The sequence below is a fragment of the Curtobacterium sp. SL109 genome (assembly GCF_026672405.1).
In the GTDB taxonomy this organism is placed as follows: Bacteria; Actinomycetota; Actinomycetes; order Actinomycetales; family Microbacteriaceae; genus Curtobacterium.
The window spans coordinates 2,267,951-2,325,621 of the sequence record NZ_JAPPRB010000002.1 but is presented as its reverse complement, the minus strand read 5'-3'; the positions used below and the strand labels follow the sequence as shown (position 1 = coordinate 2,325,621).

At 71.1% G+C, this 57,671-nt stretch carries 47 protein-coding genes and 1 pseudogene (1 of these 48 cut by a window edge); 24 read left to right on the top strand and 24 right to left on the bottom strand.

Annotated elements, in window-relative coordinates:
* Positions 1-166: 166 nt before the first annotated feature.
* From OVA28_RS12510 to OVA28_RS12485, 6 genes are all read left to right on the top strand, one after another.
* On the top strand, positions 167-652 hold the full coding sequence (locus OVA28_RS12510; RefSeq protein ID WP_268097187.1) for a flagellar protein FlgN: 486 nt from the start codon (positions 167-169) through the stop codon (positions 650-652).
* A gap of 2 nt (positions 653-654) precedes the next feature.
* Positions 655-1,965 (top strand): flagellar hook-associated protein FlgK, encoded by a 1,311-nt coding sequence (gene flgK / locus OVA28_RS12505; protein WP_268097186.1) that lies wholly within the window; start codon positions 655-657, stop codon positions 1,963-1,965.
* A complete protein-coding gene (locus OVA28_RS12500) occupies positions 1,962-2,075 on the top strand; it encodes a flagellar basal body rod C-terminal domain-containing protein (protein ID WP_268097185.1) in 114 nt (37 codons plus the stop codon). The genes flgK and OVA28_RS12500 overlap by 4 nt, the downstream gene beginning before the upstream one ends.
* Positions 2,076-2,077: 2 nt before the next feature.
* Complete coding sequence (gene flgL / locus OVA28_RS12495; RefSeq protein WP_268097184.1) at positions 2,078-2,959, top strand: flagellar hook-associated protein FlgL; 882 nt, start codon at positions 2,078-2,080, stop codon at positions 2,957-2,959.
* Positions 2,956-3,402, top strand: coding sequence for a flagellar assembly protein FliW (gene fliW, locus OVA28_RS12490; RefSeq protein WP_268097183.1), 447 nt, complete (start codon positions 2,956-2,958; stop codon positions 3,400-3,402). The genes flgL and fliW overlap by 4 nt, the downstream gene beginning before the upstream one ends.
* Before the next feature lie 874 nt (positions 3,403-4,276).
* Entirely contained in the window at positions 4,277-4,750 is a 474-nt protein-coding gene (locus OVA28_RS12485) for a hypothetical protein (protein ID WP_268097182.1), read from the top strand.
* Between the two features lie 31 nt (positions 4,751-4,781).
* Here OVA28_RS12485 and OVA28_RS12480 read toward each other — a convergent pair whose 3' ends face one another.
* Positions 4,782-5,414 carry a hypothetical protein gene (locus OVA28_RS12480; protein ID WP_268097181.1) on the bottom strand — a complete coding sequence of 211 codons (633 nt, stop codon included), beginning with the start codon at positions 5,412-5,414 and terminating at the stop codon, positions 4,782-4,784.
* Between the two features lie 38 nt (positions 5,415-5,452).
* Between OVA28_RS12480 and OVA28_RS12475 the strand changes: the two genes are divergently transcribed.
* On the top strand, positions 5,453-6,337 hold the full coding sequence (locus OVA28_RS12475) for a hypothetical protein (protein ID WP_268097180.1): 885 nt from the start codon (positions 5,453-5,455) through the stop codon (positions 6,335-6,337).
* Positions 6,338-6,471: 134 nt separating this feature from the next.
* Here the strand turns inward: OVA28_RS12475 and OVA28_RS12470 are convergent, their stop codons facing one another.
* The gene (locus OVA28_RS12470; RefSeq protein ID WP_268097179.1) at positions 6,472-6,864 is read right to left on the bottom strand and encodes a ChaB family protein; all 393 of its coding nucleotides are present in this window, start codon (positions 6,862-6,864) and stop codon (positions 6,472-6,474) included.
* 76 nt (positions 6,865-6,940) lie between these two features.
* Here OVA28_RS12470 and OVA28_RS12465 point away from each other — a divergent pair, with 76 nt between their 5' ends.
* Positions 6,941-7,912, top strand: a complete 972-nt coding sequence (locus OVA28_RS12465; protein WP_268097178.1) for an aldo/keto reductase — start codon at positions 6,941-6,943, stop codon at positions 7,910-7,912.
* 291 nt (positions 7,913-8,203) lie between these two features.
* Here OVA28_RS12465 and OVA28_RS12460 read toward each other — a convergent pair whose 3' ends face one another.
* Both OVA28_RS12460 and zapE read right to left on the bottom strand, forming a co-directional pair.
* Positions 8,204-9,478 carry an ammonium transporter gene (locus OVA28_RS12460; protein WP_194661038.1) on the bottom strand — a complete coding sequence of 425 codons (1,275 nt, stop codon included), beginning with the start codon at positions 9,476-9,478 and terminating at the stop codon, positions 8,204-8,206.
* Between the two features lie 309 nt (positions 9,479-9,787).
* On the bottom strand, positions 9,788-10,798 hold the full coding sequence (gene zapE / locus OVA28_RS12455) for a cell division protein ZapE (protein ID WP_268097177.1): 1,011 nt from the start codon (positions 10,796-10,798) through the stop codon (positions 9,788-9,790).
* A gap of 130 nt (positions 10,799-10,928) precedes the next feature.
* Between zapE and OVA28_RS12450 the strand changes: the two genes are divergently transcribed.
* Both OVA28_RS12450 and OVA28_RS12445 read left to right on the top strand, forming a co-directional pair.
* A complete protein-coding gene (locus tag OVA28_RS12450) occupies positions 10,929-11,843 on the top strand; it encodes a sulfurtransferase (protein WP_268097176.1) in 915 nt (304 codons plus the stop codon).
* Positions 11,840-12,289: a SufE family protein gene (locus OVA28_RS12445; RefSeq protein WP_268097175.1), complete on the top strand. Its 450-nt coding sequence runs from the start codon at positions 11,840-11,842 to the stop codon at positions 12,287-12,289. The genes OVA28_RS12450 and OVA28_RS12445 overlap by 4 nt, the downstream gene beginning before the upstream one ends.
* A gap of 78 nt (positions 12,290-12,367) precedes the next feature.
* Here the strand turns inward: OVA28_RS12445 and OVA28_RS12440 are convergent, their stop codons facing one another.
* Complete coding sequence (locus OVA28_RS12440; protein WP_268097174.1) at positions 12,368-13,591, bottom strand: alpha/beta hydrolase family protein; 1,224 nt, start codon at positions 13,589-13,591, stop codon at positions 12,368-12,370.
* A 23-nt stretch (positions 13,592-13,614) separates the two neighbouring features.
* Between OVA28_RS12440 and OVA28_RS12435 the strand changes: the two genes are divergently transcribed.
* The 5 genes from OVA28_RS12435 (at position 13,615) to OVA28_RS12415 (ending at position 19,644) form a co-directional block, all read left to right on the top strand.
* Complete coding sequence (locus OVA28_RS12435) at positions 13,615-14,211, top strand: DUF3000 domain-containing protein (protein ID WP_194661042.1); 597 nt, start codon at positions 13,615-13,617, stop codon at positions 14,209-14,211.
* Positions 14,212-14,479: 268 nt separating this feature from the next.
* Positions 14,480-15,661, top strand: a complete 1,182-nt coding sequence (locus OVA28_RS12430) for an HRDC domain-containing protein (RefSeq protein WP_268098203.1) — start codon at positions 14,480-14,482, stop codon at positions 15,659-15,661.
* Between the two features lie 132 nt (positions 15,662-15,793).
* Entirely contained in the window at positions 15,794-17,005 is a 1,212-nt protein-coding gene (locus tag OVA28_RS12425; protein ID WP_268097173.1) for a thiolase family protein, read from the top strand.
* Positions 17,006-17,007: 2 nt separating this feature from the next.
* A complete protein-coding gene (locus OVA28_RS12420) occupies positions 17,008-19,146 on the top strand; it encodes a 3-hydroxyacyl-CoA dehydrogenase NAD-binding domain-containing protein (protein ID WP_268097172.1) in 2,139 nt (712 codons plus the stop codon).
* 120 nt (positions 19,147-19,266) lie between these two features.
* Positions 19,267-19,644 (top strand): hypothetical protein, encoded by a 378-nt coding sequence (locus tag OVA28_RS12415; RefSeq protein ID WP_268097171.1) that lies wholly within the window; start codon positions 19,267-19,269, stop codon positions 19,642-19,644.
* Between the two features lie 76 nt (positions 19,645-19,720).
* On the opposite strand, the gene dxs is transcribed toward OVA28_RS12415, so the two are convergent.
* From dxs to dut, 5 genes are all read right to left on the bottom strand, one after another.
* Entirely contained in the window at positions 19,721-21,655 is a 1,935-nt protein-coding gene (gene dxs, locus OVA28_RS12410) for a 1-deoxy-D-xylulose-5-phosphate synthase (RefSeq protein WP_268097170.1), read from the bottom strand.
* A 132-nt stretch (positions 21,656-21,787) separates the two neighbouring features.
* Positions 21,788-24,625 (bottom strand): aconitate hydratase, encoded by a 2,838-nt coding sequence (locus OVA28_RS12405; protein WP_268097169.1) that lies wholly within the window; start codon positions 24,623-24,625, stop codon positions 21,788-21,790.
* A 120-nt stretch (positions 24,626-24,745) separates the two neighbouring features.
* Positions 24,746-25,576, bottom strand: a complete 831-nt coding sequence (locus OVA28_RS12400) for a DUF3159 domain-containing protein (protein ID WP_268097168.1) — start codon at positions 25,574-25,576, stop codon at positions 24,746-24,748.
* Between the two features lie 15 nt (positions 25,577-25,591).
* A complete protein-coding gene (locus OVA28_RS12395) occupies positions 25,592-26,314 on the bottom strand; it encodes a DUF3710 domain-containing protein (RefSeq protein WP_194661048.1) in 723 nt (240 codons plus the stop codon).
* Complete coding sequence (gene dut, locus OVA28_RS12390; RefSeq protein ID WP_268097167.1) at positions 26,311-26,841, bottom strand: dUTP diphosphatase; 531 nt, start codon at positions 26,839-26,841, stop codon at positions 26,311-26,313. Before dut ends, OVA28_RS12395 begins: the two co-directional genes overlap by 4 nt.
* Before the next feature lie 65 nt (positions 26,842-26,906).
* On the opposite strand from dut, the gene OVA28_RS12385 reads away from it, so the two are divergent.
* A complete protein-coding gene (locus OVA28_RS12385) occupies positions 26,907-27,338 on the top strand; it encodes a DUF3093 domain-containing protein (protein ID WP_194661050.1) in 432 nt (143 codons plus the stop codon).
* A 108-nt stretch (positions 27,339-27,446) separates the two neighbouring features.
* On the opposite strand, the gene OVA28_RS12380 is transcribed toward OVA28_RS12385, so the two are convergent.
* Entirely contained in the window at positions 27,447-27,746 is a 300-nt protein-coding gene (locus tag OVA28_RS12380; RefSeq protein ID WP_031263038.1) for a DUF4193 domain-containing protein, read from the bottom strand.
* A 298-nt stretch (positions 27,747-28,044) separates the two neighbouring features.
* On the opposite strand from OVA28_RS12380, the gene sepH reads away from it, so the two are divergent.
* Positions 28,045-29,058, top strand: coding sequence for a septation protein SepH (sepH, locus tag OVA28_RS12375; protein ID WP_268097166.1), 1,014 nt, complete (start codon positions 28,045-28,047; stop codon positions 29,056-29,058).
* Positions 29,059-29,155: 97 nt separating this feature from the next.
* Here sepH and OVA28_RS12370 read toward each other — a convergent pair whose 3' ends face one another.
* Positions 29,156-30,307: an alkaline phosphatase family protein gene (locus tag OVA28_RS12370; protein ID WP_268097165.1), complete on the bottom strand. Its 1,152-nt coding sequence runs from the start codon at positions 30,305-30,307 to the stop codon at positions 29,156-29,158.
* A gap of 25 nt (positions 30,308-30,332) precedes the next feature.
* Here OVA28_RS12370 and OVA28_RS12365 point away from each other — a divergent pair, with 25 nt between their 5' ends.
* A complete protein-coding gene (locus OVA28_RS12365) occupies positions 30,333-32,819 on the top strand; it encodes a DNA gyrase/topoisomerase IV subunit A (RefSeq protein WP_268097164.1) in 2,487 nt (828 codons plus the stop codon).
* Positions 32,820-33,014: 195 nt separating this feature from the next.
* Here OVA28_RS12365 and OVA28_RS12360 read toward each other — a convergent pair.
* Positions 33,015-35,142: pseudogene (locus OVA28_RS12360) on the bottom strand (DNA gyrase/topoisomerase IV subunit B).
* A 167-nt stretch (positions 35,143-35,309) separates the two neighbouring features.
* Between OVA28_RS12360 and OVA28_RS12355 the strand changes: the two are divergent.
* Positions 35,310-35,534, top strand: a complete 225-nt coding sequence (locus tag OVA28_RS12355; RefSeq protein WP_194661055.1) for a DUF7455 domain-containing protein — start codon at positions 35,310-35,312, stop codon at positions 35,532-35,534.
* 167 nt (positions 35,535-35,701) lie between these two features.
* Here OVA28_RS12355 and OVA28_RS12350 read toward each other — a convergent pair whose 3' ends face one another.
* From OVA28_RS12350 to OVA28_RS12330, 5 genes are all read right to left on the bottom strand, one after another.
* Complete coding sequence (locus OVA28_RS12350) at positions 35,702-36,475, bottom strand: type 1 glutamine amidotransferase (protein ID WP_268097163.1); 774 nt, start codon at positions 36,473-36,475, stop codon at positions 35,702-35,704.
* Positions 36,472-37,731 (bottom strand): MurT ligase domain-containing protein, encoded by a 1,260-nt coding sequence (locus OVA28_RS12345; protein ID WP_194661057.1) that lies wholly within the window; start codon positions 37,729-37,731, stop codon positions 36,472-36,474. Before OVA28_RS12345 ends, OVA28_RS12350 begins: the two co-directional genes overlap by 4 nt.
* 8 nt (positions 37,732-37,739) lie before the next feature.
* A complete protein-coding gene (locus tag OVA28_RS12340; protein WP_194661058.1) occupies positions 37,740-39,023 on the bottom strand; it encodes an RNA polymerase sigma factor in 1,284 nt (427 codons plus the stop codon).
* A gap of 258 nt (positions 39,024-39,281) precedes the next feature.
* Positions 39,282-40,601, bottom strand: coding sequence for an MFS transporter (locus OVA28_RS12335; RefSeq protein ID WP_268097162.1), 1,320 nt, complete (start codon positions 40,599-40,601; stop codon positions 39,282-39,284).
* A gap of 91 nt (positions 40,602-40,692) precedes the next feature.
* Positions 40,693-41,607: a proteasome assembly chaperone family protein gene (locus OVA28_RS12330; protein ID WP_442780794.1), complete on the bottom strand. Its 915-nt coding sequence runs from the start codon at positions 41,605-41,607 to the stop codon at positions 40,693-40,695.
* 84 nt (positions 41,608-41,691) lie between these two features.
* Between OVA28_RS12330 and OVA28_RS12325 the strand changes: the two genes are divergently transcribed.
* The 3 genes from OVA28_RS12325 to sucB all read left to right on the top strand — a co-directional run bounded on the left by OVA28_RS12325 (position 41,692) and on the right by sucB (position 46,289).
* Positions 41,692-43,170, top strand: a complete 1,479-nt coding sequence (locus tag OVA28_RS12325) for a leucyl aminopeptidase (RefSeq protein ID WP_268097161.1) — start codon at positions 41,692-41,694, stop codon at positions 43,168-43,170.
* Positions 43,171-43,324: 154 nt separating this feature from the next.
* Positions 43,325-44,698 (top strand): dihydrolipoyl dehydrogenase, encoded by a 1,374-nt coding sequence (lpdA, locus tag OVA28_RS12320; RefSeq protein ID WP_194661061.1) that lies wholly within the window; start codon positions 43,325-43,327, stop codon positions 44,696-44,698.
* 61 nt (positions 44,699-44,759) lie between these two features.
* Positions 44,760-46,289 (top strand): 2-oxoglutarate dehydrogenase, E2 component, dihydrolipoamide succinyltransferase, encoded by a 1,530-nt coding sequence (gene sucB, locus OVA28_RS12315; protein WP_194661062.1) that lies wholly within the window; start codon positions 44,760-44,762, stop codon positions 46,287-46,289.
* A 129-nt stretch (positions 46,290-46,418) separates the two neighbouring features.
* Here the strand turns inward: sucB and OVA28_RS12310 are convergent, their stop codons facing one another.
* A complete protein-coding gene (locus OVA28_RS12310) occupies positions 46,419-47,198 on the bottom strand; it encodes a hypothetical protein (protein ID WP_268097160.1) in 780 nt (259 codons plus the stop codon).
* A gap of 127 nt (positions 47,199-47,325) precedes the next feature.
* Here OVA28_RS12310 and OVA28_RS12305 point away from each other — a divergent pair, with 127 nt between their 5' ends.
* Complete coding sequence (locus OVA28_RS12305; RefSeq protein ID WP_268097159.1) at positions 47,326-48,045, top strand: DUF4191 family protein; 720 nt, start codon at positions 47,326-47,328, stop codon at positions 48,043-48,045.
* Between the two features lie 250 nt (positions 48,046-48,295).
* Here the strand turns inward: OVA28_RS12305 and OVA28_RS12300 are convergent, their stop codons facing one another.
* The gene (locus OVA28_RS12300) at positions 48,296-48,733 is read right to left on the bottom strand and encodes an RDD family protein (RefSeq protein ID WP_194661065.1); all 438 of its coding nucleotides are present in this window, start codon (positions 48,731-48,733) and stop codon (positions 48,296-48,298) included.
* Positions 48,734-48,875: 142 nt separating this feature from the next.
* Here OVA28_RS12300 and glnA point away from each other — a divergent pair, with 142 nt between their 5' ends.
* Positions 48,876-50,300: a type I glutamate--ammonia ligase gene (gene glnA / locus OVA28_RS12295; RefSeq protein WP_071275783.1), complete on the top strand. Its 1,425-nt coding sequence runs from the start codon at positions 48,876-48,878 to the stop codon at positions 50,298-50,300.
* A gap of 391 nt (positions 50,301-50,691) precedes the next feature.
* Here the strand turns inward: glnA and OVA28_RS12290 are convergent, their stop codons facing one another.
* The 4 genes from OVA28_RS12290 to OVA28_RS12275 form a co-directional block, all read right to left on the bottom strand.
* Complete coding sequence (locus OVA28_RS12290; protein WP_268097158.1) at positions 50,692-52,113, bottom strand: UDP-glucose dehydrogenase family protein; 1,422 nt, start codon at positions 52,111-52,113, stop codon at positions 50,692-50,694.
* On the bottom strand, positions 52,110-53,678 hold the full coding sequence (locus OVA28_RS12285) for a glycoside hydrolase family 26 protein (protein WP_268097157.1): 1,569 nt from the start codon (positions 53,676-53,678) through the stop codon (positions 52,110-52,112). The genes OVA28_RS12290 and OVA28_RS12285 overlap by 4 nt, the downstream gene beginning before the upstream one ends.
* Complete coding sequence (locus OVA28_RS12280) at positions 53,671-55,311, bottom strand: glycosyltransferase family 2 protein (RefSeq protein WP_268097156.1); 1,641 nt, start codon at positions 55,309-55,311, stop codon at positions 53,671-53,673. Before OVA28_RS12280 ends, OVA28_RS12285 begins: the two co-directional genes overlap by 8 nt.
* Before the next feature lie 512 nt (positions 55,312-55,823).
* Positions 55,824-57,671, bottom strand: the 3' portion of a protein-coding gene (locus tag OVA28_RS12275) for a bifunctional [glutamine synthetase] adenylyltransferase/[glutamine synthetase]-adenylyl-L-tyrosine phosphorylase (RefSeq protein ID WP_268097155.1). It continues 1,122 nt past the right edge of the window; 1,848 of the gene's 2,970 nt are visible here — the last part of the coding sequence; the start codon falls outside the window, past its right edge; its stop codon occupies positions 55,824-55,826.

The following is a 57,671-nucleotide window of genomic DNA, read 5'->3' as shown; positions in this document are numbered from 1 at the left end:
GGTGTCGAGGGGTCCGCATTCGGGGGGACACGGGCAGGAGAACGGTCGTTCCTGTCCCCTGTTCTGAGGGTGGCGGCGGGCCGCGTCGGGCGTCGTGCTTACGCGCTTCCCGGACTGGCCGATAGTCCACCGTGTCCGACTGGACGACCGACAACGGGAGGAGCTGATGAGCGTGAACGACCTGTCTGCCGTGCTCTGGCGCGAACGAGAGCTGCTCGAGATGCTCACCTTCAAGCTCGAGGAGGAGCAGCTGCTGCTCGCCGCCGGCCGCTCCCGCTGGGTCTCGCACGCCAGCCGTGAGGTCGAGCAGGTGCTCGCACGCCTCCGCACCACCGGCCTCGAGCGCAGCGCCCAGAGCGCCGCCGTCGCCGAGGAGTGGGGCGTCGACCCCGACGCTCCCCTGCGCGAGGTCGTCGCCGCTGCCCCGGCCGGACCGTGGGGCGAGATCCTCGCGTCGCACCTGCAGGCGATGCTCGAACTGACGACGCAGATCGGCGCCCTCCGCGACGAGAACGACCGCTTCCTCCGCACCGCCGCACAGTCGACCGAGGAGACCCTCGCCGGGTCCGTCGGCGACACCGCGACCTACGACGCCTCCGGTGTCTCGGGTCGACAGGGCAGCGAAGCACGCCTCTTCGACGGGAGCCTGTAGCCATGGTGAGCACCTTCGGGTCCCTCGCGACCGCGTACTCCGGCCTGAGCGCCGCCCGCGCCGGCATCGACGTCACCGGGCAGAACATCGCCAACGTGAACACCACGGGCTACACGCGGCAGCGCGTCACGCAGACGTCGGTCCCCACGGCGCAGACGGGCTTCATGCGCGGCACCGCTGCCCTCGCCGGCCAGGGCGTGTCCATCGACGGGATCGCGCGGCTCGGCTCCATGACCCTCGACGCGGGCGTCCGTGCGGCGGCGGGTTCCTCCGCGTACGCCACCACCCGGGCCACCGCCCTCGACCAGCTCGAGACGGGGCTGCACGAGCCCGGCACCGACGGACTGTCCGGGAAGCTCGACGCGTTCTGGTCGTCGTGGAGCGACCTCGCGTCGCACACCGAGGACCCCGGCGCCGGGACCGCACTCCTCGGCGCTGCCGGCACCGTCGTCGCCGCGCTCGCCAGTGGCTCGAAGGCCGTCGACGCCCAGTGGACGAGCGTCCGCGGGACGGTCGTCGGCCAGGTCCAGCAGCTCAACGACGCGGCGAAGCAGATCGCCGACCTGAACGGTCGCATCCGCACCACCCTGGCGGGCGGCGGCAGCGCCAACGAGCTGCTCGACCAGCGCGACCAGCTCACCGAGCAGGTCGCATCGCTCGCGGGCGGCACCACCCGGACCAACGCCGACGGCACGGTCGACGTGCTCATCGGCGGGAACCCGCTCGTGCAGGGCAGCGACGCCCGGTCGATCGCCCTGGGCGGCGGCACCCGACTCGGCGACGGCGCCCCACTCACCCTGACCTGGACCTCCGGGTCCGGCTCGGCCGTCGGGCTCGGCGGCGGCTCAATCGCCGGCAACCTCTCCCTGCTCGCCCCGGCGAACCAGGGCGGGACGGGCGGCGCACTCGCGCAGGCCTCCGCCGCCTACGACGCCACCGCCACCGCCATCGCCACGCAGGTGAACGCCGTGCACCGCACCGGCACGACCGCGGGCGGCGCCACCGGGACGGACTTCTTCGCCCTCGCTGCCGGTGTCCCCGCAGCGCAGGGCCTGACGGTCCTGCCCACCGACGCGAGCGGACTCGCGACGCGGAACGCCGCCGGCGACCACGACGGCTCCGTCGCGGACGCCGTCGGGCAGCTGGGCGCTGCCCTGACGCTCCCGACCGCACCTGGTCCGCGTTCGTGGCGGGCGTGGGCACGGCCTCCCGGTCGGCGACGTCCGAGTCCACGCTCTCCGGCCTCGCGCTCACCAGCGCCAGGACCCAGCAGCAGTCCAGCGCGGGCGTCGACCTCGACGAGGAGAACGTGAACCTGCTGAGCTACCAGCACGCGTACCAGGGCGCGGCGCGCGTCCTGACCGCCGTCGACGAGATGCTCGACACCCTCATCAACCGCGTCGGCCTCGTCGGGAGGGGATGACCGTGATCGCCCGTGTGACCACCCAGATGTCCATGGCGGCAGCGACCAACCGGCTGCAGGCCGGGGCCGCGAAGCTCGCGCAGCTGACCGAGCAGGCCACCACGCTGAAGAACATCGGCAAGCCCTCCGACGACCCCGTCGGCACCGCGTCCGCGATGCAGGTGCGCAAGGAGCAGGCCGCGAACGCGCAGTTCACCCGCAACGCGGACGACGCCGCCGGTTGGCTCGCCACGACCGACAGCGCGCTCGGGGACGTGTACTCCGTGCTCGCGAAGGCCCGGGACCTGACGGTCCAGGCCGCCAACACCGGCAGCATGAGCGACACCGACCGGGACGCCGTCGTGACGCAGCTCCGCGCCCTGTCCGCCGACCTCGCCGCGTCCGCCAACACGAAGTACGGCTCGCGTTCCGTGTTCGCCGGTTCGACCACCGCGGCGACCGCGTTCGACCCGGCCACCGGGTGGGCATCGTCCACCGCGACCGTCGACCGTCGCATCGGGGACGGCGCCTCGGTCCGCGTCGACACCTCGGGGCAGGCCGTGTTCGGCACCGGCAGCACGTCGGTGTTCGCCGCGCTCGACTCCATCGTGACCGACCTGCAGAACGGCGTGAACGTGAACCCCCGGCTGAACGAGCTCGACGCGCACCTGACGACCGTCCGCGGTGTGCAGGCCGACGTCGGCGTGCGGCACGCGTCCGCGCTCACCGCGCAGTCCTCGTTGAAGTCCTCCTCGGTGGACCTCGAGGCACGCCGGTCGTCGGTCGAGGACAAGGACCTCGCGAAGGCCGTCCTCGACCTCCAGCTCCAGCAGACCAACTACCAGGCAGCACTCGCCGTCACCGCGAAGGTGCTGCAGCCGACCCTGATGGACTACCTCCGATGAACATCGCCCTCACCTTCACCGTCGCGCCGTTCGGCCTCGAGCCGCTCTCCGCCTTCGTGCTCTCCCCCATCGAGCACACCGACGGCCTGTTCGCGCTGGTCGGCTCGGGCACCACCGACACCGGGGTCGAGGACCCGCGGCTGTTCCTGCTCGACGCCGCGGTGCACCTGCCGTCCTACGCGCCGGAGCTGTCGGACGTGCAGGCCGCGTCGATCGGGCTGGACTCAGCCGCGGACGCGATGCTGCTCGTCGTGGCGAACGCCGGGTCCGGTTCCGGCGATTCGGGTTCCGGTTCGGGTTCTGGTTCTGGTTCTGGTTCTGGTTCGGGCATGACCGTCAACCTGCTCGCGCCCGTGGTGGTCAATGCCCGCACCGGTGTCGGCGCCCAGTTCATCCTCGACGGACAGGACCTGCCGCTCCGCGCCGAGCTCGTCCGCGGGTAGCGCGGGGCGGGCCGGCGCTCCTCTCCTGCCCGCCGCTCGGCTGCCGCCGCTCGGCTGCTGCCGCCCCCGCCGTCCGGCTGCCTCCGCCTCCGCCTCGACTCAAAACGACACCATCGCTGTCGTACGACTTCCACCTTGTCGCTCGGCGCACGCGCGGCGGGTTCTCGAGTGAGCCCGCGACAAGCTCGCTGTCGTACGACATCGACGGTGTCGCATGCCCTCGCTCGACACACGTTCCCCGGCGAGCCCGCGACAAGATCGCTGTCGTACGACATCGACGTTGTCGCCCATTCCGCCGCGCGGCTCCACCACAGCCTGGAGGCTCGGCTCGCCATCCACAGATGAGCCACCGGCGGCCTCGTGGCTGCTCTGTGAACGCGATCGTGGGGTCATGCATGAACGAGTCCTGGCCGTCCCGCTCATCCGGACAGCCGACCATGAGAGCGCCGAGCGGCGGGCCCTGCAACGTCGTGCCCGTCGCGGGGAATTGCACGTCGTGCGGCCTGGCGTGTTCGTCCAGGTCGAGGCGTTGGAGCAACTCCTCCCGGAAGAGCACCACGTCCTCCTGGCCCGAGCGTCCGCGCCGTCAGTACGTCCTCCGCGCAGCTACTCGCACGCGACTGCCGCAGCGATCCACGGGATGCCGTTCGTCGAACCGCCCCCGAGCCGCCTGCACGTCCGGGACCCCCGACGGGCGCGTCCGGACTCGACGACGCTCCTGTTCGTACACCCGGACGTCACGGTGCAGCAGACGAGTCGTTGGGGTGGACTGGAACCGACGTCGTCGACCACCTTCTGCGGCGCATCGGTCACCTCGCTCGTGCGGACGCTCGTCGATGTCGCTGCCACAGCGCCTGCGATCGCGTCAGTGCCGATGATCGACGCAGCACTCGGCCGCAGACTCGTCCTGCCGGAGATGCTCGACGACGAGTTGACCGCCGTGGAGCCGAAGGAGCATGCCCGCGCACACCGAGCGGTCGCGATGGGGTCGCCGCTGTCCGACTCACCAGCGGAGTCGATCGGACGCGTGCGCTTCCGCCAGCTGGGAGCACCCGACCCGGTCCAGCAGCACGAGTTCGCGCATCCCGGCGAACGGCGGACCAGGGTCGACTTCTGGTTCCCGGACCAGGGCGTCGTGGTCGAGATCGACGGTCGAGCCAAGTACGAGGACCCGGCGATGCTCGGCGGGTCGACGACCGCCGACGCCCATTGGCAGGAGAAACGGCGCGAGGACTTCCTCCGGTCGTTCCCCGAGGTCAGGTTCATCGTCCGCTTCAGCTGGTCCGACCTGATGGACCTCGAGACCGTCCGAGCAGCGCTCGTCCGCGTGGGCATCCCGTGCCGATGACCGACACGAGTGCCGGGAAGCAGAGGGCCCCTCAGATCGCCCTGTCCACCGGATGGTGTGCCCGTTGCCGGTCGACCACGTGCTCCGACGTGTCCGGCCGTGCGCCGGCGCCGACGCCGATGACCTCTCCGACACCAACCCGGGCGCCGTGCACGCGTCCCGTGCCCTTGATCACGCCGCCGCGAGCATCCGGGTCCGGCGCTGCGTGGTCGTCACCGCCCTCGAGCACCACGTCCCGGACTGCCACCGCCCCGAGCAGCTGCGCTCCCGCCCCGAACGACGCCGGCCCTTCGACGAACGCACCACCGTGGAGGCGTGCTTCGTCGGCGACTTCGACGGCAGAGCCCCGACGAGCGACGATGGTCACGCCACCTGGCCCGAGGACGACTCCGGCCCCGATCGACACTCGCCCGCCGTCGGCGATCACGGTGACCGGCCCCGGTCCGAGCACCGTCCCGGCCCCGATCGTGATCGATCCCGAACCACGCGCGGACACCACGATGCCCGGGTACAGCACGACGCCGTCACCGAATTCGACGGCGCCCGCCACGAGCGTCGAGCCCGGGTCCAACACCGCCACCCGAGGAGCCAACGCCGCGACCTCGGCGACGGTGCGGTACCCGGCCTCACGTCTGACGCTGTCGAGCGCGTGTTCTGGAGCCATCCAGCGAGCCTTCCACATGCTCGGCGTAGCGTTGCGGCATGGCCCCGAAGCAGAACAACCGGTCGGACCAGCGGGACCAGGCGATCATCCCCCTGCCCTCCGCGCCGATCGACCAGACCACCCCCAAGCCCGACGTCCCCACCACCACCACGGGCCGGGCCAAGATGCTCGACCGTGTGATCGACGTCCAGCGCCCTGTCGTGATCGCACACGTCAACGCCGTGCGGCGTCGGCACCCGAACGCGTCGCCCGCCGAGATCATCCAGATCCTCGAGCGGCAGTACCTCGCCGCGGTGACGACAGGCGGCGCTGCCGTGGGTGCGAGTGCGGTGGTGCCCGGCATCGGCATGGTGGCGAGCTTCGGCCTCAGCGGCGCCGAGACGATCGGCTTCCTCGAGACCACGGCACTGTTCGCGCAGTCCGTGACCGAGGTGCACGGCATCGCCCTCGACGACCCGGAACGCTCGCGCACCCTGGTCATGGCAATGATCCTCGGCGCGCCGGGCACACAGCTCATCAAGCAGCTCGCGGGCCAGGCGGCCGGCGGACAGGTCCGGACGGCGTTCTGGGGCGAGATGGTCGCGTCGTCGCTGCCCAAGCAGGCGGTCAGCGGGATCGGCAAGCAGATCCGCGACTCGTTCATCAAGCGCTTCGTGGCCCGTCAGGGCACGTCGATGCTCGGGCGTGCACTGCCCTTCGGCATCGGAGCGGCGGTGGGCGGGATCGGCAACCACGCGCTCGGGCGCAAGGTGATCCAGGCCTCCCGCGAGGGCTTCGGGCTCCCGCCGACGCAGTTCCCGATGATCCTCGACCAGAAGGCCCCGAAGCAGCTCGGCCGCGGACTGCCCTGGCGCCGCAAGGGCAAGCAGGACGACGCCGAGGACGCCGGCGACCAGCAGCGGCGGTCCGACACCGCGCTCTGACCGCTCGACCGACCGGACGGGAGGCCCGTGGCGACACCGCTACGCGCCTCCCGTCCGAAGTCAGGCCGGCAAGGCCGGCAAGGCCGGCAAGGCCGGCAAGGTCGTCGGACCGCGCCGGCACAGCGGGAGCCCCCTCAACGCCGCGCCTTCGCGGTGGCTCGGGCGTTGGCCTTCTTGATCGCCTCGACCAGCTCGTCCTTCTTCATCGAGGACCGTCCGCTGATCTCCAGCCGCTTCGCGACGTCCATCAGGTGCGCCTTCGACGCGTTGGCGTCCACACCGTCCTCGGTCGTGCCGGAACCGCGCGAGCCCGCGGCACCGGAGTCCGACGGCCCAGGGGACTCCTTCTCCTCCCAGTGGTCACCAACCTTCTCGTACTCGTGTTTGACGGCCGCGAAGGCGGTGCGGTGCGCCCGCTCCCCCTCGCCGTACGTCTCGTTCGCCGAGTCGAGCGTCTTCGCGTAGATCTCCTGCGCGTGCTCCGGCGACCGCTGCAGGGTGCTCGGGATGTCGTCCTTCGCTGGCATGTGTCCTCCTCGGGTCTCCATCACCGGTACTCGCAGGGCCTGGCAGCCCTCGGAGAGCAGCGGGTAGACCAGACCCATGGACTACACACACCTCGGACGGACAGGGTTGTCGGTGTCACGAGCAGTGCTCGGCACCATGAACTTCGGACCGGAGACCAGCGAGGACGACTCGCACGCGATCATGGACCGGGCCCACGAGCTCGGCGTGAACTTCTTCGACACCGCCAACGGCTACGGCGGCTCGGTGGGCAAGGGTGCCACCGAGGAGATCATCGGCCGCTGGTTCGCCAAGGGCGGTGGCCGTCGCGAGAAGACCGTGCTGGCCACGAAGGTCTACGGCGAGATGATCGAGTGGCCGAACGGCGGCAAGCTCTCGGCGTACAACATCCGGCAGTCGCTCGACGCCAGCCTCCGTCGTCTGCAGACCGACCACATCGACCTCTTCCAGATGCACCACGTCGACCGGGACACCCCGTGGGACGAGATCTGGCAGGCCATGGAGCTCGCCGTCGCCCAGGGCAAGGTGCTCTACGTCGGTTCCTCGAACTTCGCCGGGTGGCACATCACCCAGGCACAGGAGGCCGCGAAGCACCGCAACTTCCTGGGCCTCGTCAGCGAGCAGTCGATCTACAACCTCGTCGTCCGCGACGTCGAGCGCGAGGTCCTGCCCGCCGCCCGTCACTACGGCCTCGGCCTGATCCCGTGGTCCCCGCTGCAGGGTGGCCTGCTCGGCGGCATCATCGAGAAGACCGAGCAGGGCTCGCGTCGCCTCAGCGGCCGCAGCGCCGAGTACGTCGAGGGCCACCGCGACCAGCTGACGGCGTACGAGGCCTTCGCGAAGGAGCTCGGCCACACCCCGGGCGAGCTCGCGCTGGCCTGGCTCCTGCACCAGCCGGGCGTCACCGCGCCGATCACGGGCCCGCGCACGATGGAGCAGTGGGAGTCGGCCGTCCGCGCGACGGACATCCGCCTCGACGACGCGGCGCTCGCGCGACTCGACGAGCTGTTCCCCGGCCACAAGACGTCGCCGGAGGACTTCGCCTGGTGACCTGAGCAACCAGCCTGGAGGCCCGGTGCGCGTCCGACGCGCACCGGGCCTCCGCCATGTGGCCACCCACGCTCGGTGCGCGCAGCGCCGACCGCGCACCGTGCGCCTCCGCTCAGCCCGTGCCCGATTCCCCACCCCGTGCGACCTCGTGTCCCGGCACGGAGCGGTCAACCTCGCACCACGCGCGAACACCCACGCGCCAGACACCCGCCTCCAGACCATGCGCCTGCGCCCCACACACGTCAACGGCCCCCACGCCGGAGCGCAGGGGCCGTCGAACGGGATCCAGACCTACCGGACGTTGACCGGCGTGCGGTCCTCCTCGTCGTAGAGGACGTAGCCCTCTTCGCCGTGGACCGCGGTGTCGATGCCGGCGACCTCGTCCTCGGTCTTCACACGGAAGCCGATCGTCTTCTCGATGACGAAGCCGATGATGAAGGCCAGGACGAACGAGTACGCCCCGACGGCACCGGCAGCGGCGGCCTGCTTGCCGAGCTGCTCGAACGAGCCGGAGTAGATCAGCCCGGTGTCGTTGGCGAAGAAGCCGAGGAACAGCGTGCCGAAGATGCCGCCGACCAGGTGCACGCCGACCACGTCGAGCGAGTCATCGAAGCCGAGGCGGTACTTCCAGTCGATCGCGAAGCAGCAGACGATGCCGGCGAGGAAGCCGAGGACGATGCCCCAGCCCGGGGTGAGTGCAGCACAGGCCGGAGTGATCGCGACGAGCCCGGTGACGGCACCCGAGGCGGCACCGACGGACGTGGCCTTGCCGTCCTTGAGCTTCTCGATGAGCAGCCAGCCGAGGATCGCGGCGGCGGGGGCGGCGAGCGTGTTCACCCAGGCGATGGAGGCGATGCCGTCAGCAGCGCCCTCGGAGCCGGCGTTGAAGCCGAACCAGCCGAACCACAGGATCGCCGCGCCGAGGAGGACGAAGGGCGGGTTGTGCGGCTTGTGCGCACCCTTGGCGAACCCGACACGCTTGCCGAGGACGATCGCCAGGGCGAGCCCCGCGGCACCGGCGTTGATGTGCACCGCGGTGCCACCGGCGAAGTCGATGACGCCCCACGTGGCAGCCCACCCGGAGGTGAGGTTGAACACCCACGAGGCGACCGGGAAGTAGACGACCGTGACCCAGACGCCGGCGAAGATCATCCACGCGCCGAACTTGGCACGGTCGGCGATCGCACCGGAGATGAGCGCGACCGTGATGATCGCGAACGTGGCCTGGAAGCCGACGAAGGCCATGGAGGGGTAGGCGGCGTCGATCTTCGAGGCCGTGGCCTCCTCGAACGCCTGGCCGAGGCCGAGCTGGTTCCAGTCGATGCTGAAGAACCCGACCACGCCGGAGATCGCCGTGTGGTCCCCGGTGTTGGCGAACGCGATCGCGTAGCCGTAGAGCACCCAGAGGACGCTCACGAGCGCGATCGCTCCGAAGGACATCATCATCATGCTGATGACGGACTTGGCCTTCACCAGTCCGCCGTAGAAGAACGCCAGGCCTGGTGTCATGAACAACACCAGCGCCGCCATCACCAACACGAACGTCGTGTTGCCCTGATCAAGCATGTCTCACCTCTCGGTTGCAGTGCGGTTTCCACGTCGGCGGTGCTTGCTGTGCAACGGGGACCGACCGTGTCCGCCTCGGGTAGGACAGAGTCTGGCGAGGTGGTGTTTCGCAGGGGAACGCAGCGTGTTTCGCGGGTGTAACGCGATGCGCCGCCGTGTAAACGTCGTGTTACCGGCAGGCAGGAAAGCGCACGGGACCAGCAGGGAACGCACCGGCCAGCACGGGCACCGGACGGGCCAGCACGGGCACCGGACCGGCCTGGAGGCTCCCCCGGACCCCGCCCCGTGGCCGCGCGGCGCGCAGGTGGCTCAGTCCAGGGCGCGGGTCAGCGCGACGACGCGGCTCGCGGCACGCAGGTACTTCTTGCGGTACCCGCCGTCGAGCATCGACTCGGGGTACACCGCATCGAGCGGCGTCCCCGACGCGACGATCCGCACCTGGGCGTCGTACAACCGGTCGACGAGCGCCACCCAGCGCAGCGCGTCGGTCTGGTCGCGGAACTCGGCCACATCGGTGAGCCCGACGGCGTCGAGCCCGTCCACGAGCGCGACGTACTTCGAGGGGTGCACCGATGCCAGGTGGGCCACGACGGACCGGAAGTCGTCCTGTGTGACCTGGGCGGGGCCTCCCGGCAGTTCGGCGGCGACGTCGGACACGACGCGAGCCGACTCGTCAACGGCCCGTCGACGGAAGTCGAGACCGTCGATGCGCATGGTGTCGAACCGGTCGGACATCGCCTGGATCTCGCGGAGGAAGTCCTGCGCGGCGAAGCGGCCCTCGCCGAGGGCTCCTGGCGGCGTGTTCGACGTGGCGGCGAAGCGGGTGCCGGAGTCGCTGAGCTCCCGGATCAGCCGCGTCATCACCATGGTGTCGCCCGGGTCGTCGAGCTCGAACTCGTCGATGCACACGAGCGACGTGCCGCGGAGCAGGTCCACCGTGCCCTGGAAGCCGAGCGCACCGACGAGCGCGGTGTACTCGATGAACGTGCCGAAGGTCTTGCGGCCGGGCTCCGCGTGGTACGCCGCGGCGAGCAGGTGGGTCTTGCCGACGCCGAACCCGCCGTCGAGGTAGACCCCGGACGTCGTCGGCGTCTCCGGCGACGAGGAGCGCCGGCGCCCGAACAGCCCGCGCTTCGCCGGCTCCGGGCGGGTCGCGACGAAGGCGGCGACGGCGTCGCGGACGTCGGCCTGCGACGGGTAGTCCGCGTCCGGACGGTAGGAGTCGAACGACGCGTCCGTGAACTGGGGCGGGGGCACCAGCGCCGCGGCCATCTGCTGCGGCGACACCTGCGGGTCACGGTCGACGAGGTGCTGGGGCAATGGGTGCCTTCCGGGAAGGGTGTCGTGCGAGGTCACGTTGCACCGGGGTGACAGTACGTCCGCGTACCGTTGCTCCCGACGCCGAGCACCGATCCTAGTCCGGCGCCACCACGCTCAAGGAGGCCCCCCGATGACCGCACCGGTCGACCCGTCCGACACGTTCCGCGACTACGCCCACCCCGAGCGGCTGGTCTCGACCGCGTGGCTGCAGGACCAGCTCGACGCCGGAGCCGTCGGCACCGCGGACCTCGTGGTGGTGGAGTCCGACGAGGACGTCCTGCTCTACGAGACCGGCCACGTGCCCGGTTCCGTGAAGATCGACTGGCACACGGACCTCAACGACCCGGTACAGCGCGACTACATCGACGGCGAGGCCTTCGCCCGGCTCGTCGGCGGCAAGGGGATCGGCCGCGACACCACCGTCGTCATCTACGGCGACAAGAACAACTGGTGGGCCGCCTACGCCCTCTGGGTCTTCACGCTCTTCGGCCACCAGGACGTCCGCCTGCTCGACGGCGGCCGCGCGAAGTGGATCGCCGAGGACCGCCCCGTCACGACCGACCGCTCCGCCGTGACCCCGGCCGAGTACCCCGTCGTCGAGCGCGACGACGCCCCGGTCCGCGCGTTCAAGGAGGACGTCCTCGCGCACCTCGGCGAGCCCCTCATCGACGTCCGCAGCGCCCCCGAGTACAGCGGGCAGCGCATCACCGCGCCGGACTACCCGGAAGAAGGGGCGCTGCGCGGCGGCCACATCCCCACCGCCGTGAACATCCCCTGGGCCACCGCGGCGGCACCGGACGGCACGTTCAGGTCCCGCGCCGAGCTCGACGCCGTGTACCGCGAGGGCGCCGGCATCGGTGACGCCGACCAGGTCATCGCCTACTGCCGCATCGGGGAACGCTCGAGCCACACGTGGTTCGTCCTGCAGCACCTGCTCGGCTACGAGAACGTCCGCAACTACGACGGCTCCTGGACCGAGTGGGGCAGCGCCGTCCGCGTCCCGATCGTGCAGGGCACCGAGCCGGGAGCGCTGCCGACCCGATGAGCGACACCACCGAGCTCCCCGCCGTCCTCGCCGAGACCCGCGACGACTTCCTCGCGCTGACCCAGGCCGACCGGCTGCAGCTGCTCCTCGAGTTCTCGAACGAGCTGCCCGCGCTGCCGGAGCGCATGCAGGGCCACGAGGACGAACTCGAACGCGTCGAGGAGTGCCAGTCCCCCGTGTTCATCCTCGTCACGGTCGGCGAGGACGGCGACGCCCCCGACGTCGTCCGCATGCACGCCACCGCCCCGCGCGAGTCCCCGACCACGCGTGGCTTCGCGTCCATCCTGGCGCAGGGCCTGTCCGGCCTGACCGTCGACCAGGTGCTCGCCGTGCCGGCGGACTACCCGCTCACCATCGGGCTGTCCGAAGCGGTCAGCCCCCTGCGCATCCGCGGCATGGTCGGCATGCTCGGGCGCGTCCAGCGGCAGGTGCGCGCGCTGGCCTGAGCGCGCTGGCGACCCGGTGACGGACGGGAGGCCCGTGGCGGCGTCGCCACGGGCCTCCCGTCCGTCGTCCGGTCGTGTCTACCGCGCGCTGGCCGCGCCGTCCCGCTGGACCACCTCGGTCAGCCACGCGAGGATGCGGGCGTCGAACCAGTCGGCGTCGTGGTTCCAGAGCTTGGTGTGCCGGGCCTCGTGCGCGACCTCGAGCCGGACCAGGTCCGGGCGGGCCGCGGCCAGCGCGTACGACGCCGAGGACGGCACGAAGCCGTCGTCGTCGCTGTGCAGCAGCAGGATCGGCACCGTCAGCTCGTCGGCGCGGGCGACCATGTCGAGCTCGCGGAGGTCGACGGGCTGCGCGAGCCCGGCCAGGCGGTGCAGCACCGGCGTGCGGAGCACCCGCTGAGCCACCTTCCTGACCACCCGCGGCAGGCGCATCGCCCGGCTCTGGGACTTCAGCACCGCGTGCCAGTCGACGACGGCCGACTCGAGCACGACGCCGTCGACCAGGTGCGCCAGCGGCGACCGCACGAGGGTCTGCAGGACGACCGCGCCGCCCATCGACCAGCCCATCAGCACCACGCTCGTCGCGCCGTGGGCGGCGACCCAGCGGAGGGCGGAGTCGACGTCCTCCCACTCGGTGGAGCCGAGGCCGTAGCGGCCGTCCACGCTCTTCGGGGCGACACCGTCGTTCCGCCACGAGGCGAGGAGCACCGAGTAGCCGGCGGCGCGGAAGACCGGCACGGCGCGGATGGTCTCGGCGCGGGTGACGCCACGGCCGTGCACCAGGACCGCCCACGGGGCGGCGGGGTCGTCGGCGCGGACGACCCACGCGGGCGCGGGACCGTTCGGCGTCGGGACGTCGACGTCCTCGACCGGGACGTCGAGCTCGCCGGGGGTGAGGTAGAACCAGCCGCCCCACCGGCCGCGGCGGGCGTCGGTGGGGTCGCCGGCGTCGATCGCGATGATGCGGCGCGTGACCGTGCCGGGTGTGGTGGCGAGGACGTCGCCGACGCGCATGTGGCCGGTGCCGCCGCCGAACCACAGGCTGTATCGGCCCTGCAGCTCGGTGTCCGGCGTGCGCTCGAGGGTCACGGTGCCGCGGATGCGGTCGACCTCGATGATCGGGACCCGTTCGGTGCGCTTGCGGTCCGGCGTGACGACCATCCGGGCGATCGCGGCCACGAAGCCCCCGACGACGGCGGTGCCCACGGCAGCGGCGGCGAGACCGGTCCTGAGGGCGATGAGTCCGGCGGAGCGCGCTGCGCCCTGCGCCGGCTCCACGGCGGGTCGCGCGGAACGGGACATGGTCCGGAGCCTAGTCTGCATTCGTGTCCGACACCCATGAGCCCACGGCCGAACCGGAGGCCTTCGCCGGCCTCCGCGCGTTCGTGTCGACGGGTGGGATCCGCAGCGAGACCACGGTGACCGAGATCCCGTCGCCGTCCCGTCTCGCGCCGTTCTCGATCGCCCTGGCCGCGGACGTGTCCGGCGTGGAGCACGGGGTCGACTCCGACCTCGGCACCGGCCGGTTCATCGCGCTGTACGACCCGTCCGAGCCCGCCGGGTGGGCTGGCGCCTTCCGCATCGTGACGTTCGCGCAGGCGCCCCTCGAGCCGGAGATCGGCGTCGACGAGTTCGTCGCCGACGTGACGTGGAGCTGGCTGGTGGACGCCCTCGCGGCCCACGGGGCCGAGTACGACCACGCATCGGGCACCGCAACCAAGATCATCTCCCGCGGCTACGGCGACCTCGCGGCCCAGGGCGACGGCGCACAGCTGGAGCTCCGGGCGTCGTGGACGCCGCGTGGCACCGACCTCGTCGCGCACGTCGAGGCCTGGGAGGAGATCGTCGCCATGCTCGCAGGACTCCCGCCGTCGTCGGACGGCGTGACGCTCCTCGGCCCCAGGAGGCTCGCCCGTGACTGACCCCGCTGCTCCCCGCCGCGTCCCGATCGACCCGTTCGCCGTGCCGGAGTCGGTGCAGGCGGCGGCCGACGCTGCGGCGGCGCCCGCTGCCGCGCCTGCGGCGGCGTCCGCTGCCGCGCCTGCTGCGGCGCCTGCTCCTTCCTCGGACGACGCTCAGACGCCGGTCGACGCGCGGCCTGCCGACGCCCCGGCCCCGGCCGCCACGGCCTCGGCTGACGTCCCCGCCGCCGCCCCGTCCTTCGAGGCGACCCACGACGCCGTCAAGGTCATCGAGTCGCGCGAGGACTACCTCGCCGCCGTCGAGCGCATCGCCGCCGGACACGGCCCCGTCGCGGTCGACGCCGAGCGTGCCAGCGGCTACCGCTACTCCCAGCGCGCCTACCTCATCCAGGTGTTCCGCCGCGGAGCCGGTGCGTTCCTGTTCGACCCCATCACCATCAAGGACTTCCGCGAGCTGCAGGACGCGATCGTCGACGAGGAGTGGCTGTTCCACGCCGCGTCGCAGGACCTCCCCTGCCTGCGCGAGGTCGGCCTCGTCCCGACACGCATCTTCGACACCGAGCTCGGCGCCCGCATCGCCGGGTTCCCCCGCGTCGGCCTCGGTGCCGTCGTCGAGCAGCTCCTCGGGATCACGCTCGCGAAGGCGCACTCGGCCGCCGACTGGTCGACCCGTCCGCTGCCGCAGTCGTGGCTGGTGTACGCGTCGCTCGACGTCGAGCTGCTCCCCGACCTCCGGGACGCCCTCGCCGCCCAGCTCGACGAGGCCGGCAAGACGCAGATCGCGCAGCAGGAGTTCAACGCGGTGCTGAACCGCGCCCCGAAGCCGCCGAAGGCCGAGCCGTGGCGTCGCCTGTCCGGCATGCACGCGCTCCGCGGGCAGCGCGCCCTCGCGATCGCCCGGTCCCTGTGGGAGGCCCGTGACGCCTTCGCCCAGGAGACCGACATCGCCCCGGGCCGCACCATCCCGGACGCGGCCATCGTCGCCGCTGCCGCAGCCGCACCGGAGACCCGCAAGGACCTGTCGGCGGTCAAGGCCTTCACCGGTCGTGCCAGCCGGTCCGAGCTCGACCGCTGGTGGGCCGCCGTCGCGGCAGGGCGCACCACCGAGGACCTGCCGAAGCTCCGCGGCCGTGGTGAGCCGACCCTGCCGCCGCCCCGCGCGTGGGCCGACCGCAACCCCGAGGCCGACCGCCGCTACAAGGCGGCACGTGCCGCCGTCGCCGCGCGCGCCGAGGAGCTCGACATCCCGCTGGAGAACCTCCTCACCCCGGACACCCTCCGGACGGTGGCGTGGGAACCGCCGGCGGACGTCTCGACCGCGGGTGTCGGAGCGGCCCTCGTGGCCCTCGACGCGCGCCCCTGGCAGGTCGAGGAGACCGCCGCCCGCATCGCCGAGGCGTTTGTGGCAGCCGGACAGGACGACGGCGGGGCGACTCCCGCCTCGTCGTAGGAACCGACCAACCGACATGCGGCCCCTCAGCCGCGGGGCATAGCGTCGGGTCGTCGCCGGGGTCTGCCCCGGCCAGGGTCAGGGCGCGACCGAGCGCCCTGACTCGATCGATGTGGATCTGTGGAGGCCAGCTTGGCAAAGGCATCAGACGTCGTGTTCGTCGACGGCGTGCGGACACCGTTCGGACGCGCCGGGGAGAAGGGGGTGTTCTGGCGGACCCGCGCCGACGACCTCGCGGTGCACGCGATGCGCGGCCTGCTCGACCGGAACAGCTCCCTCGACGGAGCCGCCGTCGACGACGTCGCCGTCGCCGCGACGACCCAGCAGGGCGACCAGGGCCTGACCCTCGGCCGCACGGTGGGCATGCTCGCCGGGCTGCCGAAGTCCGTCCCCGGCTACGCCGTCGACCGCATGTGCGCCGGTGCCATGACGAGCGTCACGACGCTCGCGGGAGCCATCGCGTTCGGTGCCGCGGACATCGCCATCGCCGGCGGGGTCGAGCACATGGGACGCCACCCGATGGGCTTCAACGCCGACCCGAACCCGCGCTTCGTCGCGGAGCGCATGGTCTCGAGCGACGCCCTCGTCATGGGCGCCACCGCCGAGCGACTCCACGACCGCTTCCCCGCCATCACGAAGGACCGCACCGACGCCTTCGCCGTGCAGTCCCAGCAGCGCTACGCCGCCGCCTGGGGCGCCGGCAAGCTGCAGCCGGACGTCATCCCGGTCGAGGTCAACACCGGTCAGGGCTGGGACATCGTGTCGGCCGACGAGCCGCCGCGTCCCGGCACCACCCTGGAGGCCCTGGCCGCGTTGAAGACGCCGTTCCGGCCCCACGGACGGGTCACCGCCGGCAACGCCGCGGGGCTGAACGACGGCGCGACGATGAGCCTGCTCGCGTCGTCCGCCGGCGCAGCGGAGCACGGCCTGCCGACGAAGATGCGCATGGTCTCGTTCGCCTTCGCCGGCGTCGAGCCCGAGGTGATGGGCGTCGGCCCGGTCCCCGCCACCGACAAGGCCCTGTCGAAGGCCGGCCTGTCGATCGACGACATCGGCCTGTTCGAGATCAACGAGGCCTTCGCCGTGCAGGTGCTCGCGTTCCTCGACAACTACGGCATCGCGCAGGACTCGCCGAACGTGAACGCCTGGGGCGGCGCGATCGCCGTCGGGCACCCGCTCGCCTCCAGCGGCGTCCGCCTGATGAACCAGCTCGCGGCGCAGTTCGCCGAGCGTCCCGACGTCAAGTACGGCATCACCACGATGTGCATCGGGCTCGGCCAGGGCGGCACCGTCATCTGGGAGAACCCCTCGTACAGCAAGTCCGCGGCACGGAAGGCGGCCTGACCATGACCATCGCCGAGAACGACCAGCTGACCACCCTGAGTGAGGACGAGGTCGTCACGCACTCCTACGTCAAGCACGTCGCGCTGCCCTCCGGCGGCACACTCGCACTCATCACCCTCGACAACGGCAAGGACTACAAGCGTCCCTCGACGCTCGGCCCGCGCACGCTCCGCGAGCTCTCCGACGTGCTCGACACCCTGCGCGCTGCGGCGGCGGCGGGCGAGGTCCAGGCCGTCGCGGTCACGGGCAAGGAGTACTGCTTCGCCGCCGGGGCCGACCTCTCCCAGGCGTCGTCGGTGCCCTCGCGTGAGGTCGCCCACGACCTGGCCGCCCTCGGCCACGCCACCCTCCGCAAGTTCTCCGACCTGGGCGTGCCCTCGTTCGCGTTCGTGAACGGGATCGCGCTCGGCGGTGGCCTCGAGGTCGCACTGCACTGCACGTACCGGGTGTTCTCGTCCGCCGCACAGGGCATCGGCCTGCCCGAGGTCTTCCTCGGCATCATCCCCGGCTGGGGCGGTGCGACGCTGCTCCCCCGCCTGATCGGCCCCGAGAAGGCGCTCCGCGTCATCGTCGAGAACCCGCTCAAGAACAACCGCCTGATGGACGGTGCAGCCGCCGTCGACCTCGGCATCGGCGACGCACTCATCCCCTCCGTGACGTTCCTGCCGTCCGCCGTCGCCTGGGCGGACGGCGTCGTGGCCGGTCGCACCAAGGTCGTCCGGAAGAACGAGCCGGGCATGCTCGAGAAGGCCGCGTGGGGCACGGTCGTCAAGGTCGCGCGCTCGCAGGTCACGTCGAAGATCGGCTCGGTGCCGAAGTCCCCGTTCCGCGCGCTCGACCTCGTCGCCGCCGCGAAGTCCGGGTCGCTCGACGAGCGGTTCGCCGGCGAGGACGACGCCCTCGCCGACCTGCTCTCCGGTGACCAGTTCGCCGCGTCCATGTACGCGTTCGACCTCGTGCAGAAGCGTGCGAAGCGACCGGTCGGTGCTCCCGAGGGCGTCGAGGCGAAGAAGATCACGAAGGTCGGCGTCCTCGGTGCCGGGCTCATGGCGTCGCAGTTCGCGCTGCTCTTCGCCCGCCGGCTCGGTGTCCCCGTCGTCATCACCGACGTCTCCCAGGAGCGCGTCGACGCCGGTGTCGCACGGATCCGCCAGTCCGTCGAGGAGATGCTCGGCAAGGGCCGCGTCTCGCAGGACGATGCGAACCGGATCACCGCGCTCGTCACCGGTTCGGTGTCCTACGACGCCTTCGCCGACGCCGACTGGGTCATCGAGGCCGTCTTCGAGGAGCTCAGCGTCAAGCAGGACGTGTTCCGGAAGATCGAACAGGTCATCGCTCCCGATGCCATCCTCGCGACGAACACCTCGTCGCTGTCCGTCGACGAGATGGCCTCCGTGCTCCAGCACCCCGAGCGTCTGGTCGGCTTCCACTTCTTCAACCCGGTCGCGGTCATGCCGCTGCTCGAGGTCGTGCGGGCGTCCCAGACGTCCGACGAGGCCGTCGCCACCGCGCTCGCCGTCGCGAAGACCCTGAAGAAGACGGCCATCGTCACGGCGGACCAGCCGGGCTTCGTCGTCAACCGGGTCCTCGCGCGGGTGCTCGGTGAGGCGATGCGCGGCGTCGAGGAGGGCACCTCGTTCGAGACCGTGGCAGCGGGTGCCGCTCCCCTCGGCCTGCCGATGTCGCCGTTCGAACTGCTCGAGCTCGTCGGCCTGCCGGTCGGCGCGCACGTGCTCGACTCGCACCACGCCGCCTGGCCGGAGCGCTTCTACCCGGGCGACGGCCTCAAGCGGATCGCCGAGCACGGCACGATCCTGACGCGCGACAAGAAGGGCTCGGTGACCGGGTACGACCCCGCTGCCGTGAAGCTCGTCGCGCCGTCGAAGAAGGACGTCGCACCGGTGGACGCCGCGACCATGCAGCAGCGCTTCGAGGACGCCCTGGCCGACGAGGTGCACCGCATGCTCGAGGACGGGGTCGTCCAGCACGTCGAGGAGATCGACCTCGGACTGATCCTCGGCGCGGGCTACCCGTTCCAGGCCGGTGGCATCAGCCCCTACCTCGACCGGAGTGGTGCGTCCGAGCGCGTCTTCGGCGGCGCGTTCCACACCCCGCGCATCGTGGGCCCCGCCTCCCGCTGACCCCCCCCCTGCAAAACACCGGTGTTCGGGCACCGCGCCGCGTCCTTCCGCGGCGCGAAGCCTGGACACCGGTGTCTTGCGCTGCCCCGACTCCGGCTCCGGCGGCGTACCGTCTTGAACATGCAGGACTGGTGGGCGCCGACGACCAGCGGAGGACCGTCGGTCGTGGTCCCCGTCCCCCTCGACGACGTGCCCGACGCACTTGACCGTGCCGTCCGGGCCGTCCCCGGCGCTGCCGCGATCGAGATCCGTGCCGACGGCGCGGTCATCGGACGACGGACGTCGTTCGCGCTCCGGGCGGAGAACATCGTCCTGACGTTCGAACGCGTCGACGCGGGGGCGTCCCGCGTTCACATCATCCGCGAGGGCCGCGACGGCCTCGACCTCGGCCGGACGCTGGTGGTCAGCCCGTTGGCTCGCGCGCTGCTCGCCGCGCTGCACTCCCCCGACGCCGATGCCGATGCCGATGCCGCGCCCGAGCGGCCTCCTACCAGGTGAAACACCGGTGTTCGGGCACCGCGCCGCGTACTTCCGCGGCGCGCAGCCTGGACACCGGTGTCCAGCTGGCCCCCCGCTAGCGGTCTGAGGCTGCGGACTCCCGCGACCGCGCCGGCTTCGCCTGGGGCACCTTCGTGCCGACGACCTGGTCGATGACATCGCGGGCGATCGCCTGCGCCGTCAGCCCGGCGTCCTGCAGGATCTGAGAGCGCGTGGCGTGGTCGATGAACTCGTCCGGCAGGCCGAGCTCGTTCACCCCGGTGTCGACCCCCGCAGCGCGGAGGTCCTGGCGCAGCCGCGTGCCCACACCGCCCACGCGGACGCCGTCCTCGATCGTGATCACGAGACGGTGTGCGCGGGACAGCTCGATGAGCGAGGTCGGGATCGGCACGACCCACCGCGGGTCGACGACCGTGACGCCGATGCCCTGGGCCTCGAGCAGCCCGGCGGCTTCGAGTGCGACGGGCACCATCGAGCCGACGGCGACGAACAGGACGTCCTCTGACGTGTCCGACGCGTGCAGCACGTCGACGCCGTCCGAGGTCCGGGACAGCGCGGGGATGTCCGGCCCGACCTGGCCCTTCGACCAGCGCAGCACGGTGGGTGCGTCGTCGATGGCGACGGCCTCGCGGAACTCCTCGCGCAGGGTGGCGGCGTCACGCGGGGCGGCGATGCGGATCCCGGGGACGACCTGCAGCAGCGCGAGGTCCCACATGCCGTGGTGCGACGGGCCGTCGGGACCGGTCACCCCGGCGCGGTCGAGCACGAACGTCACGCCGGCACGGTGCAGGGCGACGTCCATCAGGACCTGGTCGAACGCCCGGTTGAGGAACGTGGCGTAGAGGGCGACGACGGGGTGCAGTCCCCCGTACGCCAGGCCGGCGGCGGACGTGACGGCGTGCTGTTCCGCGATGCCGACGTCGTACACGCGCTCGGGGTGCTGCTCCTGGAACAGGTGCAGCCCGGTCGGCCGGAGCATGGCGGCCGTGATCGCGACGACCCGCGGGTCCGCAGCGCCGACCGCGGCGAGCTCGGCCGCGAAGACGGACGTCCACGACGGCCCCGACGCGGTGTCGAGCGACTCGCCCGTCTCCGGGTCGATGTGCCCGACGGCGTGGAACTGGTCGGCCTGGTCGCGCAGGGCGGGCTCGAAGCCGTGGCCCTTCTCGGTGATGGCGTGCACGATCACGGGCGCGCCGTACTCCTTGGCCTGCCGGAGCGCGGCCTCCATCGCCTGCTGGTCGTGCCCGTTGACCGGCCCGATGTACTTGATGTCGAGGTTCGAGTAGAGCGACTCGTTGTTCGTGACGCGCGACAGGAACCCGTGCAGTCCCCCGCGCAGCCCTCGGTACACCGCACGACCCGGTGATCCGAAGCGGGCAGCAGCGGCCTGGCTCTTCTCGTAGAGCTCCCGGTACTCACGGCGAGTGCGGACGGAGTTGAGGAAGCGCGCCATGCCACCGATCGTCGGGGCGTAGGACCGCCCGTTGTCGTTCACGACGATCACGAGCCGGCGGTCGTTGTCGTCGGAGATGTTGTTGAGGGCCTCCCACGTCATGCCGCCCGTCAGCGCACCGTCCCCGACGACGGCCACCACGGTGCGGTCGGACTGGCCGGTCTGTCGGAAGGCGCGGGAGATCCCGTCCGCCCAGGACAACGACGACGACGCGTGCGAGGACTCCACGATGTCGTGCTCGGACTCGCTCCGCTGCGGGTAGCCGGCGATCCCGCCGCGCTCGCGCAGGTGCGAGAAGTCCTGCCGACCCGTCACGATCTTGTGCACGTAGGACTGGTGCCCGGTGTCGAACACGAACGGGTCGTGCGGCGAGTCGAAGACCCGGTGCATCGCGAGCGTCAGTTCGACGACCCCGAGGTTCGGTCCGAGGTGGCCGCCGGTCTTGGCGACCTCGGCCACGAGGAACTTGCGGATCTCGGCCGACAGGTCGGTCATCTGGGCGTCGGAGAGACGCTTCAGGTCGCGCGGCGACGTGATGCTGGCGAGCAGACTCACGGGCGCTCCTTTCGTGGGGCTGTCGGCCCACTCTATTCGCGGTGACCGACATCGGACTGGAGGCCCGTGGCGGGTTCGCCACGGGCCTCCAGTCCGTCATCTGGTCGCGTCAGCGACCCGTGCGCGATTCGCTCAGACGAGCGACCGGAGCACGTACTGCAGGATGCCGCCGTTGCGGTAGTAGTCGGCCTCACCGGGGGTGTCGATGCGGACCACGGCGTCGAACTCGACGGTCTGCTTGCCCTCGGGCGAGTGCGCGCTCGGCTCGGCGGTCACGTGCACCGTCTTCGGCGTGCTGCCTTCGTTCAGCTCGGTCAGCCCGGAGATCGAGACGACCTCGGTGCCGTCGAGCCCGAGGGACTCGATCGTCTCGCCCGCCGGGAACTGCAGCGGGACGACGCCCATGCCGATGAGGTTCGAGCGGTGGATGCGCTCGAAGCTCTCGGTGATGACGGCCTTCACGCCGAGGAGGCTCGTGCCCTTGGCTGCCCAGTCGCGCGACGAGCCGGAGCCGTACTCCTTGCCGCCGAACACGACGAGCGGGATGCCCTGCTCCTGGTAGTGCTGCGAGGCGTCGTAGATGAACGACTGGTCGCCGTCGGCGGTGGTGAAGTCGCGGGTGTAGCCGCCCTCCACGCCGTCGAGGAGCTGGTTGCGCAGGCGGATGTTCGCGAAGGTGCCGCGGATCATCACCTCGTGGTTGCCACGACGCGAGCCGTAGGAGTTGAAGTCCTTGCGGTCGACCGCGTGCTCGGCGAGGTACCGGCCCGCCGGGCTGTCGGCCTTGATCGAACCGGCCGGCGAGATGTGGTCGGTCGTGACCGAGTCGCCGAGCTTCGCCAGCACGCGGGCACCGGAGATGTCCGAGACCGCGTCCGGGGTCATCGTCATGCCGTCGAAGTACGGGGGCTTCCGCACGTAGGTCGAGTCGGCGTCCCACTCGAAGGTGTCGCCCGTCGGGGTCGGCAGGTTCTTCCAGCGGTCGTCGCCCTCGAACACGGAGCCGTACTCGTGGGTGAACATCGCGGTGTCGATGGACGTGTCGATGACCTGCTGGACCTCGGCCGCGTCGGGCCAGATGTCCGCCAGGTAGACGTCGTTGCCGTCCTGGTCCTGGCCGAGGGCGTCGGTGTCGAAGTCGAAGTGCATCGACCCGGCGAGGGCGTACGCGATGACCAGCGGCGGGCTCGCCAGGTAGTTCATCTTCACGTCGGGGTTGATGCGGCCCTCGAAGTTGCGGTTGCCCGAGAGCACCGCGGTGACGGCGAGGTCGTTGTCCTGCACGGCCTGCGAGATCTCCTCGGGCAGCGGGCCCGAGTTGCCGATGCAGGTGGTGCAGCCGTAGCCGACCGTGTAGAAGCCGAGCTGCTCGAGGTAGGTCGTGAGACCGGCCTTCTCGTAGTAGTCCGTGACGACCTTGGAACCGGGCGCGAGGGTGGTCTTCACCCACGGCTTGGCGGTGAGGCCCTTGTTGGCGGCGTTCCGGGCGAGGATACCGGCGGCCATCATGACCGACGGGTTCGACGTGTTGGTGCACGACGTGATCGCGGCGATCGCGACGGCGCCGTGGTCGATCGTGAACGGCGCACCATCCGCGATGGCGACCGACGTCGGCTTCGAGACCGTGCCGGGGGCGCTGGAGGCGTGCGCCGGGACCTCGGACGGCGGGGCGTCCTGCAGGTCGTCGACGGCGTGCTCGTCACCGGGGGCGGCGGCGACCGGGTCGGACGCCGGGAAGGTGTCCGCGACGGCCTTGTCCTCTTCCGTGTGGTCGATGCTCGCGTAGTTGGCGAGGTCGACCACGAACTGGTCCTTCGCCTTGGACAGCTCGATGCGGTCCTGCGGGCGCTTCGGGCCGGAGATGGACGGGACGACCGTGGAGAGGTCGAGCTCCATGTACTCCGAGTAGGCGGGCTCGACGGAGGCGTCGTGCCACAGGCCCTGCTCCTTGGAGTAGGCCTCGACGAGGGCGATCTGGGCCTCGTCGCGCCCGGTCAGACGGAGGTAGTCGAGCGTGACGTCGTCGACCGGGAAGATCGCGGCCGTCGAGCCGAACTCGGGGCTCATGTTGCCGATGGTCGCGCGGTTCGCGAGCGGCACGGCGCTGACGCCCTCGCCGTAGAACTCGACGAACTTGCCGACGACGCCGTGCTTGCGGAGCTGCTGCGTGATGGTGAGCACCACGTCGGTCGCGGTCACGCCGGCCGGGATCTCACCGGAGAGCTTGAAGCCGACGACCTTCGGGATGAGCATCGACACGGGCTGGCCGAGCATGGCGGCCTCGGCCTCGATCCCGCCGACGCCCCAGCCGAGCACGCCGAGGCCGTTGACCATCGTCGTGTGCGAGTCGGTGCCGACGAGGGTGTCCGGGTAGGCGTAGGTCTCGCCGTCGAAGTCACGCGTGTAGGTGACCTTCGCCAGGTACTCGATGTTGACCTGGTGCACGATGCCGGTCCCCGGGGGGACGACCTTGAAGTCCTCGAACGCCGTCTGGCCCCAGCGGAGGAACTGGTAGCGCTCACCGTTGCGCTCGTACTCGAGGTCGGTGTTGCGCTGCAGGGCGTCCGTGCTGCCGAACAGGTCGGCGATGACGGAGTGGTCGATGACCATCTCGGCCGGCGACAGCGGGTTGATCTTGTTCGGGTCCCCGCCGATGTCGGCCATCGCCTCGCGCATGGTGGCGAGGTCGACGATGCACGGGACACCGGTGAAGTCCTGCATGACCACGCGGGCCGGGGAGAACTGGATCTCGGTGTCCGGGTCCGCCTCGGGACGCCAGGAGCCGAGCGACCGGATCTGGTCCGCCGTGACGTTCTTGCCGTCCTCGGTGCGGAGGAGGTTCTCGAGCAGCACCTTCAGGCTGTACGGGAGCTTCTCGTGTCCGGGGACGGAGTCGATCCGGTGGATCGCGTAGTCGACACCCCCAACCGAGAGCGTGTCCTTCGAGCCGAAGCTGTTGACTGCAGCCACTGTGCCGCCTCCTGAGTTGATCGATCGTGCCCTCGTCCTCGTGGGCCGTCCCACCAGCACGGTAGACCCCTGCCGCCGGGTGCGATGCCCCCGCGGAGATGTCTTGATGTCGAGAGAACTCTACACCGCAGCCTGGTCCGGCTCGCGCTTGAACACCGTGCGGGTGAGCAGCCACGTGACCCAGAGCAGCGCCGCGTAGAGCGGGACGCCCGTGATGAGCTTGATGCCGGCGAGCAGTTCGATCTGGGCCGTCAGGTAGAGCGGGATCTCGATGACCAGCCGGAGCGCGAACAGCCCCACCCAGAGCCAGGTCGCGACCGTGAGCACGCGGCGCTTGCCCGGGTCGGCACGCCAGTCCGTGCCCGTGCCGTCCTCGTCCTGCGGCAGCAGCAGGCCGACGATGAGCCCGATGAGCGGCCGGCGGATCACGAGCGTCACGAGGAGCCCGACGAGGCACACCAGGTTGATGACGATCCCGGGGATGAAGTTGCTCTCCGCCTTGCCGGTGATGAGCGCGAGGCCGGCCGAGATCGCGACGCCCAGGATGCCCGCGAACGACATCGCCAGGGACTGCCGCTGCACCAGCCGGAGCACGACGAAGACGAGCCCGACGAGCACGGGGATCACGACGCTCGGGACGAGCTCCTTCGTGATCGCGTAGACGATGAGGAACGCGAAGCCCGGCAGCACCGACTCGGCGAGGCCGCGGACGCCACCGACGGCGGTCACCAGGGCGCGTCCGGAGGGGGCCTCTCCCGGTGCCACCTGGCCGATGCCGGCGTTCCGGACGGCGTCGCGCAGCTGCGCGTTCAGCGACAGCGGCTCGCCACGCTCGTCCGCGAAGCGGTCGTCCGCGTGGTGGTCGTCAGCGAGGCGACCGTCCGGGGACGGAGCAGGCGCGTCGGCGGACGCGACCCCCTCGGGGTCAGCAGGGTCGAGACGGTCCGACACCGGGCCTCCTGGTCGTCAGATCGCCGACTGCGTCGACTTCGGCATGTGCAGCGGGATCAGGTCGCGCGGCGGCATCGGCGTGGTGCCCCGCACCACGACGACGCTGCGGAAGAGCTCTTCGATCTCCTCGGCGTCCTCGGGCGAGTCGGCGGCCTTGCCGGCGATCACGCCGCGGAGGAACCAGCGGGGTCCGTCGACGCCGATGAAGCGGGCCGGGCGGGCACCGGCGACGCCGCCGTCCCCGTCGACCAGGACCGGGACGCTGGCGCGGAGCTCGGGACCGAACGGGCCGTCGACCTCGGTCACGGTGCCGCCCTGACGCTCGATCTGGTCGGCGATCTGCGCGCGGATCTCGTGCCACAGTCCGGTGGACCGCGGTGCGGCGAACGGCTGGACCTGGAGCGTGGAGTCGTCGTAGTCGAGCCCGACCGCGACGACGCGCTGGGAACCCTCCTCGACCTCGAGCCGGAGGTGCAGGCCCTCGCGCGGCAGGATCTTCACGCCGCCCAGGTCGACGTAGGGCCGGACCGGGTTGGCCTCGGTCTCGTCGAGCGGGCCCGACTCCTCGCGGTCAGCGGGAGCGGACTTGCCGGTCGGCGCGACGGCGTCGACCTCGTCGAGTCCGGCGTCGGCCTCCACAGCGATGTCGACCTCCGGGGAGGTCTCCGCGACCTCGGCGTCGTCGGCGACGGCAGCGGCCACCTCGACCTCGTCACGCTTGCGTCGGCCGATCCTCATCGCTGCGTTCCTTCCGTCTGGTTCAGGACTGTCTCAGCGCCGGGTGCGGCGCTCGTGCTGGGGTGCGTCTGCGCGCCGGGAACGGCGCTCGTGCCACCGTAGCCCGAGGAACCGAAGCCACCATGGCCGCGGACGCTGTCGGGGAGCTCCTCAACGCGGGTGAACACCACCGGGGGCACCGGCATGACGATCATCTGCGCGATGCGGTCGCCCACGTGGACCTCGTACGGCTCGGCCTGGTCGGTGTTGAGCAGCGCGACCTTGATCTCCCCGCGGTAGCCGGAGTCGACCGTGCCGGGGGCGTTCACGATCGTGATGCCGTGCTTGGCCGCCAGACCGCTGCGTGGGACCACGAAGGCCGCGTGGCCGTCGGGGAGGGCGATCGAGACGCCCGTGCCGACGAGACGACGCTCACCGGGAGCGAGCACGAAGGCCTCGGTCGAGACGAGGTCGGCGCCGGCGTCACCGGGGTGGGCGTGGACGGGAGCGTTCTCCCCGGTCCAGAGCACGTCGACAGGTTCGGTCACGTGACGAGGGTAGTGCAGCCCGTGACCGTTCCGTGACCTCAGGTGACTCGTGGTCGAATGGTCTCGTGACCCTGTACCGCGAACGTCTCTGGGCGCCGCCGAGCCTGTACCTGGCGACGGCGCTCGTCATCCCCGCGAGCCTGCTCGTGTTCCTGCCGATCAGCATCGTGACGGGGATCATCGTCGCCGCGGCGATGGAGGTCGGGGTGCTCGTGCTCCTCTGGGCCGTCGCACCCGTGGTCGAGGTGACCGACACCGAGTTCCGCGCCGGGCGGGCCCACCTGCCGCGTGCGGTCGTCGGCGAGGCCGTGCCGTTCCACGGGGCCGAGGCCACGACCCAGCGCGGGCCGAAGCTCGACGCCCGGGCATGGACGCTCTTCCGTGGGTACGTCCGGCCCGTCGTGCGCGTCGAGGTCCGCGACGACGCCGACCCCACCCCGTACTGGCTCGTCAGTGTGCGCAACCCGGACAAGGTCGTCGCCGCACTGCGCTCCTGACGCCCGTCGGCGCACCAGCCCCCGTCGACGCCATGGGGAGGCCCGACACATGACGAACGGCCCGCACCCCAGGAGGGATGCGGGCCGTTCGTCGTTCGCGTGCGTGCCCTAGAGCGCCGCGCACTCCGCGCAGACCGGGCCGAGCTTCGACTCGTGGTCGAGCTGCGACCGGTGCTTCACGAGGAAGCACTCGACGCAGGTGAACTCGTCCACCTGCGGGGGCAGCACGACGACGTCGAGGTCGACGTCGCTGAGGTCCTGTCCGGCGAGTTCGAAGCTGCCGGGGTTGTCGGAGTCGTCGTCGACGACCCCGGACATCTTGTCGGGCACGCGCTCCTTGAGGGCCTCGATCGACTCCGAATCGGAGTTGTCGTCGGTCTTCCGGGGGGCGTCGTAATCGGTGGCCATGCCCATCCATTTCTCGTATCGAGAGGTCGTCGCCGGAGATCGGCGGCGACAGTATCCAACACGTGCCGCCTCGATGCAAACTGAGCGGTCAGCGGCTCGTCTGGGCGTGCAACCGGTCGCGCGGTCCGGCCATTCCCGCCGGCCGGTCCCGATCCCGTCGGACCCCGGTGCAGCCGAGTGCGCGACACCCCGACGGCACGCCCGTGCGCCTCCCCGGAAACCGGCCGGTGTCCCTGCATACTTCCGGGGTACGACGCAGACCGTACGCAACTGCTCGGAAGGCGGAACCATGCAAGACGTGAGAGTCATCGGAGTGGAGTCCGGGGCACTCCTGCTCGCGACCGACGGCGGCAGTGAGTTCCGGTTGCCCGTCACCTCGGCGCTGCCGGGGCAGGTCCGACAGGCGAACCCCGACGGCATGCCGCAGAAGCGCGTGTCCCCGAAGGACGTCCAGGCCCGGATCCGCAGCGGTGCCGACGCGGCCGACGTCGCCTCGGCGCTCGACGTCGACGTCGAGTACGTCCGCCGCTTCGAGGGCCCCGTCCTCGCCGAACGCGCCTTCATCCTCGACGCCGCCCGCCGCGTGCCGGTGACGCCGTCCGACGACAGCGCACCCGACGTGTTCGGCGACGCGATCACCGCCCGGCTCGAGTCCGGGGAGGCCACCGGCGTCACGTGGTCGAGCTGGAAGCACGTGGAGAACGGCTGGCAGGTGCAGGTCCGCTACACGGCGGGCGAGGTCGAGCACGACGCCCAGTGGACGTTCGACCCGAAGACCTCGACGCTGACGCCGGACACCAGCGACGCACACCGGCTCTCACACACCGAGGACGAGGGCCTCGCGCCGCGCCTCCGCGCCGTCGAGTACGACCAGCAGGACACCGACGGCACGCGGTTCGACTCCGGCGCCTTCCGTGTCGACGAGCCCGACGAGGTCGTCACGAACCCCGAGGTCCCCGAGCGCGCCCCCCTCCGCGCGCCGCTCCCCCGCATCGGCACCGCCCAGATCGAGGAGCGTCCGCCGGGCAACGAGACCGCCGACCTGCTCGAGGCCCTCCGCCGCCGCCGCGGTGAGCGCGAGTCCGTCACGTTCGCCGACCAGCAGCAGGAGGAGCAGCGCGGGTCCGTCAGCGTCGTGGACATCCCGCTGCACGGCTTCACCGACACGAACGACACCGCGCCGCAGCCGGACGGCCGTCCCGCCTCCGCCCCGGAGTCCGAGGGCCGCCAGGAACGCAAGAAGCGCAGCCGACGCTCGATGCCGAGCTGGGACGAGATCGTGTTCGGGACCCGTCCCGACGACGAGGTCTGATCCCGCCGCCATCCCGGGAGGGCTGCAGCAGCCCGCCACGCACCTCCCGTGGCGGGCTGCTCCCGTCCAGGGCCCGGTGCGGGTCGTGCGCGCAGGCTCAGCTCGCGAACGCCCCGGCGAGGCGCAGCGGCACGAGCAGCTCGTCGTCGGTCATCGCCCCGTGCTGGCCGATCATCCGCTTCGGCACCGCTCCGGGCTTGAGCGCCCGGTCGTCGTTGAAGGCCCACGTGCTCCTGGCCACCACGACCACGTCACCGATGCGCGGCAACACGTCCTCGGAGACGGCGCCGAACCAGCCCGCGGCGACCGCCTCGTCGCGACTGGCGACGTACGCCCGCTTGCCGTAGGTGCTGCTCCCGGCCTCGACCAGCGCGGGCACGTCCGTCCCCGGGCCCACCGTCAGCTGGCGGCCGCGCGGGTCACCCGCGACCCCGACGACGTCCTCGCGCCGGTCGGGGTCGATCGCGATGTTCGTCTCGTCGGGCACGTCGAGGATGCCGTGGTCCGCCGTGACGAGCACCCCGACGTCCCGGGCCACGCCGGCCACCAGGCGGGCGAGCTCGCCGTCGAGCGACTCCAGCGCCGCGGTCCAGCGGTCGGACTGCCACCCGTGCTTGTGCGCGATCGAGTCGAGTTCGGGGACGTAGAGGTAGACGAGCGCCGTGCCGGTGAGCGTGGCCGCGATCGCCGCGTCGACCCGCTGCGCGACGGTGTCGGCCGGGACGTAGCGCGCGCCGCTGAGGACGTTCGCGGTCATGCCCGACGACTCGTACCGCGCCGGACCGACGACCACGGGGTCGACGCCGATGCCGGGCGCCTCGGTGAACAGGGTGGGCGTGCGGAGCCACCCGGCGGGCACCTCGTCGTCCCACCCGCTGAGCAGGTTCACGACCTCCCCGGTGTCCGGGCTCCAGCCGCTGTAGCCGACCACGCCGTGCGTGCCGGGCGATCGCCCGGTCGTCAGGGTCGACAGCGCCGCAGCGGTCGTCGTCGGGAACCCGCTGCGCAGGCGCTTCCGGGAGCCCGTCAGGAACCGGGCGTGCCCGGCACGCGCACCGAGCGCGTTCGCGCCGAGGCCGTCGACCAGGACGACGACCGCGGAACGGGCGGGACGGAGCGGGATCCGAGCCTCCAGGCCGTGTGCCCGCAACCACGTGTCGTCCGCAGCGCCGAGGGCCACGAGGCAACTCGGCAGCACGTCGGCGAGGTTCGCGGTGGCGTCGGGGGCCGTCGGTAGGCTCTGTGTCACCCTCCGATCCTCCCAGAAAGGTCCCATGGCACGCACGGACACAGTCGGTCTCCCCGACGGTGAGCGCATCGAGGACGTTGACGTCTCCGAGGAGATGCAGGGCTCGTTCCTCGAGTACGCGTACTCGGTCATCTACTCGCGTGCCCTGCCCGACGCCCGCGACGGCCTCAAGCCCGTCCAGCGTCGCATCCTGTACCAGATGTCGGAGATGGGCCTGCGGCCGGACCGTGGCCACGTGAAGAGCGCCCGCGTCACCGGCGAGGTGATGGGCAAGCTGCACCCGCACGGCGACGGCGCCATCTACGACGCCCTGGTGCGCATGGCGCAGCCGTTCACGATGCGCGTGCCGCTGGTGGACGGCCACGGCAACTTCGGCTCGCTCGACGACGGCCCCGCAGCTGCCCGGTACACCGAGGCCCGGCTCGCCGAACCGTCGATGGCCATGACGGAGAACCTCGGCGAGGACGTCGTCGACTTCGTCCCCAACTACGACAACCAGATCATGCAGCCGGGTGTGCTGCCCGCAGCGTTCCCGAACCTGCTGGTCAACGGCGCGTCCGGCATCGCCGTCGGCATGGCGACGAACATGGCGCCGCACAACCTCGGCGAGGTGGTCGAGGCCGCCAAGCACCTGCTCCTGCACCCGAAGGCCTCGCTCGAGGAACTGATGGAGTACGTGCCGGGGCCGGACCTGCCCTCCGGCGGCACGATCGTCGGACTGTCGGGCGTGCGCGACGCCTACGCCACGGGACGCGGCACCTTCCGCACCCGGGCCAAGGTCAGCGTCGAGGCCCTGTCACCGCGCAAGACCGGCCTCGTCGTCACCGAGCTGCCCTACCTCGTCGGTCCCGAGCGCGTGATCGAGAAGATCAAGGACGGCGTCCAGGCCAAGAAGCTCGTCGGCATCTCCGACGTCAACGACCTGACCGACCGCAACCACGGGCTGCGGCTCGTCATCGGCATCAAGTCCGGCTTCAACCCCGCGGCCGTGCTCGAGCAGCTGTACAAGCACACCCCGCTCGAAGAGGGCTTCGGCATCAACAACGTCGCCCTGGTCGGCGGCTCCCCGCGCACGCTCGGCCTGCGCGAGCTCCTCGACGTCTACGTGCAGCACCGCATCGCCGTCGTCACGCGGCGGACTGAGTACCGGCTCGCACGCCGACGCGAACGCCTGCACCTGGTCGAGGGCCTGCTCATCGCGATCCTCGACATCGACGAGGTCATCCAGGTCATCCGCACGTCCGACGACTCCGAGGCCGCACGCAGCCGTCTGCGCGACGTGTTCGACCTGTCCGAGGTGCAGGCCGAGTACATCCTCGAACTGCGCCTGCGGCGGCTCACGAAGTTCTCCCGGATGGAGCTCGAGGGCGAGCGTGACCAGCTCCTCGCCGACATCGCCGCGCTCGAGGAACTGCTCGCCTCCGACGACCGCCTGCGGGCGCAGGTCGCACTGGAGCTCACAGAGGTCTCCGACAAGTTCGCCACGCCTCGTCGCACGCTGCTGACCGAGGCCGACGCCCCGGTCCGTGGCGGCAAGAAGGCCGTGGTCGACCCCGAGGACCTCCAGGTCGCCGACGCCCCGTGCCGCGTCCTGCTGTCGACCACCGGGCGGCTCGTGCGGGTCGACGTCCCGACCGCCGAGCTCGGGGTCGTGCGGGTGCCGAAACGCTCCAAGCACGACGCCGTCCGCTCCAGCGTGCTCAGCACCGTCCGCGGGCAGGTCGGCGCGCTGACCTCGACCGGCCGCATCGTGCGGTTCTCCCCCGTCGATGTGCCGTCCGTGCCGCCCGCTGCCGTCCGGCTCGACGCCGGCGTGCGGGTGCACGAGTACCTCGGCATCCCCCGCGGCGAGTCCGTCGTCGCCGTGGTGGACCTCAGCGCGGCGTCCGAGCACTCGCTCGCGATCGGCACCGCGCAGGGCGTCGTCAAGCGCGTCGTCCCCGGAGCCTGGCCGGACAAGCCCGACTTCGTGGCGATCGGGTTGAAGCCCGGCGACCAGGTGGTCGGGGCCACGCAGTCGGCCGAGTCGGACGACCTCGTCTTCATCACCTCGAACGCGCAACTGCTGCGGTTCGGGGCTGCCGCCGTCCGTGCCCAGGGTCTCCCCGCCGGCGGAGTCGCGGGCGTGGCGGTGGCCTCTGGTGCCTCGGTGATCTGGTTCGGCGCCGTCACACCGTCCGAGGACGCCGTCGTCGCCACCGTCTCCACGTCCTCGTCCGCCCTGCCCGGCACGGACACCGGGCGCGCGAAGGTCTCGTCGCTGTCCGAGTTCCCCGCGAAGGGCCGTGCGACCCAGGGGGTGCGGGCGCACGCGTTCCTCAAGGGCGAGGACGGCCTGACCGTCGCGTGGGCCGGCATCGCGCCGCCGCACGCGGTCGGGACGGACGGCGCAGCCCGGACCCTGCCCGACTGGATGTCGAAGCGCGACGGGTCGGGCAGCCCGCTCGACGACGTCGTCGGGTCGATCGGCGGCAGCGCGGCGACGCTCGACGGCACGCGCGGCGACGTGTAGCGCGCGACCGGCGCGCGCCGCGGCCGCGCCGCGGCCGCGGCGCGCGCGTCCGCCAGCCGCCCCCGCCGGCCGAGACTCGGCCCCGCGGACACGACTCGCGCTCCGAACGCACGAAGGTGTCCGCCCGGCCGAGACTCGGTCCGGCCGGCCAGGCCACCCTGCCGCTAGGCGGCCAGGCGGCCAGGCCGGGCGGCGCTACACGTCGATGCGGTCGCGGTCCAGGCCCTCGCCGGCCAGGATGAACTCCTTGCGCGGCGCGACGTCGTTCCCCATGAGCAGCTCGAAGACCTTGGCAGCGGACTCGGCATGGGGCACCTGGACCCGGCGCAGGGTGCGGTGCGCACGGTCCATCGTCGTCTCCGCGAGCTGGTCCGCGTCCATCTCGCCGAGCCCCTTGTACCGCTGGATCGGCTCCTGGTACTTCTTGCCCGACCGCGCCAGCTTCTTCAGCACGGCCTGCAGCTCCTGCTCCGAGTACGTGTACAGCGTGTCGTTCGGCTTGCCGCGGTTGATCACGACGACCCGGTGCAGCGGCGGCACGGCGGCGAAGACCCGCCCCTGCTCGATCATCGGCCGCATGTACCGGAAGAACAGCGTCAGGAGCAACGTGCGGATGTGCGCGCCGTCGACGTCGGCGTCCGACATGATGATGACCTTGCCGTAGCGGGCCTGGTCGAGCTCGAACGTGCGACCGGAGCCGGCACCGATCACCTGGATGATCGAGGCGCACTCGGCGTTCGACAGCATGTCCGAGACGGACGCCTTCTGCACGTTGAGGATCTTGCCGCGGATGGGCAGGAGCGCCTGGTACTCGCTGTTGCGCGCCAGCTTGGCGGTGCCGAGCGCGGAGTCACCCTCGACGATGAACAGCTCGGTGCCCTCGACGTCGTTCGACCGGCAGTCCGCGAGCTTCGTCGGCAGGGACGAGTTCTCGAGCGCGTTCTTGCGGCGCTGGGTCTCCTTGTGCGCCCGTGCCGAGATGCGGGTCTTCATCTCCGCGACGACCTTCTCGAGCAGTCCGGCCGCCTGGGCCTTCTCGGTGCGCTGCGTCGACGTGAGGATCTCGGTGATCCGCTTCGCGACGACCGAGTCCACGACACGACGGACCGCCGGCGTCCCGAGGACCTCCTTCGTCTGGCCCTCGAACTGCGGCTCGGGCAGCCGGACGGTCAGCACGGCGGTCAGCCCGGCGAGCACATCGTCCTTCTCGAGCTTGTCCTGTCCGACCCTTGAGCTTGCGGGCGTTGGCCTCGACCTGGGTCCGGACGGCCTTCACCAGCCCGGCCTCGAACCCCGCCTGGTGCGTGCCGCCCTTGGGCGTGGCGATGATGTTGACGAAGCTGCGCAGCACGGTCTCGTAGCCGTCGCCCCAGCGCAGGGCGACGTCGACCTCGCACGTGCGTTCGACCTCGGTCGACACCATGTGGCCCTTGTCGTCGAGCATCGGCACGGTCTCCTTGAACGTGCCCGAGCCCTGGATGCGCCAGACGTCGGTCTTCGCGCCGTCGACGGCGAGGTGCTCGACGAACTCGCCGATGCCGCCCTCGTACCGGAAGCGCTCGACGACCGGACCCTCGGCGGCCTCGACCCCGGTCGCTGCGGCGCGCTCGGCGGCAGCGGTGATGGCGGCGGGGCGCTCGTCGGTGATGGTGAGCCCGAGCCCGGGCACCAGGAACGCGGTCTGCCGCGCGCGGTTGACCAGGTCGGCCATGCTGAAGGCGGCGTCCCTGGTGAAGATCTGTCGGTCGGCCCAGTAGCGGACTCGCGAGCCGGTGACGCCCTTCTTGACCTTGCCGACCACGCGCAGCTCGCTGCCCGAGGTGAACGGGCTGAAGGGCGCATCCGGTCCGATGCCGTCCGAGTCGTCGAAGAGCCCGGGCTCGCCGCGGTGGAACGACATCGCGTAGGTCTTGCCGCCACGGTCGACCTCGACGTCGAGGCGTTCCGACAGCGCGTTGACGACCGAGGCGCCCACCCCGTGGAGACCGCCGGACGCCGCGTACGACCCCGAGCCGAACTTGCCGCCGGCGTGGAGCTTCGTGAACACGACCTCGACCCCGGTCAGGCCGGTCTTCGGCTCGACGTCGACGGGGATGCCACGGGCGGTGTCGGTGACCTGGACGGAGCCGTCCGGGAACAGCCGCACGCCGATCTCGTCACCGTGTCCGGCGAGGGCTTCGTCGACGGAGTTGTCGATGACCTCCCACAGGCAGTGCATCAGGCCGCGGGAGTCCGTCGATCCGATGTACATGCCGGGACGCTTCCGGACTGCCTCGAGTCCTTCGAGGACGGAGAGATGCCGTGCGGAGTAGTCGGAGCTCACCTCCCGAGCCTACCCAGCACGGCCGACACCACCCGCCTGACACTCGCACTGGGGACGATCGGTCCGCGCTGAGCGAAATGGGCCCACCCAATGCCGTACATCCAGGCATCACGTGTTGAAATGGTGCAACCAGGAAGCACCACCTGCAATCCGTGAGGAGCACAGCAATGACCCAGACCGTGCAGGACCTCTCCATCGACGACGTCAGCAACCACCAGCTCACCGCTGCCGACCGGTGTGACAGCTGCGGTGCGCAGGCCTACATCCGAGCCACGATGGCCAGCGGGGAACTCTACTTCTGCGCCCACCACGGCGCGGAGTTCAAGGACAAGCTCGCCGCCACCGCCATCGAGTGGCACGACGAGAGCAGCCGACTCCGCGAGTCGAAGTAGCACCACGAACCACGGACGGGCCCGGATCCACATGGATCCGGGCCCGTCGTCGTTCGTCCACCGCCACAGGCGCACCACCGCCGATGCACCCGCCCGACGGCCTGGAGGCCCGGCACCGGTCTCGTGGACCGGTGGCGGGCCTCCAGGCGGTCGCCGTCAGCGCGTCGTCAGGCGATGCGCTTGAACGCCTTGTCGACGAACCGGTCGACGGTGGCGCGGGCTTCCCGCGCGTAGCGGTCGATGCTCGCCGTGCGGTCGGGGTCGGGTGCGTAGGACCGGCCCACGCGCTCGGCGGCCGCGGCCAGGACGGCGTCCGTGAGTGCCGGGTTCAGCGGCAGGAGCGGGCCCTGCGCGTGCGTGCCGAAGGACGTCCCACGGACGGCGCCCTCCACCGGCGAGCCGGCCTGGTTCCCGCCACCGGACACGACGTCCGCGAACGGGGTGACCCCGGCGCCGAGTTCGATGCGCGTGGCGTGGTCCTCGAACGCGGCGAGGCGCTTCGACGCGCCGTCGAGCAGCGGGTACCGGGTCTCGAGCACGAAGTAGTTGACGCGACGCTCGGCACCGCGGACGGCGCGGGCGTCGAACACGCCGAAGCCCTGCACCGGCGCACCGTCGGTCGGGACGACCTCGTTCGTCGCCAGGTCGAACCCGCCACCGAGCGCGACCACCGGGACCCCCGCAGCGGCGAGGTCACGGAGCGGGGCTGCGATGCGCGCGACGTCCGCTCCGAGGGACCGCATGGCGCTGAGCGGGCCGTTCCCGATGACGACCACGTCCGCCGCGGTGGGCAGGCCGTCGCCCGGGGCGTACTCGACGACCTCGGTCGGGATGCCGGCGGCGTCGGCGCGGCGGGTCAGGGCGACCACGTTGCCGCGGTCCCCCGACACCCCCATCTGCCGCGGGTACACGTGCAGGATGGTCAGGCGATCGGCCGTCATGCGGTCTTCTCCAGGTCCGGGTGGCCGAGGGCCTTCCGGGCGATCATCATGATCTCGTAGTTGACGATGAAGTTCTTCGTGCCGGTGCTCGTCGTGCCGAGGCCCTGCATGTGCTTGATCGCCGTCTCGACGTCGGGTTCGACCCGGCCGATGCGGACTCCGGCGTGCTCGAGGGCGATCGCGATCTGCCAGGCCTTGTCACCGGAGACGACGTCGACGTGGTCGAGCTTGGAGAAGTCGATGTCGTAGATCCACGAGATGTCGGGCGTGCCCTCGTCGATCGCCATGAGCACCTGCTCGGGGTGGTCCGGCAGCGCGTCGAGGTTCAGCTGCAGGCTCGCAGCGTTCTTGAACATCGTGAACTCGGCGGACTCGCCGGCGATGGGAAGACGCTCACCGCGGCCGTACGCCGGCTTCATCGTCGAGAACGCCCGCGTGACGGCGTCCGTCCGGAACTGCGCGCCGAGGGCAGCACTCGCCGTCGCGGTGGCCGCAGCGGCGTCGACCGCGTAGTGCAGGCCCCGAGCGGGCAGGCGCACGGCGATGTCCGAACCGGCGAAGGCGATCGTGGCTGCATCGCCGGTGTGCGCGGAGACCTCGGCGTCGATGACCGTCTGTTCGGCGTCGGCGCGGTCGAAGTCGTCCGCGTTCTGCAGTCCGTTCGGGCTGGCGGCCACGACGTCGGCGCTCGCGCCGAAGCGGAGCACCCGCTGGCCGGGAGCCGCGGTGTAGGCGTCGAGGAACTGGTCGTCGTGGTTCGTGATGACGTTCGCGGTCGACAGCGCCGCGGTGTCGAGCATCATCGTCGCGACGCGCTCGGTCTCGAAGAACCGGTAGAGCTGGTCGACCTGCACGTTGAGCATCGTCACGGTGGACGGCGACAGGATGCCGGCGAGCTCGACGGCGAAGGCCTCGTCGACCTCGAGGATGCCGATGTCCGCCTTGAGCCGGCCGGTCAGCGACACCTCGGAGAGCAGCGCCGACGCGATGCCCTGCGGCAGGTTCGCGCCCGACGGGTTGGTGAAGACCCGGAGCCCGTGCGCCCGGACGATGTCCGAGATCATGTGCGTCGTCGTCGACTTGCCGTTCGACCCCAGCACGAAGACGACCCCGTTGGGGAACTGCTTCGTGACGTGCTGCAGGAAGTCCGGCACGAGCTTCAGGACGATGAAGCCCGGGTAGGCGGACCCCCCGCCCCGCGCACGGGCGAGGGCGCGGAGGATCCGCCCGATGAGGATCGGGATGAAGAAGCGCAACGCTCGGCCTACTCGAGGTAGTCGCGCAGCGACTGCGACCGCGACGGGTGGCGGAGCTTCGCCATCGTCTTGGACTCGATCTGGCGGATGCGCTCACGCGTCACGCCGAACGTGTCACCGATCTGGTCGAGCGTCTTCGGCTGACCGTCACCCAGGCCGAAGCGCATCCGGATGACACCGGCCTCGCGCTCGGACAGGGAGTCGAGCAGGCTCTCGAGCTGCTTCTGCAGCATCGTGAAGCCCACCGCGTCGGCCGGCACGACCGCCTCGGTGTCCTCGATGAGGTCACCGAACTCGGAGTCACCGTCTTCACCCAGGGGGGTGTGGAGCGAGATCGGCTCGCGGCCGTACTTCTGGACCTCGACGACCTTCTCCGGGGTCATGTCGAGCTCGCGGGCGAGCTCTTCCGGGGTGGGCTCGCGGCCCAGGTCCTGCAGCATCTGCCGCTGGACACGGGCGAGCTTGTTGATGACCTCGACCATGTGCACCGGGATGCGGATGGTGCGGGCCTGGTCGGCCATGGCGCGCGTGATGGCCTGACGGATCCACCACGTGGCGTAGGTCGAGAACTTGAAGCCCTTCGTGTAGTCGAACTTCTCGACGGCACGGATGAGGCCCAGGTTGCCCTCCTGGATGAGGTCGAGGAACTGCATGCCACGACCGGTGTAGCGCTTGGCGAGCGACACGACGAGGCGGAGGTTCGCACCGAGCAGGTGCGACTTCGCCCGCTGGCCGTCCCGAGCGACCCAGCGGAGCTCGCGCTCCTCGGGCTTCGAGAGGCCGGTAGTGTGCTGCAGCTTGTCCTCGGCGAACAGGCCGGCCTCGATGCGCATCGCGAGCTCGACCTCTTGTTCGGCGTTCAGCAGGGCGACCTTGCCGATCTGCTTGAGGTAGTCCTTGACCGGGTCGGCGGTCGCGCCGGTGATCGTCGTCGAGTAGACCGGCGCCTCGTCGTCGTCGGACTGCGAGATGACGAGTGCCCCCGCTGCGACGGCGTTGGCGGCCTCCACCGCGGCGGTGCGCGGCTTGTCCTCGGTGTCGTCGTCGGTGTCGTCCGTCGCGTCGACGGCCTCCACGGGCTCGACGGCGTCGTCCTCGTCCTCGTCGGACGCGGCCTTCTTCGTCGCGGGCTTCTTGACCGCGGCCTTCTTCGGGGCAGCCGCCTTCTTGGCGGGGGCCTTCGTCGCGCGCTTTTTCGGCGCAGCGGTGCCGTCGGTCTCGGGGCTCTCGGCCTCGGTCACCGTGTCGGCGTTGTCCTTCGTGGGATCGATCGTCGTGCTCCGGGCAGCCATGCGATCACCTCTCTCGTCGTGCCACGTTCATGGGGTCGTGGCCTTCCCTCTGCACCCAGGGCCGGAGCCGCAGTTCCCCCGCGTCACTGGCCCGTCGTTCCTGGAAGCGCTGGACGTCCGGGGCAGCGACACCGCCCGTTCCGGGCGACGACACCGCCCGTTCAGGGCAGCACTAGGACCCATGTCAAGTCCCCCGACGAAACGCGCGCTCCAGCAGGAGCACCTGTACACGGGAGACCCGAACGGGTCCGGGCTTCATTATTGCACGGTCCGCTTCCGCAGGCGTGCAACGAGTGCAACCCAGAGCGGTGCCACCCGTATTCCGTCCTGTTCGTGCATCTGGGCGCGGGTGCGACGGCGGGCGTGCAGGAGCATGCCGACGCCGAACCCGACGACGACGTACTGCACGGTGAGCGCGACCCGGAAGTTCGACCAGGCGAAGACGGTCTGTCCCGTGACGCGGGCGACGGCGTCGAGGAGCACGCCGATGAGGAACATCATCACGAAGGCCGCGAGGAAGCCCCCGACGTTGACGACCCCGTTCGCGGACCCCAGGGAACCCATCGGGTTGAACGAGCGTGCGAAGTCGAAGCCGATGAGCGAGCCCGGACCGCCGATGCCCATCGCGACGACGAGCAGCACGAGGAGCCAGGTCGGCGGGTGCCCGGGCCAGATGAGCACGAACGTCCAGACGACGCCGAGCAGCACGACCACGCCGAGCACCAGGTTCGAGCGCCGGAGCGGGTACCGGGCGCAGAGCACCCCGAGGAGCGGCCCGGCGACGAACCCGACGGCGACGATCACGGTGAGGAAGCCAGCGGCCTCGGTCGAGGAGTATCCGAGCCCGCGGAGCATCGGCACGCCCCAGAGCAGGCTGAACACCGTGCCCGAGGACTGAGTGACGTAGTGCGACCAGAACCCGAGCTGCGTGCCGGGGCGGCGGAGCGCGTGCCCGAACGTGTGGAACGCCGCCGACCAGGTGTGCGGCAGCGGGATCGTGTCGGTGCGCACCGGGACCGGACCGTTCCGCACGAAGACGAACGCCAGCACGAGCCCGACGGCACTGGCTGCTGCGGCCACCCCGAACGCCACCGTCCAGCCGGCGGTGTGCAGCAGCAGCGCGAAGGGGAACGCCGAGGCGATCTGGCCGACCTGCCCGAGGTTGCCCGTCCACTGCGAGATCTGCGGCAGGATCCGGCCGCTGAACCACATCGGCAGCAGGCGGATCACCGAGATGAAGGTCATGGCGTCCCCGGCGCCGACCAGGACCCGCCCGACCACCGCCGGGCCGATCGTCGGCGAGACCGCGACGACGGCCTGCCCGAGCACGAGCAGCAGGGCCCCGAGCAGCACGAGGCGCCGCGGGCCGATCCGGTCGAGGGCGATCCCGACGGGGATCTGCAGTCCCGCGTACACGGCGATCTGCACGACCGCCAGGGTGGACAGGACGGCGGCGGAGACCGCGAAGCGGTCCTGCGCGTCCACGCCGGACACCCCGAGCGACGACCGCTGCACGACCGCCAGGACGTACGCGAGGACCGCGACGCCCCACACGACGAAGGCACGGCGGGAGTTCACCCGACAAGGCTAGCGGCGTGTCACCGCTGCCAGGACGAGCTGTGGAGGACGTGCGCGGCGCGGACGGCTGTGGTGGAGCCTCCGACCCGGATCAGTCGTCGGAGGCGTCCCGGCGGTCCGCGAGGAAGCGCTCGAGCTCGGCCGCGATCGCGTCGGCCGTGGGGACCTCGCCGTCGACGCCGGTGAGGGGCGAGCCGACGGGGTTGCCCTCCATGTAGGTGTCGTGGCGTTCCTCGAGCGCCGCGACCAGGCGCTGGAGTTCGCCGTTGCCGGCGACCTGCTCGTCGACACGGAGGGCGAACTCGCGGCCTTCTTCCCGCAGGGCGTCGGTCGGGAAGATCAGGCCGGTGGCGGCGGCGATCCCGGACAGGGCGGCCACCGCGGCGTCGGGGTACTCCGTGTCGGAGAGGTAGTGCGGCACGAGGAGCACCAGGCCCGTGACCTGGCGCTCGAGCTCGGTGAGCCGGTGCTCGACGAGGTGCAGGACGTTCGCCGGTGCCTGGGTCTCCGGCTTCCAGACGCTCATCGACTCGATGAGGTCGGCGCGCGTGCCCGACACGGTGAGGCTGACCGGGCGCGTGTGCGGCACGGGCATCGGGATCGACTGCACCCACGTCGTGTCCACGACCTGGAGCTCGGCCGCGAGGTCGGTCACGGCGCGGACGAACCGGTTCCACTGGAAGTCGGGCTCGTACCCGGAGAGGAAGAGGAACGGCTGCCCGATCTCGTCCCGCACCAGGTGCAGGGCGAGCCGGGGCGGTTCGATGTCGGTGATGTGGTCGTGCTCGAACGTGATCACCGGGCGACGGGCCCGCCAGTCGAGCAGCGCGTCCGGGTCGAACTCGGCGACGAGCCGGGTGTCCAGCCGCTCGAGGATCGAGGTGGTCACCTGGGCCACCGCCGAGCCGGCGTCCGCGAACCCCGTGAGCCCGGCGACCAGGTGCAGGCCGGTCGGGACCGTCGGGGCGGACTCGTCGAACGTGTAGAGGTCCTCGGAGCGGTTCACCGTCCCAATGCTAGGCGGGGGTGCAGACACCACCGGCCACGACGCCCACGCCGACAGCGAACAGCGCCTGGATAGGGTTGGAGCATGGTCCGACCGACGCTCTCCACCGACTCCGCCTCCCCCTCCTCGATCGACGCCGACGTCCTCGTCGTCGGTGTCCGCCCCGGCTCCGACGGCGCTCCCGCGACGATCGTCTCCCCCGCGACGACGCCCTTCTCCGTGCTCGACGACCTCGACCTCGCGGCGATCGGGGTGACCGGAGCGAAGGACCAGCTCGTGCGCCTGCCCGGCACCGGTGTCAGCGCCGGCAGCATCGCGCTGATCGGGCTCGGCTCCGGCACCGACGCCGCCGCGGTCCGCTCGGCAGCCGGCAGCGCCGTCCGCCAGCTCCCCCTCGTGTCCTCGATCGCGCTCGCGCTGCCGACCGACTCCGACGAGCTCGTCGACGCCGCCCTCGAAGGCGCCGCCCTCGGCGCCTACTCGTTCACCCGGCACAAGGGCACCGGCAGCACCGGACCGGTGCGCGGCGACCAGCGCGTCGTCGTGCTCGCCCCGTCCGCCGTCGCGGACGCCACGGTGCGTCCGGCGATCGTCGCCGACGCCGCCGCCCTGGTGCGCGACCTCGTCAACACCGCCGCGCTGGACCTCGGCCCGTCGGACGTCGCGGACGTTGCCTCCGGGTTCGCCGGCGAGCTGCCCCTGACCGTCGAGGTGCTCGACGAGACCGCGCTCGAGGAGCAGGGCTTCGGCGGCATCCTCGGCGTCGGGGCCGGCTCCGTCCGTCCCCCGCGTCTGGTCGTCGTCCGGTACGCGCCGGAGTCCGCCACGAAGCACCTCGCCCTCGTCGGCAAGGGCATCACGTTCGACTCCGGCGGGCTCTCCCTCAAGCCGGCCGCGTCGATGCTCGGCATGAAGACCGACATGACCGGTGCCGCGACCGTGCTCGCCGCCACCGTGGCGGCTGCTCGCCTCGGCCTCGACGTCAAGGTCACCGCGTGGCTCTGCCTGGCCGAGAACATGCCGTCCGGGTCGGCGATCCGCCCCGGGGACGTCCTGACGCTCAAGAACGGCAAGACCGTCGAGGTCACGAACACCGACGCCGAGGGCCGTCTCGTCCTCGGTGACGGTCTCGCCGCGGCCTCGCTCGAGCAGCCCGACGCGGTCGTCGACGTCGCCACGCTCACCGGCGCCCAGGTCGTCGCGCTCGGCGACCGCACCACCGGCCTGATGGGCACCGACGACCTCGTGGCCCGGGTCCGCGCCCTCGCCGAGTCCGTCGCCGAGCCGATCTGGCCGATGCCCCTCCCCGAGGAGCTCGACGCCCGGCTCGCCAGCGACGTCGCCGACATGGTGAACGCCACGGTCGGCAACCCGGCCGGCGGCATGCTGCTCGCAGGCAAGTTCCTGGAGCGCTTCGTGGGCGAGGGTGTCCCCTGGGCGCACCTCGACATCGCGGGCCCCTCGGAGAACAAGGGCGGCGGCTACGGGTGGCAGGGCAAGGGACCGACCGGTGCGATGGTCCGCACCCTCATCTCGCTCGCAGAAGACCTCCAGTCCAAGTAGTAGGTTTGGTTCCGGTGGGCTGGCGTCACGACGCCACCCACCGGAACGACACGGGACGGGACCGGAACCACGCGGTCCGACCGTCGGACGCCGCCGCGGTGGTGTCCATGTGCGGGCCCGACCGGCCCCGACATGCACGAGGGAGTTGCACCAGGTGACGGAACAGACTTACGACGTCGTGGTCCTCGGTGGCGGGAGCGGCGGGTACGCCGCTGCGCTCCGGGCAGCCGAGCTCGGGATGAGCGTCGCGCTCATCGAGGGCGACAAGCTCGGAGGGACCTGCCTGCACCGCGGCTGCATCCCGACGAAGGCGCTGCTGCACTCGGCCGAGATCGCCGACGGCGCCCGTGACGCCGAGAAGTACGGCGTCCTCGCCGAGTTCGCCGGTGTCGACGTGCCGAAGGTCATCGAGTACCAGCAGGGCGTCATCAACTCCAAGTACAAGGGCCTGCAGGGGCTCATCAAGGCCCGCGGCATCACCGTCGTCGAGGGCTGGGGCCGCCTGACCTCGCAGAACACCGTGCAGGTCGGCGACCAGACCGTCACCGGCAAGAACGTCGTGCTGGCCACCGGGTCGTACTCGAAGTCCCTCCCCGGGCTCGAGATCGGCGGCCGGGTCATCACCTCCGAGACCGCCCTCCGCATGGACTACGTCCCGAACAAGGTCGTCATCCTCGGCGGCGGCGTCATCGGCGTCGAGTTCGCCAGCGTCTGGAAGTCGTTCGGCGCCGAGGTCACCATCGTCGAGGGCCTGCCCCACCTGGTCCCCGCCGAGGACGAGTCGATGTCGAAGCAGCTCGAGCGCGCGTTCCGCAAGCGCGGCATCGAGTTCTCGCTCGGCACGCGGTTCCAGGGCGTGGAACAGCACGAGAACGGCGTCGTCGTCACGCTCGAGGACGGCAAGACCTTCGACGGTGACGTGCTGCTCGTCGCCGTCGGCCGTGGCCCCGTCACGCAGAACGTCGGCTACGACGAGGTCGGCATCACGATGGACCGCGGCTTCGTCATCACGAACGAGCGCCTCGCGACGAACGTGCCGAACGTGTACGCCGTCGGCGACATCGTCCCCGGCCTGCAGCTCGCGCACCGCGGCTTCCAGCAGGGCATCTTCGTCGCCGAGGAGATCGCCGGGCTCAACCCGGTGGTCATCGAGGACAAGAACATCCCGAAGGTCACCTACTCCGACCCCGAGGTCGCCTCGGTCGGCCTCTCGCAGTCGAAGGCCGAAGAGGAGTACGGCGCCGACAAGGTCGACTCGTACGAGTACAACCTCGCCGGCAACGGCAAGAGCCACATCATCGGCACGTCCGGTGCGGTCAAGGTCGTGCGCGTCGTCGACGGCCCCGTCGTCGGCATCAGCATGATCGGCGCACGCGTCGGCGAGCTCATCGCCGAGGCCCAGCTCGCCGTGAACTGGGAAGCCCACCCGGAGGACGTCGCGCCGCTCATCCACGCGCACCCGACCCAGAGCGAAGCCCTCGGCGAAGCGCTGATGCACCTCGCGGGCAAGCCGCTGCACGCCCTGTGAGCCGGCGCACGATGACACAGACACCCACCACGAACCACCCCTGCGAAGAGGAGTCCACCCGATGAGCGAATCCGTCAACCTCCCGGCGCTCGGCGAGAGCGTCACCGAGGGCACGGTGACCCGATGGCTGAAGAACGTCGGTGACCGGGTCGAGGTCGACGAGCCGCTGCTCGAGGTCTCGACCGACAAGGTCGACACCGAGATCCCGTCGCCGATCGCCGGTGTCGTCGAGGAGATCCTGGTCCAGGAGGACGAGACCGTCGAGGTCGGCACCCCGCTGGTGAAGATCGGCGACGGCTCCGGGTCCTCCGACGGCGACTCCGGTTCGTCGGACTCCTCGGCGTCGGACTCGTCCGAGTCGAACGAGGCCGCTGCCGACCAGGAAGCGCCCGCAGCCGAGCCGAGCACGGAGCAGGACACCGAGGCCAAGGCCCCGGAGCCCACCGAGCCCGAGCCGGCCCCGGCCGGACAGACCCAGCCAGCAGCACCCGCAGCGCCGTCCGCACCGCCGGCCGCCGCACCCGTGCCGCAGGCCGCCCCAGTGCCGCCGCCCGCGGCCGTGCCGGCTCCCCCGGCCGCCGCTGCCCCGGCTCCCGCCGCCGTGCCGGCCCCGGCCGCTGCGGTGTCGAGTGCGCCGACGGCGTCCGCTGAGGTCCCGAACCCGTCGCAGAACGGCGCCGCCTCCGGCTACGTCACGCCGCTGGTGCGCAAGCTCGCCAACGAGCAGGGCGTCGACCTGTCGACCGTCACCGGCACCGGTGTCGGTGGGCGCATCCGCAAGGAGGACGTGCTCGCCGCCGTCAAGCCCGCCGCGGCTCCTGCTGCCTCCGCTGCCCCCGCGGCGACGTCCGGCCCGTTCGTGGCCGAGGTCTCCCCGCTCCGTGGCACCCGCGAGAAGATGACGCGCCTGCGCAAGGTCGTCGCCGAGCGGGCCGTGCAGTCGATGACCTCGACCGCACAGCTGACGAGCGTCGTCGAGGTCGACGTCACGAAGGTGGCGCAGTTCCGCGACGCCCACAAGGCCGAGTTCCTCGAGAAGACCGGCGCGAAGCTCTCCTTCATGCCGTTCTTCGCCCTGGCGGCATCGGAAGCGCTCAAGGCGCACCCGAAGATCAACTCGACCGTCGATGGTGAGGAGATCGTGTACCCGGAGACGGAGAACGTCTCGATCGCGGTCGACACCGAGCGCGGCCTGCTCACCCCGGTGATCAAGGACGCCGCGTCGCTCGACCTCGCGCAGTTCTCGAAGGCGATCGCCGACCTCGCCGAGCGCACCCGCAACAACCAGCTGAAGCCCGACGAGCTCGCCGGCGGCACCTTCACGCTGACCAACACGGGTTCGCGCGGTGCACTGTTCGACACCCCGGTCGTGTTCCTGCCGCAGTCGGCCATCCTCGGGACGGGCATCGTGACCAAGCGTCCGGCCGTCGTGAAGGTGGACGGGCAAGAGGCCATCGCGATCCGCTCGTTCGTGTACCTGGCGCTGTCGTACGACCACCGGATCATCGACGGTGCGGACGCGTCGCGCTACCTCGTCGCGGTGAAGAACCGCCTCGAAGAGGGCAACTTCGCTCCGAACCTGGGGTACTGACCCGCACGTCCAGGTCCGACCGACGGCCCCGGTTCCCCTCGTGGGAGCCGGGGCCGTCGGCGTGTGTCGGCCGCGTGGGCCGTCGGCGCGTGTCGACGATCGGTGTCGGCGGTGGTCCTCGGTCCGGCGTCACGCGGCGCTGAGGCCCAGCACCCCGGCCGCCACGAGGCCGCTGGCGACGACGACCCCGACGAGCAACGCCCGCGCGGGCACCCGGACGCCGCCCCTGCCGAGCCGGACCCCGCGCTCGACGACGTCCTGCACCACGGCGAGGAGGCCCGTCGGCTCCGGCGGGGCCGGGGCCACGACGGCGTAGACGTCCGCCGGGGGCTCCCACCGGACGGGCCGCGGCGGGCCCGTCGCGTGCACGACGGCGACGAGACGTCGGAGGTCCTCCACCGCACCCCCGAGCGCCCCGGCGACGGCGCCGTCCACCGCCGCACGGCAGGGCTCGCGGTGGTCGACCCGCTCCCACACCGCGCGCGCGGCCCGCACCAGTGCGGTGACGCCCGGCGCCTCCGACGTCCGCAGCGGTGACGAGCCCGGGTCGGCATCGGGCGGGTGGTCGACGAGGACCGGTGCGCCGGAGTCGTCGACGAGGACGTCGTCGGCACGGGCGCCACCGAGCACCACGGCTCCCGCTGCGGCGTCGATGGCCAGTTCGAGCAGCGGGAGCGTCAGGGTGACGGCCACCCCGACCGTCGGCACGCCGATGCGGTCGAGGGCGTCGGGGAGCGGCGTGCCGGTGAGCTGCTCGGTCTGCACCACGAGGCGGCCGTCGGGACTGCGGCCGACCGTGGTGACCCGCACGCAGTGCTGGGGCTCGGACGCGCAGCGGTCGGCCACCCACAGGGCGTAGCGGCCGGTGTCCGGACCGGACCAGCGGTGTTCGACGGTGGTCGTTGCCATGGTGACCAGCGTGGTGGAGGCGGGACGAGCCTCCCGGCCCGGTGCGACCGTCTGTGGAGAACCCCGTTCGCCCACAGCCAGTTCACCCACGGTCCACATGACGGCCGTCAGGCCGTATCCTGGGGGCATGGCACGAAGCAGCTCGACCGACACGAAGGCGAAGGCGAAGGAGCCGGGACGTCTGAAGCAGATGTTCCAGGTCTTCCAGATGACCCGTCGGGCTGACCCGACGTCGATCTGGTGGTTCGCCGCCGCGTTCCTCGTGCCCGTCGTCCTCGGGGTGCTCCTGGCCCTGCTGCTGCCGGGGCAGAACTGGCTCGCGGTCGTCCTCTGGATCCTCGCCGGCGTGCTCCTCGGTGTGCTGCTCTTCCTGATCGTGCTCGGTCGTCTGGCCGAACGGGCGGCGTACTCGCAGATCGAGGGCCAGCCCGGTGCCGTCGGTGCCGTGCTGTCGAACTCCCTCCGTCGCCAGTGGCGCTCCAGCGAGATGCCCGTCGCCGTCCACGGCCGTTCGCAGTCCGCCGTCTACCGCGCCGTGGGCACGCCCGGCGTCGTCCTCATCACCGAGGGCCAGGTCGGCAACATCTCCCGCCAGGTGGACGAGGAGCGCCGCAAGGTCCAGCGCATCGTCCCGAACGTCCCCGTGCACGTCGTGCACGTCGGTGAGGGCTCGGACGCCGTCACGCTGCACAAGCTCCCCCGTGCGATGAACAAGTACAAGAAGTCGCTCAACCGCAACGAGGTCCTCGCGGTCGCAAACCGCCTCGACTCCCTCACGCAGAGCCCGGCGTCGGCGATCCCCAAGGGCATCGACCCGACCCGTGTCCGCGCAGGTCGTCCGCGCTGACCACGCCCTGACGTCGTTGGACGCCCCCGACCACTGCGGTCGGGGGCGTTCTGCGTCGTGGGGCCCGCGGGCTGCGGCGGTTGCGACGCGGCCCACGGGGAGGCGCACCGTGCGCGCTCCACGAGCTGGTGCGAGGTCGCCCACCCCATGCGGGGCCACGACCGGGCACGGAGTGGCCGAACTCGCACCAGGGCCGGCGTCGTCGCGCCGCGTGCGCGCCGGGCGCGCGCCGGGCGAGCGGCCCGGTGCCTCAGCGCCGGACGAGCACCGTGCCTGCCGCCGCGTCGTGCAGCGGGCGGCCGTCCTTCGCGTGGATGAGCACCGGGACGACGATGCACAGCAGCACGGTGCGGACGATCGGCCGCCACACCCCGACGTAGCCGCCACGGACCGGCACCACGCGGAGCCCGACGCAGACCTGCCCGAACGACCCGGAGAGCAGCGGGATGAAGACGACCTGCATCGCGGCGAAGATCGCCAGCGTGACGAAGTTGCCCGAGTCGCCGTAGGTCCCGAGGCCGAGCGACACGAGGGACGCGAGCGCCCAGTCGATCACGAGCGCGATCAGCCGCCGCCCGAAGCTGCCCATCGACCGGGGCCCGGACTGCGGCAGGCCGAGGACCTTGCCGGGCCACTCCCCCGCACCGGCACCAGCAGCGGAGGGGGACGACGAGGTGGGGCGGGCCATGTCCCCAGGGTAGGCGACACCGGGTGCGTAACACGCCGGAAACAACGCAGTCACGTCCGGGAAACCCCGGGTCTCTAGCCTCGTCGGAGGGTGCCTCTCGGTCCCCTCGAACCACCACCCAACCAGTAGGAGAACGACTCACATGTTCAGTGATTCCTCCGAGGTGCTCGCCTTCATCAAGGACACGGACGTCAAGTTCCTCGACATCCGTTTCACGGACCTCCCCGGGGTCCAGCAGCACTTCAACATCCCCGCGTCCACGGTCGACGAGGACTTCTTCTCGGTCGGGCAGCTCTTCGACGGCTCCTCGATCCGCGGTTTCGCGTCGATCCACGAGTCCGACATGCAGCTCATCCCGGACGTGACGACCGCGTACGTCGACCCGTTCCGCGCGGAGCGCACGCTGATCATGGTGTTCGACATCTACAACCCGCGCAACGGCGAGATCTACAGCCGTGACCCGCGCCAGGTCGCCAAGAAGGCCGAGAAGTACCTCGCCTCGACCGGCATCGCGGACACCGCGTTCTTCGCCCCCGAGGCCGAGTTCTACATCTTCGACGACGTCCGCTACTCGGTCACGCAGAACGAGTCGTTCTACGCGGTCGACTCCGAGGAGGGCGCCTGGAACACGGGTCGCACCGAAGAGGGCGGCAACCTCGCCAACAAGACCCCGTACAAGGGCGGCTACTTCCCCGTGTCGCCGGTCGACAAGACCGCCGACCTGCGCGACGACATCTCGCTCAAGCTGATCGACTCGGGCCTCGAGCTCGAGCGCGCACACCACGAGGTGGGCACCGGCGGCCAGCAGGAGATCAACTACAAGTTCGACACGATGGTCCACGCCGCGGACGACATCCTGAAGTTCAAGTACATCGTGAAGAACACGGCCGAGCAGTGGGGCAAGGTCGCCACCTTCATGCCGAAGCCGATCTTCGGTGACAACGGTTCGGGCATGCACACGCACCAGTCGCTCTGGTCCGACGGCACCCCGCTCTTCTACGACGAGAACGGCTACGGCGGGCTCTCCGACCTCGCCCGCTGGTACATCGGCGGCCTGCTCAAGCACGCGCCCGCCGTCCTGGCGTTCACGAACCCGACGATCAACTCGTACCACCGTCTGATCCCGGGCTTCGAGGCCCCCGTCAACCTCGTCTACTCGGCGGGCAACCGCTCGGCCTCGATCCGCATCCCGATCACGGGCACGAACCCGAAGGCCAAGCGCATCGAGTTCCGCGCGCCCGACGCCTCCGGCAACCCGTACCTGGCGTTCGCCGTGCAGCTGATGGCGGGCCTCGACGGCATCCAGAACCGCATCGAGCCGCACGAGCCCGTGGACAAGGACCTCTACGAGCTCCCGCCGGAAGAGGCGAAGAACATCCCGCAGGTGCCGGCGTCCCTCGACGCAGCACTCGCAGCGCTCGAGGCCGACCACGAGTTCCTCCTCAAGGGGAACGTCTTCACCGAGGACCTCATCCAGACGTGGATCGACTACAAGCGCGAGAACGAGATCCTGCCGATGGCGCAGCGTCCGCACCCGTTCGAGTACGAGCTGTACTTCGGCGTCTGAGTCCCGCTGACACGCACACGAAGGGCCCCGCACCGATGGTGCGGGGCCCTTCCGCGTTGCGGGTGCGCGGGCCGAGACTCGCCGAGGCGGACAGGACTCGCGCGCCGGACGGCGCAGGGTGTCCGCCGGGCCGAGACTCGGCGCGCGGGCTGCGGCCGGCGCACCGGACGCGACCGCCTGGAGGCCCGGTGGTGGTCCGGCGGGCCGACACCGGGCCTCCAGGCGGTTGCGTCGCGGCGGCGCCGCCGAGACTCGGTGAGGCGGGCAGGATGCGTCTCCGGGACGGCGCGATCTGTCCGGGAGGCCGAGACTCGGCTCCGACGCATGCACCCCCGGGCGCGCGAAACGGGGCCCGCACCGCCCCGGCACGGACCCCGTCTGCTGCGGGCGACTAGCGGCTGGTGGCCAGCACGTCGTTGGACCCTGCAGCAACGCTCACGGGTGCACCCGCGACCGGCGTGGGACGTCCCAGGGAACGGACGGACCACCCCGCCTTGACCCAGTCGGTGACCGGGAGGCAGTTGCGCGCGTCGATGACGACGCGACGTCCGACGAGGTCCCCGAGGGCGACCGGGTCGGCGCTGATGATGTCGTCCCACTCGGTGAGCACGAGGACGAGGTCGGCACCCTCGAGCGCCTCGGTCATGGACGCGGTGTAGCTCAGCGTCGGGAACGAGCACTTGGCCGTCTCCATCGCCTCCGGGTCCCAGAGCGTGACCTGGGCGCCGCGGAGGTGCAGCGCCGCGGCGACGTTGAGCGCCGGCGAGTCGCGGACGTCGTCGGTGAGCGGCTTGAAGGCCGCGCCGATGACCGCCACGCGGCGGTTCAGGACCGATCCCCCGGCGGCGTCGATCGCCATGTCGATGACCCGCTGGCGCTGGCCCATGTTGATCTCGTCGACCTGCTGCATGAGCCCGACGACCTGGCCGGCGCCGATCTCGTTCGCGCGGTACATGAGCGCCCGGATGTCCTTCGGCAGGCAGCCGCCGCCGAAGCCGAGGCCGGCGTTGAGGAACTTCCGGCCGATGCGGGCGTCGTGGCCGAGGGCGTCGGCGAGCGTCGTCACGTCGGCGCCGGTGATGGCGCACATCTCGGAGATCGCGTTGATGAACGAGATCTTCGTGGCGAGGAACGCGTTCGCGCTGACCTTCACGAGCTCGGCGGTGGCGAGGTCCGTCGTGATGACCGGGGTGCCCTCGCTGATCGGTGCGGCGTAGACCTCGCGGATCACGGCGTCGGCTGCCTCGGACGCGCCGCCCCAGACCAGCCGGTCCGGGTGCAGGGTGTCCTCGACGGCCTTGCCCTCACGCAGGAACTCCGGGTTCCAGATGAGCTCGGCGGTGATGCCGACGGGGGCGAACTCGCGGACGATGCCGCGGAGCCGTGCCGCCGTGCCGACCGGGACCGTCGACTTGCCGACGATGAGCCCGGGGTGGGTGAGGTTCTCGGCCACGCCACGGGTGGCGCTCTCGACGTACGCCAGGTTGGCGGCGTGCGAGCCGGCCTTCTGGGGTGTGCCGACGCAGACGAAGTGCACGTCAGCGGCCGCCACGGCGGAGGCGATGTCCGAGGTGAAGCGGAGCTTGCCGCTGGCCACGTGCTTCGTGATGAGCTCGGGCAGGCCGGGCTCGAAGAACGGGACCTCGCCGGCGGACAGTGCGGCGAGCTTCGCCGGGTCGACGTCCACGCCGATGGTCTCGAAGCCCATCTCGGCCATGGCGGCCGCGTGGGTGGCACCGAGGTAGCCGGTGCCGATGACGCTGATGACGGGCGCGGGACGGCCGTCCTTCTCGGAGTGCTTCTGAGCGGTCATTGCTTGACCTCCTGCAGGTCGTAGTCGATGTCGTTGCGCGAGATGCCGTCCACGAACGCCTGGAGGCTGTCCGCTCGGGAGTTGAGGCGCCAGTCGTTGGTCGACCGGACGCCGTCCACCACGGTGGTGGCGGTCTCGCTGAAGTAGGAGAACCCGATGACGTCGTCGTTCTCCGGCTTCGCGAGCCCGTCGAACAGGGACGTCAGCCACTTGGACTTCTGGCCGCCGGTGACGGTCGTGCCGGACTCCGTGGCGCCGACCTCGCTGAGGAGGATCTTCTTGCCAGGAGCCACGTCCCGGAGCTGACGGAGGGTGGCGTCGAAGGTGTTCGAGAACGTCGGGTCCTCGGAGGCTGTGCGGTAGTAGCCGCTCATGCCGACCCAGTCGACGTACGACGGGCCCGGGTAGTACGCCTTCATGTAGTCGAGCGTCTGGTACTTGGCGTTGCCGAGCTTGTCGATGCGGCTCGGCGCCCAGTTCCAGATGACGTAGTCGTTGGCGCCCGCCTTCGCGAAGACGTCGTGCACGTGCTGCCACATGGCCACGTAGGACCCGGCTGCGTTCTGCTGCGTGGCACCTTCGGACCAGTTGTACCAGGAGCCGTTCATCTCGTGGTCGAGACGGATGACCACCGGCTGGCCGTTGGCCTTCAGCGCGTCGGCGTACTTCGTCAGGTAGGCGTCGAACTTCCCGGTGACGATGTCCTGGTTCGTGTAGCCCGCGACGTACTTCTGGTCGTTGCCGGTCTTCGACGGCGCGGACTCCCACGTCATGAGCGGGACACGGCCGTTCGCCCAGGAGCGCTGGACCGCGTTGGCGTTGAAGTCCTGGTCGAAGCCCTGGAAGAACCCGACCATGTTCGTCGCCTTGCCGACCTGCTGGGACACGTCGTCGTACTCGGCCCAGTTGAAGGGCGACTGCGCCGTGTAGAGGCCGTACCAGCGGGACGACTGCGCGAGGACCTGGGCCTTCGTGGGTGTGACGACCGGCGTGACGGGATCGGGGTCCTTCGACGGCCCGGTGTTCGGGTTCGTCGCCGGGGCGCCGGAGCCGCCCCCGTGGCCACCGTCGGCCGCCGTGCCGGAGCCGTGCGAGCCTCCCGTGCCGGATGCGCCGGACCCACCGGAGCCGGACGAGCCGGACCCACCGGACCCCGAGCCGCTCTTCGCACCGACCGCGGACTTGGCGTTCGCGGCCGAGGCCTTCGCCGACCCGAGCTGGGACTGGAGCGACGCGATCTGCGCCTTGAGCTGCGCGACCTGGTCGCCGCGGGAGCCGGACTGGGCGCTCGTGGACTCGAGCTTGCCCTCGAGCGTCCAGATCTGCTGCTGTGCGGCGTCGAGCTTGCCCTGGAGGGCCTCGGCGTCGACCGCCTTCTCCTGCACGGTCTTCACGCCGAGCGCGTGGTGGACCGCGGTGGAGACGGGGCTGGACGGAGAGATCCAGACGTTCCAGGTGATGAGACCCAGCGCCAGCACGATCGCGGTGGTGCCGACGGCCGTGCGCTTGGCGTGCTTGGAGGAGGGTGCCCACCACGTGCTGGTGGAGCGGAAGAGGTCAGACAATGAGGAACGCCTCCAGGGCGAAGATCGCGAACCCGATGAAGTACGGGATCGACGCGTACGGGTTGTACCGACGACGGGCCTTCACCGGTGCGGTGCGCGCAGCGTCCGTGTGGGCAGCGGGCGCGGCAGCGGCTGCGGCCGCTTCCCTCCGCGTGGCCAGGACGGTCGTCGTGGAGTTGGTGGTGACGTCGAGCTCACCGGCGCGGCCGTCCGTCGACGTGAACAGCTCGTCGAAGGCGCGGTCCGCCGCCGCCTGGTCGGCGACGTACCCGGCGGAGTACCCCGCGGAGTACCCGGCGGCGTCGTCGGCGGGGACCCGGTCGACCGGGCTGACCGGCGTCTGCATCGCCACGGCCTGCGGCTGGACGGGCTCCTCCTCCACCGGACCGCCGGCGTAGGCACCGGCACGGGTGCCCCACCCGCTGGCGTGGCCGAGTCGGAAGAACCCGACGAGCCGGATCGGCATGAGGAAGAACGTCGACACGATGATGAACATCGGCAGGCGGAAGAAGTCGCTCGGCTTCTCGGCGAGGTGCCGCATCTGCCGGATCGCCATGCTGAGCACGCTCGAGACGACCATGAGCGCGGCGACGTAGACGAAGCCGGTGGAGAAGCCGTACTGGTGCAGGATCCCCTGGTAGAGGTTCTCGCCCTGGCCGGTGAAGGCGCGGTAGACCCAGCCGGCGATCACGCCGAAGAGCATGAACGGCAGGATGATGTCGGTGATGAAGAACAGCGCCAGCACCGGAGCGTGCCCGAGCATCCAGGGCATCATCCGCAGCGTGTTGTACTGCGAGCCGCGGGCCCAGCGGAGCTGCTGCTTGAACAGCTTCTTCACCTGCAGCGGAGCGTCCGTGTAGACCAGCGACGTGTACTGGTAGACGGTCCGGTAGCCCTCCTTGAGCGTCAGGTTCGTCAGCGTGCGGTCGTCGGAGACCTCGAGGAAGACGCCCATGAACTTCTCGTGCATGAACTTGTCCATGACCCGCATGAGGATGTTCCGGCGGAACGCGATCGTGCGCCCGGGCAGGCAGCCGATCTGTCCGAGGACGCTCTGCGCGGGCATCGAGTACAGCGCGCGGGAGTTCTCCAGCCAGTCCGCCCAGCGGGTGATCCAGGAGCGCTCGGGCTCGAGGATGCGCTGACGGGTGGTGACGCCGCCGACGGACTCGTCGGCGAACGGCCGGAGCAGCTCCTCGAGCGCGCCGGGCGTCCAGACGGTGTCGGAGTCGACGAGCACCGTGATGTCGCCGTTGGACATCTCGGTGCCGACCTTGACGGCGTTGCGCTTGCCGGGGATCGGGGTGTGGGTCCAGCGGACGAGTGGGGCGAACTCGTCGCAGACCTCCTCGAGGGCCTCGTTGCGTGCGCCGTTGATGACGACGATGATCTCGCCGGGGCGCTGCTCGACCATGCGGCCGATGACGTCCCGGAAGAGGTCGAGTGGCTCGTCCACCACGGGGACGACGACACTCGTCGTCCCGGTGTACGTGCCGGTGAAGGGGCGGTAGCGGGCGGACAGGACGACCTTGAGCACCCAGAGCAACCAGATCACCGCGGAGTACACGGCGAACAGGTAGAACTCGGGGCGCCCGTCGACCATCTGCCTGATCTGCAGAATGAAAGTGAACATCGATCCCTGCTTCAACGTTCGAGGGGGAGATTCCGCGCCATCGGGAAATCGGGGTCGGTTCGGGTGACTCCATTGACGCATCCCGGAGTGGACCGCTGCAACGCCGCCCCCGACCGAGGGCATCGCCGTTTCGTGACGGGGTACATCGTGGTCCCCCTCGCGCCCCACGACCGTGGTCCCCACGGTTGCCGACAGCACATCGGCGGACCACGGACAGCGCGCACATCGCGCGACGACGCCGAGCTGTCAGCCTGGAGGCACGGTGTGCGTCCCTGGGAAAGCCCTGGTCACGACGAGGTCACCGGGCGCGTCGCCGGTACTGTCCGCACCGCTGCCTCCGCACCCTCCGGGGGTGGACAGCGGGTGTCGTACGTCGAGGACAGCCTCCGCGGCCGTCACCGTCGGGGTACGGATCGGTCCGCCGCGGGGGACGGATCCGGTAACGCGGATTTAACGTGCGCGAAGCGGAGCGCTGGACACGGAGCGAGGACGCCCGGGCGTGTCGCGGGGCGTCAGGCGCCGTAGAACTCGCGTTCGAAGACCTGCCGAGCGCGTCGGGTGACGCCGAGGTAGTCCTCCTCGAGCTCGGACGCCGACCCCGGCGGGTACTCCATCAACCGCGCGATGCCCTCGAGTTGGATGCGGTCCACCGGCAGCACGTCGGTCGTCTTCCCCGACCAGAGCACGAGGGCGCTGCGGGTCCGTGACGCGAAGCGCCAGGCGGCCGCCAACCGGTCGCCGTCCTCGGGTGCGACGAGGCCCTCGGCGACGGCGCCGTCGAGGGCGTCGGGCGTCGACGTGGTGCGGAGCGCCGGCACGTGCAGCGCGTGCTGGAGCTGCAGCAGCTGGACGAACCACTCGACGTCGCTGAGCGAGCCGCGGCCGAGCTTGAGGTGCCGTGCGGGGTCGGCGCCACGGGGCAGGCGCTCGGATTCGACCCTGGCCTTGATCCGGCGGACCTCGCGGACCTCGCGCTCGGCGATGGACGCCGGGTAGCGGGTGCGGTCGGCCAGGTGCTCGAAGTCGCGGAGCAGGGCGTCGTCGCCGACGGCACCGCGGGCTCGGAGCAGCGCCTGGGCCTCCCACGTCAGGGACCAGCGGGCGTAGTAGGCGCCGTAGGAGTCGAGCGTGCGGGTGACCGGGCCGTTCTTGCCCTCGGGACGCAGGTCGATGTCGAGGTCGAACGGGTAGAGCGCGTCCTCGGTCAGCCGGTTCAGCTCGCGGACGATCGTCTGCGCCGCACGCGAGGCGGTCTCGGGCGGCAGGTCGGTGGCGCGGTGCACGAAGAGCACGTCGGCGTCCGAGCCGAACCCGAGCTCACGTCCGCCGTAGCGCCCCATGGCGACAACGCCGAACTCCAGCCCGGCGGGGGCGTCACGCCGGGCGAGCTCGAGCGCACCGGTCAGGGTGGCCTCGGTGATGTCGCTGAGCGCCGGGCCGAGCCGGTCGACGTCGATCCGGCCGAGCGTCGCAGCCATGCCGAGGCGCAGGGTCTCGCGCCGCCGGACGGACCGGATCAGCGAGGCAGCGGCGTCGACGTCGTCCCCGTGGCGTGCGGTCGTCGCCCGGACCTCGGAGAGCAGGGCGGCGACGGGTCGGGCCTGCAGCAGCGTCTCGGGTTCGTCGAGCCACGCGACGGCCTCCGGGAAGCGTTCGAGGAGCCCGGACAGGAACGCGGACTCGGACAGCACGGTCGTCAGGCTGTGCGCGGCACCCGAGGAGTCGCGGAGCATGCGGAGGAACCAGCTGGACTCCCCCAGGCGGTCGCTGAGCCGGCGGAAGGCCAGCAGCGCCCGGTCGGGAGCCGGCCCCTCCGCCATCCACCGGAGCAGGACGGGCAGCAGGTTCCGCTGGATCGCGGCACGTCGGCTCGTGCCCTGGGTCAGCGCACGGATGTGTCCGAGGGCGCCGTCCGGGTCGACGAACCCGATGGCGCCGAGCCGGTCGCTCGCCTGGTCGTTCGTCAGCACGATCTCGCCGTCGGACGCTGCGACCGCGGACAGGAGCGGGCGGTAGAACAGCCGCTCGTGCAGCCCGCGGACCTCGAGCTTCACCGAGCGCCACCGGGTCTCCAGTGCTGCGGCCGAGGTCGCGAGACCACTCGACCGCGCGAGCACACGGAGCTCGTCCTGGTCGGAGGGCATCAGGTGGGTGCGCTGGAGGTACCGGAGCTGGATGCGGTGCTCGAGCACGCGGAGCAGCGCGTAGTCCGGGCCGAACCGAGCCGCCTCCGGACGGCCGACGTACCCGGCGGCCGCCAGGGCCTCCATCGCGTCGAGGGTCGACCGAGCTCGGACGCCGGCGTCGTCGCGCCCGTGCACGAGCTGCAGCAGCTGGACGGTGAACTCGACGTCACGCAG

Coding starts and splice junctions, on each gene's coding strand:
- OVA28_RS12340 (WP_194661058.1), bottom strand. CDS start 39,023: ATGGCTGCCCGGAGCACGACGATCGATCCCACGAAGGACAACGCCGAC.
- glnA (WP_071275783.1), top strand. CDS start 48,876: ATGTTCAGTGATTCCTCCGAGGTGCTCGCCTTCATCAAGGACACGGAC.
- OVA28_RS12355 (WP_194661055.1), top strand. CDS start 35,310: ATGACCCAGACCGTGCAGGACCTCTCCATCGACGACGTCAGCAACCAC.
- OVA28_RS12470 (WP_268097179.1), bottom strand. CDS start 6,864: ATGCCAGCGAAGGACGACATCCCGAGCACCCTGCAGCGGTCGCCGGAG.
- fliW (WP_268097183.1), top strand. CDS start 2,956: ATGAACATCGCCCTCACCTTCACCGTCGCGCCGTTCGGCCTCGAGCCG.
- OVA28_RS12415 (WP_268097171.1), top strand. CDS start 19,267: ATGCAGGACTGGTGGGCGCCGACGACCAGCGGAGGACCGTCGGTCGTG.
- OVA28_RS12485 (WP_268097182.1), top strand. CDS start 4,277: ATGATCGACGCAGCACTCGGCCGCAGACTCGTCCTGCCGGAGATGCTC.
- OVA28_RS12325 (WP_268097161.1), top strand. CDS start 41,692: ATGGTCCGACCGACGCTCTCCACCGACTCCGCCTCCCCCTCCTCGATC.
- OVA28_RS12480 (WP_268097181.1), bottom strand. CDS start 5,414: ATGGCTCCAGAACACGCGCTCGACAGCGTCAGACGTGAGGCCGGGTAC.
- OVA28_RS12475 (WP_268097180.1), top strand. CDS start 5,453: ATGGCCCCGAAGCAGAACAACCGGTCGGACCAGCGGGACCAGGCGATC.
- OVA28_RS12365 (WP_268097164.1), top strand. CDS start 30,333: ATGGCACGCACGGACACAGTCGGTCTCCCCGACGGTGAGCGCATCGAG.
- OVA28_RS12350 (WP_268097163.1), bottom strand. CDS start 36,475: ATGACGGCCGATCGCCTGACCATCCTGCACGTGTACCCGCGGCAGATG.
- OVA28_RS12440 (WP_268097174.1), bottom strand. CDS start 13,591: ATGTCCCGTTCCGCGCGACCCGCCGTGGAGCCGGCGCAGGGCGCAGCG.
- OVA28_RS12420 (WP_268097172.1), top strand. CDS start 17,008: ATGACCATCGCCGAGAACGACCAGCTGACCACCCTGAGTGAGGACGAG.
- OVA28_RS12510 (WP_268097187.1), top strand. CDS start 167: ATGAGCGTGAACGACCTGTCTGCCGTGCTCTGGCGCGAACGAGAGCTG.
- OVA28_RS12290 (WP_268097158.1), bottom strand. CDS start 52,113: ATGACCGCTCAGAAGCACTCCGAGAAGGACGGCCGTCCCGCGCCCGTC.
- OVA28_RS12450 (WP_268097176.1), top strand. CDS start 10,929: ATGACCGCACCGGTCGACCCGTCCGACACGTTCCGCGACTACGCCCAC.
- OVA28_RS12465 (WP_268097178.1), top strand. CDS start 6,941: ATGGACTACACACACCTCGGACGGACAGGGTTGTCGGTGTCACGAGCA.
- OVA28_RS12460 (WP_194661038.1), bottom strand. CDS start 9,478: ATGCTTGATCAGGGCAACACGACGTTCGTGTTGGTGATGGCGGCGCTG.
- OVA28_RS12380 (WP_031263038.1), bottom strand. CDS start 27,746: ATGGCCACCGATTACGACGCCCCCCGGAAGACCGACGACAACTCCGAT.
- OVA28_RS12445 (WP_268097175.1), top strand. CDS start 11,840: ATGAGCGACACCACCGAGCTCCCCGCCGTCCTCGCCGAGACCCGCGAC.
- OVA28_RS12300 (WP_194661065.1), bottom strand. CDS start 48,733: ATGGCCCGCCCCACCTCGTCGTCCCCCTCCGCTGCTGGTGCCGGTGCG.
- flgK (WP_268097186.1), top strand. CDS start 655: ATGGTGAGCACCTTCGGGTCCCTCGCGACCGCGTACTCCGGCCTGAGC.
- OVA28_RS12310 (WP_268097160.1), bottom strand. CDS start 47,198: ATGGCAACGACCACCGTCGAACACCGCTGGTCCGGTCCGGACACCGGC.
- OVA28_RS12280 (WP_268097156.1), bottom strand. CDS start 55,311: ATGTTCACTTTCATTCTGCAGATCAGGCAGATGGTCGACGGGCGCCCC.
- sucB (WP_194661062.1), top strand. CDS start 44,760: ATGAGCGAATCCGTCAACCTCCCGGCGCTCGGCGAGAGCGTCACCGAG.
- OVA28_RS12395 (WP_194661048.1), bottom strand. CDS start 26,314: ATGAGGATCGGCCGACGCAAGCGTGACGAGGTCGAGGTGGCCGCTGCC.
- OVA28_RS12305 (WP_268097159.1), top strand. CDS start 47,326: ATGGCACGAAGCAGCTCGACCGACACGAAGGCGAAGGCGAAGGAGCCG.